The 57671-nt window shown below is 54.9% G+C and carries 51 protein-coding genes (1 of these 51 running past the window's edge); 35 read left to right on the top strand and 16 right to left on the bottom strand.

Annotated elements, in window-relative coordinates:
* The 6 genes from hrpB to fhuB form a co-directional block, all read left to right on the top strand.
* Positions 1-853, top strand: partial view of an ATP-dependent helicase HrpB gene (gene hrpB / locus C3451_RS05855; protein WP_045623152.1) — the final stretch only. It extends 1577 nt beyond the left edge of the window; the window shows 853 of its 2430 coding nt (coding positions 1578-2430); the start codon falls outside the window, past its left edge; the stop codon is at positions 851-853.
* Positions 854-1050: 197 nt separating this feature from the next.
* Positions 1051-3576 carry a bifunctional glycosyl transferase/transpeptidase gene (mrcB, locus tag C3451_RS05850; protein WP_022647091.1) on the top strand — a complete coding sequence of 842 codons (2526 nt, stop codon included), beginning with the start codon at positions 1051-1053 and terminating at the stop codon, positions 3574-3576.
* A gap of 237 nt (positions 3577-3813) precedes the next feature.
* On the top strand, positions 3814-6024 hold the full coding sequence (gene fhuA / locus C3451_RS05845) for a ferrichrome porin FhuA (RefSeq protein ID WP_045623153.1): 2211 nt from the start codon (positions 3814-3816) through the stop codon (positions 6022-6024).
* Positions 6025-6074: 50 nt separating this feature from the next.
* Positions 6075-6872, top strand: a complete 798-nt coding sequence (fhuC, locus tag C3451_RS05840; protein WP_022647093.1) for a Fe3+-hydroxamate ABC transporter ATP-binding protein FhuC — start codon at positions 6075-6077, stop codon at positions 6870-6872.
* A complete protein-coding gene (gene fhuD, locus C3451_RS05835; RefSeq protein ID WP_023299359.1) occupies positions 6872-7762 on the top strand; it encodes a Fe(3+)-hydroxamate ABC transporter substrate-binding protein FhuD in 891 nt (296 codons plus the stop codon). Before fhuC ends, fhuD begins: the two co-directional genes overlap by 1 nt.
* Positions 7759-9741, top strand: a complete 1983-nt coding sequence (gene fhuB / locus C3451_RS05830) for a Fe(3+)-hydroxamate ABC transporter permease FhuB (RefSeq protein WP_063139105.1) — start codon at positions 7759-7761, stop codon at positions 9739-9741. Before fhuD ends, fhuB begins: the two co-directional genes overlap by 4 nt.
* A gap of 94 nt (positions 9742-9835) precedes the next feature.
* Here the strand turns inward: fhuB and hemL are convergent, their stop codons facing one another.
* A complete protein-coding gene (gene hemL / locus C3451_RS05825) occupies positions 9836-11116 on the bottom strand; it encodes a glutamate-1-semialdehyde 2,1-aminomutase (protein WP_015572714.1) in 1281 nt (426 codons plus the stop codon).
* A gap of 177 nt (positions 11117-11293) precedes the next feature.
* On the opposite strand from hemL, the gene clcA reads away from it, so the two are divergent.
* Both clcA and erpA read left to right on the top strand, forming a co-directional pair.
* Entirely contained in the window at positions 11294-12694 is a 1401-nt protein-coding gene (gene clcA, locus C3451_RS05820) for a H(+)/Cl(-) exchange transporter ClcA (RefSeq protein ID WP_045623157.1), read from the top strand.
* A gap of 85 nt (positions 12695-12779) precedes the next feature.
* Positions 12780-13124, top strand: a complete 345-nt coding sequence (gene erpA / locus C3451_RS05815; protein WP_003856230.1) for an iron-sulfur cluster insertion protein ErpA — start codon at positions 12780-12782, stop codon at positions 13122-13124.
* Between the two features lie 57 nt (positions 13125-13181).
* Here erpA and C3451_RS05810 read toward each other — a convergent pair whose 3' ends face one another.
* From C3451_RS05810 to mtnN, 3 genes are read right to left on the bottom strand one after another with little or no spacing between them, the layout of a single operon-like run.
* Positions 13182-13805, bottom strand: coding sequence for a TRIC cation channel family protein (locus C3451_RS05810; RefSeq protein WP_003856227.1), 624 nt, complete (start codon positions 13803-13805; stop codon positions 13182-13184).
* 23 nt (positions 13806-13828) lie between these two features.
* Complete coding sequence (btuF, locus tag C3451_RS05805) at positions 13829-14638, bottom strand: vitamin B12 ABC transporter substrate-binding protein BtuF (protein WP_045623158.1); 810 nt, start codon at positions 14636-14638, stop codon at positions 13829-13831.
* The gene (gene mtnN, locus C3451_RS05800; protein WP_003856223.1) at positions 14631-15329 is read right to left on the bottom strand and encodes a 5'-methylthioadenosine/S-adenosylhomocysteine nucleosidase; all 699 of its coding nucleotides are present in this window, start codon (positions 15327-15329) and stop codon (positions 14631-14633) included. The genes btuF and mtnN overlap by 8 nt, the downstream gene beginning before the upstream one ends.
* 82 nt (positions 15330-15411) lie before the next feature.
* Here mtnN and dgt point away from each other — a divergent pair, with 82 nt between their 5' ends.
* The 3 genes from dgt to C3451_RS05785 all read left to right on the top strand — a co-directional run bounded on the left by dgt (position 15412) and on the right by C3451_RS05785 (position 19793).
* Positions 15412-16926, top strand: coding sequence for a dGTPase (gene dgt / locus C3451_RS05795; protein ID WP_023299363.1), 1515 nt, complete (start codon positions 15412-15414; stop codon positions 16924-16926).
* Between the two features lie 132 nt (positions 16927-17058).
* Positions 17059-18489, top strand: a complete 1431-nt coding sequence (degP, locus tag C3451_RS05790; protein WP_124304250.1) for a serine endoprotease DegP — start codon at positions 17059-17061, stop codon at positions 18487-18489.
* A gap of 146 nt (positions 18490-18635) precedes the next feature.
* Positions 18636-19793 (top strand): CdaR family transcriptional regulator, encoded by a 1158-nt coding sequence (locus C3451_RS05785; protein ID WP_003856217.1) that lies wholly within the window; start codon positions 18636-18638, stop codon positions 19791-19793.
* Between the two features lie 89 nt (positions 19794-19882).
* On the opposite strand, the gene C3451_RS05780 is transcribed toward C3451_RS05785, so the two are convergent.
* From C3451_RS05780 to map, 4 genes are all read right to left on the bottom strand, one after another.
* Positions 19883-20272: a DUF3461 family protein gene (locus tag C3451_RS05780; protein ID WP_022647102.1), complete on the bottom strand. Its 390-nt coding sequence runs from the start codon at positions 20270-20272 to the stop codon at positions 19883-19885.
* A 111-nt stretch (positions 20273-20383) separates the two neighbouring features.
* Positions 20384-21208, bottom strand: a complete 825-nt coding sequence (gene dapD, locus C3451_RS05775; RefSeq protein WP_003856214.1) for a 2,3,4,5-tetrahydropyridine-2,6-dicarboxylate N-succinyltransferase — start codon at positions 21206-21208, stop codon at positions 20384-20386.
* A 32-nt stretch (positions 21209-21240) separates the two neighbouring features.
* On the bottom strand, positions 21241-23916 hold the full coding sequence (glnD, locus tag C3451_RS05770; RefSeq protein ID WP_032676702.1) for a bifunctional uridylyltransferase/uridylyl-removing protein GlnD: 2676 nt from the start codon (positions 23914-23916) through the stop codon (positions 21241-21243).
* 62 nt (positions 23917-23978) lie between these two features.
* On the bottom strand, positions 23979-24773 hold the full coding sequence (map, locus tag C3451_RS05765) for a type I methionyl aminopeptidase (protein ID WP_022647104.1): 795 nt from the start codon (positions 24771-24773) through the stop codon (positions 23979-23981).
* Between the two features lie 321 nt (positions 24774-25094).
* Between map and rpsB the strand changes: the two genes are divergently transcribed.
* From rpsB to tilS, 20 genes are all read left to right on the top strand, one after another.
* The gene (rpsB, locus tag C3451_RS05760) at positions 25095-25820 is read left to right on the top strand and encodes a 30S ribosomal protein S2 (protein ID WP_022647105.1); all 726 of its coding nucleotides are present in this window, start codon (positions 25095-25097) and stop codon (positions 25818-25820) included.
* 117 nt (positions 25821-25937) lie between these two features.
* Positions 25938-26789 carry a translation elongation factor Ts gene (gene tsf / locus C3451_RS05755; RefSeq protein ID WP_015572722.1) on the top strand — a complete coding sequence of 284 codons (852 nt, stop codon included), beginning with the start codon at positions 25938-25940 and terminating at the stop codon, positions 26787-26789.
* Positions 26790-26938: 149 nt separating this feature from the next.
* On the top strand, positions 26939-27664 hold the full coding sequence (gene pyrH / locus C3451_RS05750; RefSeq protein ID WP_008501910.1) for a UMP kinase: 726 nt from the start codon (positions 26939-26941) through the stop codon (positions 27662-27664).
* A 167-nt stretch (positions 27665-27831) separates the two neighbouring features.
* Positions 27832-28389: a ribosome recycling factor gene (frr, locus tag C3451_RS05745; protein WP_124304249.1), complete on the top strand. Its 558-nt coding sequence runs from the start codon at positions 27832-27834 to the stop codon at positions 28387-28389.
* Between the two features lie 92 nt (positions 28390-28481).
* Positions 28482-29681, top strand: coding sequence for a 1-deoxy-D-xylulose-5-phosphate reductoisomerase (ispC, locus tag C3451_RS05740; protein WP_023299367.1), 1200 nt, complete (start codon positions 28482-28484; stop codon positions 29679-29681).
* A gap of 185 nt (positions 29682-29866) precedes the next feature.
* Positions 29867-30625: a (2E,6E)-farnesyl-diphosphate-specific ditrans,polycis-undecaprenyl-diphosphate synthase gene (gene ispU, locus C3451_RS05735; protein WP_003856176.1), complete on the top strand. Its 759-nt coding sequence runs from the start codon at positions 29867-29869 to the stop codon at positions 30623-30625.
* 12 nt (positions 30626-30637) lie between these two features.
* The gene (gene cdsA / locus C3451_RS05730) at positions 30638-31495 is read left to right on the top strand and encodes a phosphatidate cytidylyltransferase (protein ID WP_003856175.1); all 858 of its coding nucleotides are present in this window, start codon (positions 30638-30640) and stop codon (positions 31493-31495) included.
* Positions 31496-31506: 11 nt separating this feature from the next.
* Positions 31507-32859, top strand: coding sequence for a sigma E protease regulator RseP (rseP, locus tag C3451_RS05725; RefSeq protein ID WP_124304248.1), 1353 nt, complete (start codon positions 31507-31509; stop codon positions 32857-32859).
* Between the two features lie 31 nt (positions 32860-32890).
* Positions 32891-35308, top strand: coding sequence for an outer membrane protein assembly factor BamA (bamA, locus tag C3451_RS05720; protein ID WP_022647109.1), 2418 nt, complete (start codon positions 32891-32893; stop codon positions 35306-35308).
* A 123-nt stretch (positions 35309-35431) separates the two neighbouring features.
* A complete protein-coding gene (gene skp / locus C3451_RS05715; RefSeq protein WP_006810039.1) occupies positions 35432-35926 on the top strand; it encodes a molecular chaperone Skp in 495 nt (164 codons plus the stop codon).
* 3 nt (positions 35927-35929) lie between these two features.
* A complete protein-coding gene (lpxD, locus tag C3451_RS05710) occupies positions 35930-36955 on the top strand; it encodes a UDP-3-O-(3-hydroxymyristoyl)glucosamine N-acyltransferase (protein WP_022647110.1) in 1026 nt (341 codons plus the stop codon).
* A gap of 104 nt (positions 36956-37059) precedes the next feature.
* Positions 37060-37515, top strand: coding sequence for a 3-hydroxyacyl-ACP dehydratase FabZ (fabZ, locus tag C3451_RS05705; RefSeq protein ID WP_003856165.1), 456 nt, complete (start codon positions 37060-37062; stop codon positions 37513-37515).
* 3 nt (positions 37516-37518) lie between these two features.
* Positions 37519-38307, top strand: a complete 789-nt coding sequence (lpxA, locus tag C3451_RS05700) for an acyl-ACP--UDP-N-acetylglucosamine O-acyltransferase (protein ID WP_003856164.1) — start codon at positions 37519-37521, stop codon at positions 38305-38307.
* The gene (lpxB, locus tag C3451_RS05695) at positions 38307-39455 is read left to right on the top strand and encodes a lipid-A-disaccharide synthase (protein WP_023305467.1); all 1149 of its coding nucleotides are present in this window, start codon (positions 38307-38309) and stop codon (positions 39453-39455) included. Before lpxA ends, lpxB begins: the two co-directional genes overlap by 1 nt.
* Positions 39452-40048: a ribonuclease HII gene (gene rnhB, locus C3451_RS05690; RefSeq protein WP_022647112.1), complete on the top strand. Its 597-nt coding sequence runs from the start codon at positions 39452-39454 to the stop codon at positions 40046-40048. Before lpxB ends, rnhB begins: the two co-directional genes overlap by 4 nt.
* Before the next feature lie 38 nt (positions 40049-40086).
* Positions 40087-43569 carry a DNA polymerase III subunit alpha gene (dnaE, locus tag C3451_RS05685; RefSeq protein WP_045623160.1) on the top strand — a complete coding sequence of 1161 codons (3483 nt, stop codon included), beginning with the start codon at positions 40087-40089 and terminating at the stop codon, positions 43567-43569.
* Positions 43570-43581: 12 nt separating this feature from the next.
* On the top strand, positions 43582-44541 hold the full coding sequence (gene accA, locus C3451_RS05680) for an acetyl-CoA carboxylase carboxyl transferase subunit alpha (protein ID WP_003856154.1): 960 nt from the start codon (positions 43582-43584) through the stop codon (positions 44539-44541).
* Positions 44542-44641: 100 nt separating this feature from the next.
* Complete coding sequence (locus C3451_RS05675; protein ID WP_045623162.1) at positions 44642-46774, top strand: lysine decarboxylase LdcC; 2133 nt, start codon at positions 44642-44644, stop codon at positions 46772-46774.
* A 66-nt stretch (positions 46775-46840) separates the two neighbouring features.
* On the top strand, positions 46841-47230 hold the full coding sequence (locus C3451_RS05670; protein ID WP_022647115.1) for a VOC family protein: 390 nt from the start codon (positions 46841-46843) through the stop codon (positions 47228-47230).
* A 58-nt stretch (positions 47231-47288) separates the two neighbouring features.
* Positions 47289-48575: a tRNA lysidine(34) synthetase TilS gene (gene tilS / locus C3451_RS05665; RefSeq protein ID WP_045623164.1), complete on the top strand. Its 1287-nt coding sequence runs from the start codon at positions 47289-47291 to the stop codon at positions 48573-48575.
* Between the two features lie 26 nt (positions 48576-48601).
* Here tilS and rof read toward each other — a convergent pair whose 3' ends face one another.
* Together rof and C3451_RS05655 are read right to left on the bottom strand one after the other, a co-directional pair.
* A complete protein-coding gene (gene rof / locus C3451_RS05660) occupies positions 48602-48862 on the bottom strand; it encodes a Rho-binding antiterminator (RefSeq protein WP_003856148.1) in 261 nt (86 codons plus the stop codon).
* Positions 48849-49049, bottom strand: coding sequence for a YaeP family protein (locus C3451_RS05655; RefSeq protein ID WP_003856146.1), 201 nt, complete (start codon positions 49047-49049; stop codon positions 48849-48851). The genes rof and C3451_RS05655 overlap by 14 nt, the downstream gene beginning before the upstream one ends.
* 195 nt (positions 49050-49244) lie before the next feature.
* Here C3451_RS05655 and C3451_RS05650 point away from each other — a divergent pair, with 195 nt between their 5' ends.
* The 3 genes from C3451_RS05650 to nlpE are packed head-to-tail and all read left to right on the top strand — an operon-like array spanning position 49245 to position 50941.
* Positions 49245-49790, top strand: coding sequence for a YaeQ family protein (locus C3451_RS05650; protein WP_058677792.1), 546 nt, complete (start codon positions 49245-49247; stop codon positions 49788-49790).
* Positions 49787-50203: an alternative ribosome rescue aminoacyl-tRNA hydrolase ArfB gene (gene arfB / locus C3451_RS05645; protein WP_022647119.1), complete on the top strand. Its 417-nt coding sequence runs from the start codon at positions 49787-49789 to the stop codon at positions 50201-50203. The genes C3451_RS05650 and arfB overlap by 4 nt, the downstream gene beginning before the upstream one ends.
* Before the next feature lie 39 nt (positions 50204-50242).
* A complete protein-coding gene (gene nlpE, locus C3451_RS05640; RefSeq protein WP_006810026.1) occupies positions 50243-50941 on the top strand; it encodes an envelope stress response activation lipoprotein NlpE in 699 nt (232 codons plus the stop codon).
* Positions 50942-50987: 46 nt separating this feature from the next.
* Here the strand turns inward: nlpE and proS are convergent, their stop codons facing one another.
* The 6 genes from proS to metN all read right to left on the bottom strand — a co-directional run bounded on the left by proS (position 50988) and on the right by metN (position 56567).
* Positions 50988-52706, bottom strand: a complete 1719-nt coding sequence (gene proS, locus C3451_RS05635; protein ID WP_023305473.1) for a proline--tRNA ligase — start codon at positions 52704-52706, stop codon at positions 50988-50990.
* A gap of 112 nt (positions 52707-52818) precedes the next feature.
* Positions 52819-53526 carry a tRNA (N6-threonylcarbamoyladenosine(37)-N6)-methyltransferase TrmO gene (gene tsaA / locus C3451_RS05630; RefSeq protein ID WP_023299375.1) on the bottom strand — a complete coding sequence of 236 codons (708 nt, stop codon included), beginning with the start codon at positions 53524-53526 and terminating at the stop codon, positions 52819-52821.
* Entirely contained in the window at positions 53523-53927 is a 405-nt protein-coding gene (gene rcsF / locus C3451_RS05625) for an Rcs stress response system protein RcsF (protein ID WP_003856133.1), read from the bottom strand. Before rcsF ends, tsaA begins: the two co-directional genes overlap by 4 nt.
* Positions 53928-54033: 106 nt before the next feature.
* Positions 54034-54849: a methionine ABC transporter substrate-binding lipoprotein MetQ gene (gene metQ, locus C3451_RS05620; RefSeq protein ID WP_006810023.1), complete on the bottom strand. Its 816-nt coding sequence runs from the start codon at positions 54847-54849 to the stop codon at positions 54034-54036.
* Positions 54850-54889: 40 nt separating this feature from the next.
* Entirely contained in the window at positions 54890-55543 is a 654-nt protein-coding gene (locus C3451_RS05615) for a methionine ABC transporter permease MetI (RefSeq protein WP_003856130.1), read from the bottom strand.
* Positions 55536-56567: a methionine ABC transporter ATP-binding protein MetN gene (metN, locus tag C3451_RS05610; protein WP_023299376.1), complete on the bottom strand. Its 1032-nt coding sequence runs from the start codon at positions 56565-56567 to the stop codon at positions 55536-55538. Before metN ends, C3451_RS05615 begins: the two co-directional genes overlap by 8 nt.
* A 188-nt stretch (positions 56568-56755) precedes the next feature.
* On the opposite strand from metN, the gene gmhB reads away from it, so the two are divergent.
* On the top strand, positions 56756-57322 hold the full coding sequence (gmhB, locus tag C3451_RS05605) for a D-glycero-beta-D-manno-heptose 1,7-bisphosphate 7-phosphatase (RefSeq protein WP_022647122.1): 567 nt from the start codon (positions 56756-56758) through the stop codon (positions 57320-57322).
* Positions 57323-57671: the final 349 nt, after the last annotated feature.

Here is a 57671-nt window from a genome sequence, read left to right as displayed (position 1 = left end):
GACGCGTCATGAATGGCTGATCGCGCCGCTCTTACTCCAGGGCAGTCACTCCCCGGATGCGCGCATCTTGCAGGCGGTTGCCGTAGATATTGACGCCCTGACGCGTGCCTGCCCGCAGCTGCTTCAGCAATCTGACATTGTCGAATGGGATGATGCCCAGGGCACGCTGAAGGCGTTCCGTCGTAGCCAGATTGGCAAACTGACGCTCGGGACAAAACCGCTGGCGAAGCCGTCGGAGGAAGAGTTACACCAGGCGATGCTGAACGGCATTCGGGAAAAAGGGCTGAGCGTATTGAACTGGACGCCTGAGGCTGAACAATATCGTATACGTCTGCACTGCGCCGCGAAGTGGCTGCCGGAACAGGGGTGGCCAGCGGTGGATGATGAGACGCTGCTCGCGACGCTTGAACAGTGGTTGTTGCCGCAGATGAGCGGCGTACACTCCCTGCGCGCCCTGAAGGCGCTTGATGTTAAGGCAGCGTTACAGAATTTACTGGACTGGTCGTTACGTCAACGTCTGGATAGTGAACTGCCTGGGCATTACACTGTGCCAACCGGGAGTCGGATTGCCATTCGTTATCATGAGGATAATCCGCCAGCGCTGGCGGTTCGGATGCAGGAGATGTTTGGTGAGGCCACCACGCCGTCCATCGCTGAAGGGCGCGTGCCGTTAGTGCTTGAGCTGCTTTCGCCTGCGCATCGTCCCTTGCAGATTACCCGCGATCTGAGGGCGTTCTGGGCGGGGAGCTATCGTGAAGTGCAGAAAGAGATGAAGGGGCGATATCCCAAACACGTCTGGCCGGACGATCCGGCGAATACCGCGCCGACACGGCGCACGAAGAAATATTCGTAATGGGGGAGTGCGGCCTGAAAGGTAAAGTGCGGCCTGATGCCCTCACCCCGGCCCTCTCCCACAGGGAGAGGGAGGAAACACTGAAGACTTTCCTGTCAGGAAAGTCTTGCTGTTTATTTTGAGAGATTTCTTCTTTCACTGACCTGTGCAAGATAAGAAAATCTGGCCTTTGCGCCTGAATGTTGCGGAGAAAAAGCATGGCGGGGAATGACCGCGAGCCAATAGGACGTAAGGGAAAGCCGACGCGTCCGGCGAAAGAAAAGGTAAGCCGTCGTCGCCTCAGAGATGAGGAGTATGACGATGACTATGAAGACGATTATGAGGATGAAGAACCGATGCCGCGTAAAGGGAAAGGCAAAGGGCGTAAGCCTCGTGGTAAGCGCGGCTGGTTCTGGCTGCTGCTGAAGCTGTTTATTGTTTTTGTTGTCCTGATCGCGATTTACGGCGTTTATCTGGATCAGAAGATCCGCAGCCGTATCGACGGGAAAGTCTGGCAATTGCCTGCGGCAGTGTACGGCCGTATGGTGAACCTTGAGCCGGACATGTCCATCAGCAAGAATGAGATGGTGAAGCTGCTGCAAGCCACGCAGTATCGTCAGGTCACGAAAATGACCCGTCCGGGTGAATTTACCGTCCAGGCGAAAAGCATTGAGATGATCCGCCGTCCGTTCGACTTCCCGGACAGTAAAGAGGGGCAGGTGCGCGCGCGTCTGACCTTTGACGGCGATCGCCTGGAAACCATTGAGAACATGGATAACGATCGCCAGTTCGGTTTCTTCCGTCTCGATCCGCGTCTCATCACCATGCTGTCGTCCGCAAACGGCGAACAGCGCCTGTTCGTGGCGCGTAACGGCTTCCCGGATCTGCTGGTGGATACCCTGCTGGCAACCGAAGACCGCCACTTCTACGAGCACGACGGGATTAGCCTCTACTCCATTGGTCGTGCGGTACTGGCGAACCTGACCGCGGGGCGTACGGTGCAGGGGGCGAGTACCCTGACCCAGCAGCTGGTGAAAAACCTGTTCCTCTCCAGCGAGCGCTCTTACTGGCGTAAAGCCAACGAAGCGTACATGGCCGTGCTGATGGATGCGCGCTACAGCAAGGATCGTATTCTTGAGCTGTACATGAACGAGGTGTACCTCGGTCAGAGCGGCGATAACGAGATCCGCGGCTTCCCGCTGGCGAGCCTGTACTACTTTGGCCGTCCGGTAGAAGAGCTGAGCCTTGATCAGCAGGCGCTGCTGGTGGGCATGGTAAAAGGCGCGTCGATCTACAACCCGTGGCGTAACCCGAAACTGGCGCTGGAGCGTCGTAACCTGGTGCTGCGTCTGCTGCAACAACAGCAGGTGATTGACCAGGAGCTGTACGACATGCTGAGCGCGCGTCCGCTGGGCGTTCAGCCGCGCGGTGGGGTGATCTCTCCGCAGCCTGCCTTTATGCAGATGGTACGTCAGGAGTTGCAGTCTAAGCTCGGAGATAAAGTGAAAGATCTCTCCGGGGTGAAGATCTTCACCACCTTTGACTCCGTGGCGCAGGATGCGGCAGAAAAAGCGGCGGTTGAAGGTATTCCGGTTTTGAAGAAGCAGCGTAAGCTGAGCGATCTGGAAACCGCGATGGTGGTAGTTGATCGCAACACCGGCGAAGTTCGCGCCATGGTGGGCGGCGCCGAGCCGCAGTATGCGGGCTATAACCGCGCGATGCAGGCGCGTCGTTCGATTGGTTCTCTGGCAAAACCGGCAACCTACCTGACCGCGCTGAGCCAGCCGAATCTCTATCGACTGAACACCTGGATTGCCGATGCGCCAATCTCCCTGCGCCAGCCTAACGGCCAGGTGTGGTCTCCGCAGAACGATGATAAGCAGTTCAGCGGCCAGGTGATGCTGGTGGATGCGTTAACCCGCTCGATGAACGTGCCGACTGTTAACCTCGGCATGGCGCTGGGCCTCCCCGCCATCACCGACACCTGGCAGAAGCTGGGCGTACCGAAAGATCAGCTGCACCCTGTGCCAGCGATGATCCTGGGGGCGCTTAACCTGACGCCAATCGAAGTGGCCCAGGCGTTCCAGACCATCGCCAGCGGCGGTAACCGAGCGCCGCTTTCCGCCCTGCGTTCGGTGATTGCCGAAGATGGCTCCGTGCTGTATCAGAGCTTCCCGCAGGCGGAGCGCGCTGTTCCGGCGCAGGCGGCCTATATGACGCTGTGGACCATGCAGCAGGTGGTCCAGCGCGGTACCGGGCGTCAGCTGGGGGCGAAGTATCCTGGTCTGCATCTGGCGGGTAAAACCGGGACTACCAACAACAACGTCGATACCTGGTTCGCCGGTATTGATGGCCGTGAAGTGGTGATCACCTGGGTGGGCCGCGATAACAACCAGCCGACCAAACTGTATGGTGCGAGCGGCGCGATGTCGATTTACCAGCGCTATCTGGCCAATCAGTCTCCGGTGCCGCTGAACCTCGTTGCCCCGGAAGATATCGTCGATATGGGCGTGGACAGCTCGGGTAACTTCATCTGTGGCGGCGGCGTGCGTTCGCTGCCGGTCTGGACGACCAACCCGGATGCGCTGTGCCAGCAAAGCCAGCCAGAAGAACCGACAGGTAACCCGTTCGATCAGTCTTCTCAGCCTCAGCAGCCGCAGCAGCAACAGCCGCAGCAGCAGAACGAGAAGAAAGACAGCGACGGCGTCGCCGGCTGGATCAAGGATATGTTCGGCGGCAACTAGCCCTTATGACACCCCCTTCCCTGGAAGGGGGTATTTTTTCACCTCAGCAACTCATTTCCTTAACCCTGTTTTCAATCCTTATTAACGACCCGTTTTCCGTTGATTATTTCTTAAACCCTCAATTCTTGTAGGGCCGCATATCGCTTGCTATGCCGTCAGCGTTTCGCATATTATTCTGCGGTCATAATAATAATTCTCGTTTACGTTATCATTCACCTTTTTCATCAGAGATCCATCATGGCGCTTTCCAATACTGCTCAGCCAATTAACACGTCGCTGCGTAAAATCGCAGCCGTCGTAGCCACAGCGGTTGCCGGCATGTCTGCTTATGCACAGGCCGCTGAAACCCCCAAGAAAGAAGAAACCATCACCGTGACTGCCGCACCGGCTGCACAGGAAAGTGCCTGGGGTCCTGCACCGACGATTGCGGCAAAACGCACTGCAACGGCGACGAAAACCGATACACCCATTGAGAAAACCCCGCAGTCTATTTCTGTTGTGACTCGTGAAGAGATGGACATGAAACAGCCGGGGACGGTTAAACAGGCCCTGGCCTACACCCCAAGCGTTTTCGCAACGCGCGGCGCCTCAACAACTTACGATGTGGTTTCGATTCGTGGTTTCACGACCTCCAGCACCGTGAATACCAACCAGTATCTGGATGGTATGAAGTTGCAGGGAGACAACTACTCTGAAGCGTCCATGGACCCGTACTTCCTTGAGCGCGTAGAGCTGCTGCGTGGCCCGACGTCTGTACTGTATGGCAAAAGCCATCCGGGCGGCGTAGTGAGTATGGTCAGTAAGCGTCCAACCACGGAACCGTTGAAAGAAATTCAGTTCAAAATGGGGACGGATAACCTCTGGCAGACGGGGTTTGATTTCAGCGACGCGATTGACGATGACGGCGTGTGGTCCTACCGTCTGACCGGTCTGGGACGTAGTGAGAACGCGCAGCAGGAAATGGTGAAATCTACTCGTTACGCGATTGCGCCGTCTTTCAGCTGGCGTCCTGATGATAAAACCGATTTCACCTTCCTGAGCAACTTCCAGAGCGATCCGGATGCGGGTTACTACGGCTGGCTGCCACGTGAAGGTACCGTTGTGCCTTACTATGATGCTAACGGAAAAGCGCACAAACTGCCGACCGACTTCAACGAAGGTGATGAAGACAATAAGATCTCCCGTCGTCAGAAAATGGTGGGTTACAGCTTCGCGCATGAATTCAACGACACCTTCACCGTGCGTCAGAACCTGCGTTATACCAAAATCAACACGCTGTACCGTTCAGTTTACGGTAACGGCTATATCGCCCCGGCCCAGATCAGCCGTGCCTACGTGCGCTCAGATGAAGACCTCAACTCGTTCACGGTTGATACACAGCTCCAGTCGAAATTCGCGACCGGCGCCGTTGACCATACCCTGCTGACGGGTGTGGATTACCTTCGTATGCGAAATGACATTGATGCTGACTACGGCACCGCCGATCCGATCAGCATGAACAATCCTCAGCACGGCAATGCGAACGTCAATGTGAACTTCCCGTATGCCATGCTCAATCGTCAGGAGCAGACCGGGCTCTATGCGCAGGATCAGGCTGAATGGGATAAGTGGGTACTCACCTTGGGTGGCCGCTATGACTTTGCGAAAACGTCTGCCTTTAACCGTAATAACGGAACCACCGCGGAAATTAACGATCAGGCATTTACCTGGCGCGGGGGGATTAACTACCTGTTCGACAACGGGATTACACCATACTTCAGCTACAGTGAATCCTTTGAACCGCTCTCTGGCACTACTCAGGGTGGTAAACCGTTCGATCCGGCACGCGGCAAGCAGTATGAAGCGGGCGTGAAGTATGTTCCAAAAGATCTGCCTGTTGTGGTGACGGCAGCGGTATACCAGCTGACCAAGAACAATAACCTGACCGCGGATCCGGCGAACCCGACCAGCGGCTTTAGCGTGCAGGGCGGTGAAATTCGCTCCCGAGGCTTTGAGCTGGAAGCGAAAGCGGCGGTGTCGGCTAACGTGAACGTGACGGCGGCCTACAGCTACACTGATGCACAATACACCCACGACACCTGGTATGAAGGTCGTCGTCCGGCAGAAGTACCGCGCAACATGGCATCACTGTGGGCGGATTACACCTTCCACGAGACGGCGCTAAGTGGCCTGACCGTTGGTGCGGGTGCTCGCTACATCGGTAACACGGTGACGTACTACTCCTCAGCGTCGCCTAAAGCCTATGAGTCCTTTAACGTCGCGGGTTATGCCCTGGCGGATGCGACCGTGAAATACGATCTGGCGCGCTTCGGTCTGCCGGGCTCTTCCGTCGGCGTCAACGTGAACAACATCTTTGATCGTGAATACGTCTCCAGCTGCTACAGCGAGTATGCATGCTACTGGGGAGCAGGACGCCAGGTTGTTGCCACGGCGACCTTCCGCTTCTAACCTCTTTATGGGCACGGTTCGCCGTGCCCTTTTTATTTAAGTTGGCTGACATGCAGGATACTAAAACGCAATCCGACTCCACCTTCACGCTCAACAATCTCTCCTTTCGCGTACCCGGGCGCACCTTGCTGCATCCGCTCTCTTTGACGTTTCCCGCAGGTAAAGTGACCGGTTTAATCGGGCACAATGGTTCCGGTAAATCGACGCTGCTGAAGATGCTGGGCCGTCATCAGCCGCCGTCCGAGGGCGACATTCTGCTGGATGACCAGCCGCTGGCGAGCTGGAGCAGTAAGGCCTTTGCCCGCAAGGTGGCCTATCTGCCGCAGCAGTTGCCGCAGGCGGAGGGGATGACGGTGCGCGAGCTGGTGGCGATTGGACGTTATCCGTGGCACGGTGCGCTCGGGCGTTTTGGCGTCGCTGACAGAGAAAAAGTGGAAGAGGCGATCGCGCTGGTTGGGTTAAAACCGCTGGCGCACCGTCTGGTGGATAGCCTGTCCGGTGGCGAGCGTCAGCGCGCATGGATCGCGATGCTGGTAGCGCAGGACAGCCGCTGCCTGCTGCTCGACGAACCCACTTCAGCGCTGGATATTGCTCATCAGGTTGACGTCCTGGCGCTGGTGCATCGCTTAAGCCAGCAGCGCGGCCTGACTGTGATTGCCGTTCTGCATGATATCAACATGGCGGCACGCTACTGCGACTATCTGGTAGCGCTGCGCGGCGGTGAAATGATCGCTCAGGGTACGCCTGCCGAACTGATGCGCAGCGAAACGCTGGAACATATCTACGGTATTCCTATGGGCATTCTGCCTCACCCGGCCGGGGCTGCACCCGTGAGCTTTGTCTACTGATGCTGGATCCAACATTAATTAGCCGCCGTCGCCTGCTGACGGCCATGGCACTCTCACCGCTGCTGTTAAAGATGGGCCCGGCCCGCGCTGCCGCAGTCGATCCGCACCGCATCGTGGCGCTGGAGTGGTTGCCCGTCGAACTGATGATGGCGCTGGGCGTGACGCCTTACGGCGTGGCCGATATTCCCAACTACACCCTGTGGGTGAATGAGCCAAAACTGCCGGACTCCGTCATCGACATCGGTCTGCGTACGGAGCCGAACCTCGAGCTTCTCACCCAGATGAAACCGTCTTATTTATTCTGGTCTGCGGGGTATGGCCCGTCGGAAGAGACCATGGCGAAGATTGCGCCCGGACGGGGCTTTTCCTTTAGCGACGGTAAAAAGCCGCTGACCATGGCAAAAAATTCCATCCACGAGATGGCGCAGTTCCTCAACCGTGAGGCTGAGGCGAAAAAACATCTCAATGAATTTGATGCGCTGATTGATTCCCTTAAGCCGCGCTTTGCCCACCGTGGCGATCGGCCTTTGCTGATGGTGACCCTGCTGGATGCCCGCCATATGCTGGTCTTTGGAAATAACTGTCTGTTCCAGGAAGTGCTCGACAGCTTTGGCATTCGCAATGCCTGGGAAGGCGAGATGACGTTCTGGGGCAGTACCGCCGTGGGGATTGACCGTCTGGCGGCGTTTCGTGATGTGGACGTGCTGTGCTTTGACCACGGCAATGAGCGCGAAATGCAAACCCTGATGGCGACTCCGCTCTGGCAGGCAATGCCGTTCGTCCGCGAGCAGCGCTTCCTGCGCGCGCCAGCGGTATGGTTCTACGGCGCGACGCTGTCGGCCATGCATTTTGCCCGCGTGCTGGACAATGCACTGGGAGGCAAGGCATGAGCACGCGTATGGCCCGTTTCCCGATGTTACTGTTAGCGCTCATTTTTCTGGCTGCCCTGGCATTAACCGGCTTTAACCTGACCACGGCGTTACCGCGCGATCAGTGGGCAGCCGCGTTTGCCGCACCGGATATCGACAATATTCAGCAAATGCTGTTCCACTACAGCCTGCTGCCGCGTCTGGCTATCTCCCTGCTGGTCGGGGCGGGACTGGGACTGGTGGGCGGACTGTTTCAGCAGGTGCTACGTAACCCGCTGGCGGAGCCAACCACGCTGGGCGTGGCGACGGGGGCTCAGCTGGGGATCACCATCACCACGCTCTGGACCCTGCCGGGAGCGTTAACCTCGCAGTTTGCCGCGCTGGCAGGCGCATGCGTGGTCGGTGCGCTGGTCTTTGGCGTAGCCTGGGGAAAACGTCTCTCACCGGTCACGCTGATCCTCGCGGGGCTGGTCGTCAGCCTCTACTGTGGGGCGATCAACCAGCTGCTGGTGCTGTTTCACCACGACCAGCTGCAAAGCATGTTTATGTGGAGTACCGGCACGCTCACCCAGACCGACTGGAGTATCGTCCAGCGCCTGTGGCCGCAGCTGTTTGGCGGCGTGGTGCTGACGCTGCTGCTGCTGCGTCCGCTCACGCTGATGGGCCTCGATGACGGCGTGGCGCGCAATCTCGGGCTGGCGCTGTCGCTGGTCCGTCTGGCGGCCCTGACCCTGGCGATTGTGCTGAGCGCGTTACTGGTTAACGCCGTCGGCATCATCGGTTTTATCGGCCTGTTTGCGCCATTGCTGGCAAAAATGCTCGGCGCGCGCCGTCTGCTGGCGCGTCTGATGCTGGCGCCGCTGATTGGTGCGCTGATCCTCTGGCTTTCCGATCAGCTCATTCTCTGGCTGGCGCGCGTCTGGATGGAAGTTTCCACGGGCTCGGTGACGGCCCTGATCGGCGCGCCGCTGCTGCTGTGGCTGCTGCCGCGCCTGCGCAGCATTAGCGCTCCGGCGATGGATGCCGGCGATAAAGTGCATGCCGAGCGTCAGTCGGTGGTGTGGTTCAGCCTTGCCGGGCTGGCAGTGCTGGTTATCGCCTCGTTTGCCGCACTCTCGCTGGGACGCGACGCCACGGGCTGGCACTGGGCAACGGGGGATTTGCTGCATGAACTCATGCAGTGGCGCTGGCCGCGGATTTTCTCCGCGCTGATTGCGGGCGTCATGCTGGCGGTGGCGGGCTGTATTATCCAGCGTCTCACCGGCAACCCGATGGCAAGCCCGGAAGTATTAGGGATCAGCTCCGGGGCCGCGTTTGGCGTAGTGTTGATGTTGTTCCTCGTACCGGGAAATGCGTTCGGCTGGCTGATGCCTGCCGGGAGTATCGGTGCGGCAGTCACGCTGATGATTATCCTGATCGCCTCCGGGCGAGGTGGTTTCTCACCTCACCGCATGCTGCTGGCCGGGATGGCGCTCAGCACCGCGTTTACTATGCTGCTGATGATGTTGCAGGCGAGCGGCGATCCGCGCATGGCGCAGATCCTGACATGGATTTCCGGTTCAACATACAACGCCACCGGCAGTCAGGTGGTGCATACCGGGATTGTGATGATCGTGCTGCTGGCGATTGTGCCGCTGTGCCGCCGCTGGATGACCATTCTGCCGCTGGGTGGGGATACCGCCCGCGCGGTCGGGGTGGCGCTGACGCCAACGCGCATTGCGCTGTTGCTGCTGGCCGCGTGCCTGACGGCGACGGCCACCATGACTATCGGCCCGCTCAGTTTTGTCGGATTAATGGCGCCGCATATCGCCCGTATGATGGGTTTCCGCAGGACTTTGCCGCATATCGTGATCTCTGCGCTGACGGGCGGGGCGATCCTGGTCTTTGCTGACTGGTGCGGAAGGATGGTGCTGTTCCCGTATCAGATCCCGGCGGGCCTCCTGTCGACCTTTATCGGCGCGCCTTACTTTATTTATCTGTTGAGAAAGCAGAGTCGGTAATAAAAGTAAACGGCAATCCTTAGATTGCCGTTTTAGTGTTTGCTCCCTCTCCCTGTGGGCTGAGGGTTGGGGTGAGGGCATCAAGCCGCACATTTTACAGCTTCGCAAATACCTTACGCGCTGCGTCGATGGTGTTATTGATATCTTCTTCGCTGTGCGCCACGGACATAAAGCCCGCTTCAAACGCTGACGGGGCAAGATACACGCCTTCTTCCAGCATCAGGTGGAAGAAGCGTTTGAAGCGTTCCACGTCGCATTTCACCACGTCCTGATAGCAGGTCACGGTTTTCGCATCGGTGAAGAAAATCCCGAACATCCCGCCCACGTGGTTCACCACCAGTGGAATACCCGCATCTTCTGCGGCTTCCAGCAAACCGTTTGCCAGTTGCGTCGTCCGGTCCGTCAAGGTTTCGTGGATACCCGGCTGCGCCACTTCGGTCAGACAGGCAAAGCCCGCCGCCATCGCAATCGGGTTACCGGAGAGCGTACCCGCCTGGTAAACCGGACCGGTTGGCGCCAGCGCGTCCATGACGTCCTTACGGCCGCCAAACGCGCCGACAGGCATGCCGCCGCCAATGATTTTGCCGAGGCAGGTCAGATCCGGCTCCACGCCATAATAAGACTGGGCACCCGCCAGCGCCACGCGGAAGCCGGTCATCACTTCGTCGATGATCAGCAGCGCGCCGAACTCATCACACAGGGCGCGCAGGCCCGGCAGGAAGTCAGGCTGCGGTGGGATACAGTTCATGTTGCCCGCAACTGGCTCAACGATGATGCAGGCGATCTCCTGCGGATACTGCTCGAACGCGGCGCGAACGGTGTTCAGATCGTTATAGGTGCAGGTCAACGTGTGTTTCGCGAAATCAGCCGGCACCCCCGGGGAGTTCGGCTGGCCGAGGGTCAGCGCGCCGGAACCGGCTTTCACCAGCAGACAGTCGGCATGGCCGTGATAACAACCTTCGAACTTGATGATCTTGTCACGGCCGGTAAAACCGCGCGCCAGACGGATAGCGCTCATGGTCGCTTCGGTACCGGAGTTCACCATACGCACCATGTCCATCGTTGGCACCAGTTCGGTGACCAGCTCCGCCATTTTGACTTCCATCTCGGTTGGCGCGCCGAAGCTCAGGCCGCGCTGAGCGGCTTCAATCACCGCATTGCGGATCGCCGGGTGGTTGTGGCCCAGTACCATCGGGCCCCAGGAGCCGACGTAATCGACATAGGCTTTACCATCCACATCATACAGATATGCGCCATCCGCACGTTCGATAAACAGCGGGGTGCCACCCACGCCGGTAAAGGCGCGCACGGGTGAGTTTACGCCGCCTGGGATTAGCTCGCGGGCTGCGCTGTAGAGGTTTTCAGACTTGCTCATGGCGTCGTTCCTGGTTCGTAGAAATGAGTTAAGGCAACTATTCTAAGTGATTCGGAAGAGGTTATAAAATTTTTGCCCCATAGAAGGCTTAACAATTGTTAAGTATTTTTCAGGGGACGAGGGGATTGTCTCTGGTAGAATCCCTGCGGCCTTTTGTATGACGAAACAGAACAGGTAATGAACGAGAACACGCCTTCTTTTGAACAACAACAGTTTACGCGCGCGAAGCACCGGGTCAGTATCCGGCGGCTACTCAATCGTGACAAAACCCCGTTAGCCATTCTGGTGGCAGCCGCCGTTGTGGGCACGCTGGCCGGGCTGGTAGGCGTCGCGTTTGAGAAAGCCGTCAATGCGGTGCTCAACTGGCGCATAGGTACCGTCGCCAGCTTTGCGGATCGTGAATGGCTGGTCTGGGTGTGGGCTTTTGGCCTTTCGGCCCTGTTTGCCATGGTGGGCTATTTTCTGGTGCGTAAATTCGCACCTGAAGCAGGTGGCTCGGGGATCCCTGAAATTGAGGGGGCGCTGGAAGAGCTACGCCCGGTTCGCTGGTGGCGCGTGCTTCCTGTGAAATTTATCGGCGGGATGGGAACGCTCGGAGCGGGCATGGTGCTCGGTCGGGAAGGACCAACGGTACAGCTGGGCGGTAACGTCGGGCGCATGGTCGGCGATCTGTTCCGTATGCGCAGCGCCGAAGCGCGCCATACGCTGCTGGCGACGGGGGCGGCGGCCGGGCTGTCTGCCGCGTTTAACGCGCCGCTGGCAGGTATCCTGTTTATCATTGAAGAGATGCGCGCCCAGTTCCGCTACAACCTGACCTCCATTAAAGCGGTGTTTACCGGCGTGATTATGTCGAGCATTGTCTTTCGCGTCTTTAACGGCGAAGGGGCGGTGATTGAAGTTGGCAAGCTAACCAATGCGCCGGTCAATACTTTGTGGCTGTATCTGATTCTTGGGATGATTTTTGGCGTCGTTGGCCCGCTTTTTAACACCCTGATTTTACGGGCTCAGGATATGTTTCAGCGCATCCATGGCGGAAATACCACGAAATGGGTGCTGGTGGGGGGCCTGCTTGGTGGCGTGTGCGGGATCCTCGGTTTTATCGAACCGAATGCGGCGGGCGGCGGTTTCGGTCTGATTCCCATTGCCGCGGCGGGGAATTTCAGCGTAGGCCTGCTGCTGTTTATGTTTATTTCACGCGTCATCACCACGGTATTGTGCTTCTCCTCTGGTGCCCCGGGCGGCATTTTCGCCCCGATGCTGGCGCTGGGAACGCTGCTGGGTACGGCGTTCGGGATGGCGGCGGCGGCAGGCTTCCCGGCCTACCATCTGGATGCGGGAACGTTTGCGGTTGCGGGAATGGGGGCGCTGCTGGCGGCCTCCCTGCGTGCGCCGCTGACCGGGATCGTGCTGGTGCTGGAAATGACCGACAATTACCAGCTCATTTTGCCAATGATCATTACCTGCCTCGGCGCGACACTATTAGCCCAATTCCTGGGTGGAAAACCGCTATACTCGACCATTCTTGCCCGTACCCTGGCGAAACAGGAAGCTGAACAGGCCCTGAAGCAGAATACTTGAATGAATTACCAGGGTATTAGATAATGACAAAAAGAATTGGGTGATTTTTACCCAATAGCAGTCGCAGTATTCATGGGAGCATAAGATGAGTGATGACGTAGCGTTGCCGCTGGAATTTACCGAAGCAGCAGCGAAAAAAGTGAAAACCCTGATTGCCGACGAGGACAATCCGGATCTGAAACTGCGTGTTTATATTACCGGCGGCGGCTGTAGTGGCTTCCAGTATGGTTTTACCTTTGACGACCAGGTTAACGATGGTGATATGACTATCGAGAAACAGGGCGTCGCGCTGGTGGTTGATCCGATGAGCCTGCAATATCTGGTGGGCGGTTCAGTGGACTACACTGAAGGTCTGGAAGGTTCGCGCTTTGTGGTGACTAACCCGAATGCGACCAGCACCTGCGGGTGTGGTTCTTCATTCAGTATTTAACCTGAATGCAAATTGTAGGCCCGGTAAGCGAAGCGCCACCGGGCTTATAAACGATACCTATCTTGAATTTTCATCCAGTGCAAACGTCGGCAGCTTCAGGTGCCAGCGTATCGCCGCTAAACGGATCACCAGCGTTACCACCATCCCCAGCATCGCCGCGTTTTCCAGCGGGACAGCAAAGGTGTAATACGCCGTGGCGTGAACAATCCCCCCGATGATACAGGCCGTCGCGTAGATTTCCGTTCGCAGGATCATCGGGACTTCTCGCGCCAGAATGTCGCGAATAATCCCTCCGCCCACGCCGGTCAACACGCCCATACAGATCGCCACCAGCGGGCCAGTCCCGGCAATAAAGGCTTTATTCACGCCTATTCCCACAAAGACCGCCAGACCGACGGCATCCAGCACCGGCAATATCCATTTTGGTAGTCTGCGAGGCTGACGAACCAGCACGATGGTTAACAGGCAGGTGACCATCGCCACCACCAGATCCGTTGGATCTTTTACCCAGAATACCGGGCCGTTTGCCAGCGCCATATCGCGAATCGTTCCGCCGCCTACCGCCGTAACGACGCCGAGCACCAGTACGCCAAAAGGATCCATGCGTAGTTTTCCGGCAAGCAAAACGCCGGAGATAGCAAAAACGGCTGTGCCAAGAATATCCAGCCAATACACGAGCATCGTTAAATCCTCGAATAGGGTATTTATCTGTTTGAGTGACTCTTTGCCAGTTCGGCGCAGAGTTGTTTTGCGGCGAGGATAATACGCGGGCTGGCGCGTTCAAACCAGTCGCTGTTGAGTGCGATGACCGGAATTTTAAGCTGCCGATGCCAGAATTGTTCTATTTTAGGAATCTCGCTCGCATTTCCGACCACCACAATGGCCTGCGGTTGTCGCGCCAGAACCTGCTCACGACTGACCTGCGGCCAGGGGACCCGGCTTTCGGCAAAGATATTTTCACCTCCACAGATCTCAAGCACCTGGTTCTGGATCGAACCTTTCCCGGTAGTGAACAGCGGCTGGCTGCCAAATTGCAGAAAAACGCGTTGTTTCGGTTGCGTGCCGTATCGGGTTTTTAGCGCAGCATAGTCGTTGAGCATCTGCTGTGCAGCGTGCTCGGCGCGTTGGGGGGTAGGGCTGAAGGGCGCGAGGTCACGGAGGGTTTGCGCCACCTGTTCGATGCTCACCGCATCTACCCATTTTACCGTTATTCCCAGCGAAGAGAGCTGGTTCACCTGTCGTTCGGCATTACCACCGCGCCAGGCAAGAACCAGATCGGGCTTCAGCGCCACGATGCGTTCCAGGTTCATTCCCTGCCAGGTGGCAACCTGTTCGATTTGGGCGGCCTGCGGTGGATAATCGGAAAAGCTGCTCACCGCAACGGGCGTAATCCCGGCGGTAAACGCCAGTTCCGTATTGGCAGGGGAGAGTGTGATCACCCGCGGCGCGGCGATGAGCCAGGCCGGGGCGAGCAGAAGCAGGGCGACCAGCGCCCTGAATGACACCTTACCCACGCGCCAGTTTCTGCACCAGGGTTTCCACCATCACGGTGGACTGTTTGGCCGCAACGGCCAGGAACTCGTCGAAGCTGATGTGGGACTGCTGGTCCGCCACGTCAGAGATCGCGCGAACGACCACGAACGGCACGCTGAAGTTATGGCAAACGTGCGCAATGGCCGTGGCTTCCATCTCAACGGCCACAGCCTGCGGGAAGTTATGACGGATTTTCGCCAGACCAACAGAGCCGTTGATAAAGGCATCGCCGCTGACGATCAGGCCACGCACCGCATTGAGGTTCAGCTCGTTAATGCAGCTTTCAGCGGCGGCAATCAGCTTATCATCCGCTTTAAACCCGGCCGGGCAGCCCGGAAGCTGACCATATTCGTAGCCGAATGCGGTGACGTCTGCATCGTGGTAACGCGCTTCGTCGGAAACCACGATATCGCCCACTTTCAGCGTCGGCGCCAGACCGCCCGCAGAACCTGTATTAATGATAACGTCAGGCTTGCAGCGCTCAAGCAGCAGGGTCGCGCCCAGTGCCGCTGCAACTTTACCGATGCCTGATTTCAGCAGAGCCACGTCAACGCCGTTCAGCTGGCCGGTGTAGATCTCACAGCCACCGAGGGAGAGGGTCTGACGGTTCTCAATTTTGTCACGCAGCAGCGTAACTTCTTCTTCCATTGCACCAATAATGCCGATTTTCATAGATTTACTCGCGATGTGCCTTGTTAAGATGCATAGTCTATCATGCGGTTAAGGGGAAACGCATTCTCACGCGGGGGAGCACATGGCACCAATCGATTTTCGCACCAAAATTAACTGGCACCGACGTTTCCGTTCGCCACAGGGCGATAAGAGCGAACATGAGATCCTGCGCATTTTTGAAAGCGATCGCGGACGCATCATCAATTCGCCCGCCATCCGCCGGTTACAGCAAAAAACCCAGGTGTTCCCGCTGGAGCGTAACGCCGCGGTGCGTACGCGGTTAACGCACTCCATGGAAGTGCAGCAGGTGGGGCGCTACATTGCAAAAGAGATCCTCAGCCGTCTTAAAGAGCAACGTCTGCTGGAAACCTACGGGCTGGATGAACTGACCGGGCCGTTCGAAAGCATCGTTGAGATGGCCTGCCTGATGCACGATATCGGCAATCCTCCCTTTGGTCATTTCGGCGAGGCCGCCATCAATGACTGGTTTAAACAGCGGCTTTTTCCCTCTGACGCCATAAGCCAGCCGCTCAGCGATGACCGCTGTGTGGTACGCGATTTACGCCTGCGTGAGGGCGAAGATAGCCTGAACGATCTGCGCCGCAAGGTGCGTCAGGATCTGTGTCATTTCGAAGGTAACGCGCAGGGGATCCGTCTGGTGCACTCCCTGATGCGCATGAATCTGACCTGGGCGCAGGTGGGCTGTATTCTCAAATACACGCGTCCCGCGTGGTGGATGGGGGAAACGCCTGCCACCCATAGCTACCTGATGAAAAAACCGGGCTATTACCTGTCGGAAGAAGCGTACATTGAACGGTTGCGTAAAGAACTTTCGCTAACGCCGAATGGCCGTTTTCCATTGACGTGGATTATGGAAGCGGCTGATGACATTTCTTATTGCGTGGCCGATCTGGAAGACGCAGTGGAAAAAAGAATATTCAGCGTCGAGGAGCTGTATCAGCATCTTCACGATGCCTGGGGAGAGCATGAAAAAGGTTCTCTGTTTGCACAGGTCGTCGAGAATGCCTGGGATAAATCGCGTTCAAATTCGCTGAGCCGCAGTACCGAAGATCAGTTCTTTATGTATTTGCGGGTCAATACGCTGAATAAACTGGTGCCGTATGCGGCCGCCCGTTTCATTGATAATTTGCCGATGATATTTAGCGGGGAATTTAATCACGCCCTGCTGGAAGATGAGAGCAGTTTTAGTCAGCTGCTTGAATTATATAAAAACGTGGCTGTTCGCCATGTTTTCAGCCACCCGGATGTCGAACAGCTGGAACTGCAAGGATACCGGGTTATCAGCGGGTTGCTGGAAATTTATGGCCCGCTGCTCCAGCTGACGGTCGATGAGTTTTGCGAGCTGGTCGAAAATGAACGTGTTCGCCGCCTGCCGATTGAATCTCGTCTCTATCAGAAGCTTTCAACCCGTCACCGGCTGGCATACATTGAGGCCGTCAGTAAAATAGATCGTCATTCTTCCCAATGGCCAGTCATGGAATATTATTATCGCTGTCGTCTTATCCAGGACTATATCAGCGGGATGACAGATTTGTATGCCTGGGATGAATACCGCAAGCTTATGGCCGTTGAATAAGCCATGAGTTTTGTAAAGACGACCAATAAATTTTTACTTTTTCCATAAACTTAATCCCGGAACTAAGCGGTATAAAACGAATCTGAGTTACACAGCAATTTTGCGTTATCTGGTAAATCGAGATTGAGAAACATGAAAAAAACCACATTAGCAATGAGTGCACTGGCTCTGAGTTTAGGTTTAGCGTTGTCCCCTCTGGCGACGGCGGCCGAGACAGCTTCCTCGGCAGCGACTGCGCAGCAGATGCCAAGCCTGGCCCCGATGCTCGAAAAAGTGATGCCATCGGTGGTGAGTATTAACGTTGAGGGCAGCACAACCGTCAATACGCCGCGTATGCCGCGTAATTTCCAGCAGTTCTTCGGTGACAATTCGCCATTCTGCCAGGACGGTTCGCCATTCCAGAGCTCCCCGTTCTGTCAGGGCGGCGCAGGGGATGACGGTCAGGGCGGCGGCCAGCAGCAGAAATTCATGGCACTCGGCTCGGGCGTTATTATTGATGCAGCGAAAGGCTACGTGGTGACCAATAACCACGTGGTAGATAATGCTAACACCATTAAGGTTCAGATGAGCGATGGCCGTAAATTCGATGCCAAAGTGGTCGGTAAAGACCCGCGCTCCGATATCGCACTGATTCAAATTCAGGATCCGAAGAACCTGACGGCGATTAAGCTTGCCGACTCTGACGCGCTGCGCGTGGGTGACTACACTGTCGCCATCGGTAACCCGTTTGGTCTGGGCGAAACCGTGACCTCGGGTATCGTCTCCGCGCTGGGACGTAGCGGCCTGAATGCGGAAAACTATGAAAACTTCATCCAGACGGATGCGGCCATTAACCGCGGTAACTCCGGCGGTGCACTGGTTAACCTGAACGGTGAACTGATCGGTATCAACACCGCTATCCTGGCACCGGACGGTGGCAACATAGGTATCGGCTTTGCTATCCCGAGCAACATGGTGAAAAACCTGACTGCGCAGATGGTGCAATATGGACAGGTGAAACGCGGTGAGCTGGGTATCATGGGGACCGAGCTGAACTCCGAGCTGGCGAAAGCGATGAAAGTGGACGCTCAGCGCGGCGCATTCGTGAGCCAGGTCATGCCGAACTCTTCAGCGGCGAAAGCCGGCATTAAAGCGGGTAACGTGATCACCTCTCTGAACGGTAAACCGATCAGCAGCTTTGCCGCCCTGCGTGCGGAAGTGGGTTCTATGCCAATCGGCAGTAAAGTGACCCTCGGCCTGCTGCGTGAAGGTAAGCCAGTTAACGTGAGCCTGGAACTGCAACAGAGCAGTCAGAATCAGGTGGATTCCAGCACCATCTTCAGCGGTATTGAAGGTGCTGAGATGAGCAACAAAGGGGCAGATAAAGGCGTGGTGGTGAACAACGTGAAAGCGAACTCACCTGCTGCCCGTATCGGCCTGAAAAAAGGTGATGTGATCATGGGCGCTAACCAGCAGCCGGTGAAAAACATCGCTGAACTGCGCAAAATTCTCGACAGCAAGCCGTCCGTGCTGGCACTGAATATTCAGCGTGGTGATACCTCTATTTATCTCCTGATGCAGTAATCTTCTTAAGCCCCTGTTCGCAGGGGCTTTCTCTTTTCTGTGACCTTTCCCACAACTCCATACATCTCTCTCTGCCTTTGGGCATCTGCACAATGCAGCCTTAGCTGAACTTCCCTATGCTTGAGCTCTGCTCACGGGAGGGTTATATGGCTGGCTGGCATCTTGATACCAAAATGGCGCAGGATATCGTGGCGCGCACCATGCGAATCATCGATACCAATATCAACGTAATGGACGCCCGAGGGCGCATTATCGGCAGCGGCGATCGTGAGCGTATTGGTGAATTGCACGAAGGGGCGTTGCTGGTGCTCTCTCAGGGGCGCGTGGTCGACATTGATGACGCCGTGGCGAAACATCTGCACGGGGTCCGTCAGGGGATCAACCTGCCGCTGCGTCTGGAAGGAGAGATTGTTGGCGTTATCGGTCTGACCGGCGATCCTGAATCGCTGCGTAAATACGGCGAGTTGGTCTGCATGACGGCGGAGATGATGCTGGAGCAGTCGCGTCTGATGCACCTGCTCGCCCAGGACAGCCGCCTGCGTGAAGAGCTGGTGATGAATTTGATCCAGGCGGAGGAGCACACGCCTGCCCTGAGTGAGTGGGCGCAGCGTCTGGGTATCGACCTGAATCAGCCGCGCGTGGTCGCCGTGATTGAGGTGGATAGCGGCCAGCTTGGCGTGGACAGCGCCATGGTGGAGCTACAGCAGCTGCAAAATATGCTGGCGACGCCGGAGCGTAACAACCTGGTGGCAATCGTCTCTTTAACGGAAATGGTGGTGCTCAAGCCTGCGCTTAATCAGTTTGGTCGCTGGGACGCGGAAGATCATCGTCGCCGCGTTGAGCTGCTCATCGAGCGCATGAAGGAGAACGGACAGCTCCGTTTTCGCGTCGCGCTGGGAAATTACTTTACCGGGCCGGGAAGTATCGCCCGTTCATGGCGAACGGCGCGCACTACCATGATGGTGGGTAAACAGCGCATGCCGGAGAGCCGCAGTTATTTCTATCAGGATCTGATGCTGCCGGTCCTGCTCGACAGCCTGCGCGGTGGCTGGCAGGCCAACGAGCTGGCGCGCCCGCTGGTGCGTCTGAAAGCGATGGACAACAACGGGCTGCTGCGCCGTACGTTGCAGGCGTGGTTCCGGCATAACGTGCAGCCGCTGGCAACGTCAAAAGCGCTGTTTATTCACCGTAATACGCTGGAGTATAGGCTAAACCGGATCTCGGAACTGACGGGGCTGGATTTAGGGAATTTTGACGACCGGCTACTGCTGTATGTGGCGTTGCAGCTGGATGAACAAAGATGATGCTTTTTGCCGGCTGGCGGCTTCGCCTTACCCGGCCTGCATGCGTTCGTAGGCCCGGTAAGCGAAGCGCCACCGGGCAATAAAACGGCTCATTTGTTACGCGTCAATTTCTCAAGATCAGCTTCAATTTCGCTGATCTTATGGGTAACAACACTTTCCAGGTGACGCAGGTCGTCAAGGATCTTACGTTTCAGATCGACTTCGCTGCGATCGCGCTGGCAGATTTGATCGAGTTCGTCGATAACGTAGCGCAGGTTAGGGCTGATTTCCTGTACTTCTTTATATCCCTGACCGATACCGTCAGCGACAACGGTCTTACGCTGGCGTGGGTATTTAAATTTCACGCTTTTGGCGAAGAACTCTCCTTTGTCCTTGTGAAAATAGATTTTCAAAATATCGTTATTGGCTTCCTGGCGGAGACTATAACGATCAATTTCATCAGGATTGGTAATGCCCAGACTTTTCAGATTATCGTACATAGCGGTACCCTTGATCTCAACATAACCTATGAATAATTAACGAAAAAATCTATTTTCGCCACCTTCGGATATAAAAAAAGCGGGGTTGCCCCCGCTTTTTGTTATACCCGATTAATCGATGGTGCGCAGCAGTTCATTGATGCCCACTTTACCGCGCGTTTTCGCATCCACTTTTTTCACGATGACCGCGCAGTACAGGCTGTATTTGCCATCTTTAGACGGCAGATTGCCGGAAACCACAACGGAACCGGCTGGAACGCGGCCGTAGTGAATTTCACCGGTTTCGCGATCGTAAATACGGGTGCTCTGGCCAATGTACACGCCCATGGAGATCACAGAACCTTCTTCGACGATCACGCCTTCAACCACTTCGGAACGTGCGCCGATGAAGCAGTTGTCTTCGATGATGGTTGGGTTAGCCTGAAGTGGCTCCAGAACGCCACCAATGCCGACGCCGCCGGACAGGTGAACATTTTTACCGATCTGCGCGCAGGAGCCGACGGTAGCCCAGGTGTCCACCATGGTGCCTTCGTCAACGTAGGCGCCGATGTTCACGTAGGATGGCATCAGCACGGTGTTGCGTGCGATGAATGCCCCCTGACGAACGGCTGCCGGTGGTACTACGCGGAAGCCCTCTTTCTGGAAGCGCGCTTCGTCGTAATCCGCAAATTTCATTGGCACTTTATCGAAGTAGCGGCTTTCTGCTCCGTCGATAACCTGGTTATCGTTGATACGGAAAGAGAGCAGCACAGCTTTCTTCAGCCATTGATGAGTAACCCACTGACCGTCGATTTTTTCTGCCACGCGCAGCGCGCCGGAATCCAGCAGGGAAATAACCTGGTTTACCGCTTCACGGGTCACGGTATCCACATTTGCCGGAGTGATGTCGGCGCGACGCTCAAAAGCGGACTCAATAACGTTCTGTAACTGCTGCATTGTTTACTCTTTCCATTTCACTAAAAAACACGTCACCCTTTATCGTTTGGATTGAGGGCTGCTGTCAACCGTTGTTGCACTTCAAGTTGCAGGTCATTATTAAGGGCACGCCGGTCGGCCGTCGCGATTATAAATAAATCTTCTACTCGTTCGCCAATGGTTGTAATTCGGGCGCCGTGAAGCGAAATTCCCAGATCGGCAAAAACCTGGCCGACGCGGGCGAGCAGCCCTGGCTGGTCGAGCGCAATCAGCTCAAGGAACGATTTACGGTCGGTATGGGTCGGCAGGAAATTGACCTCGGTATCGACGGTAAAGTGGCGCAGTTTTGCTGGCTGACGTCGCGGCTGCGGAGGTTGCCAGCTGCGCTGCGTAATCGCCTGCTCGAGGCCAAAGCGTATCCCCTCATGCCTGTCCGACGACAGCGGGCTGCCGTCCGGCTCCAGTACAATAAAGGTGTCCATCGCCATGCCGTCGCGGGTGGTAAAAATCTGCGCGTCGTGAACGCTCAGGTTACGCCTGTCCAGTTCGGCGCAGACCGCCGCAAACAAATAAGGCCGGTCCGGGCTCCAGATAAAGATCTCCGTTCCGCCACGCGTGGCCTGCGGGCTGAGCAGAATCATTGGTTTCGTCAGGTCGTGCTTCAGCAGATGCCGGGCGTGCCAGGCAAGCTGGTTTGGGCTGTGGCGCACAAAGTAGTTGGCGCGACAGCGCGCCCAAATCTGATGTAGTGCCTCTTCGTTAATGTTATCCATGCGCAACAGGGCAAGCGCCTGCAACTGGTGGTGGCGCACGCGCTCGCGCATATCCGGGGTGTTCTGCATCCCGCGACGCAGCTGTTTTTCGGTGGCGAAGTACAGTTCGCGCAGCAGGCTCTGCTTCCAGCTGTTCCACAGGGTTTCGTTGGTAGCGCAGATATCGGCTACCGTCAGGCAGACCAGGTAGCGCAGGCGGTTCTCCGTTTGCACTTCCTCGGCGAACTGCTTGATCACTTCCGGATCCTGAATATCACGACGCTGAGCGGTAACCGACATCAGCAGATGATGGCGAACCAGCCAGGCAATAAGCTGCGTCTCACGTGAGTTCAGGCCGTGCAGCTCGGCAAATTTCAGCACGTCCTGGGCACCGAGTACGGAGTGGTCGCCGCCGCGACCTTTGGCGATATCATGGAACAGGGCGGCGATCAGGATCAGTTCGGGGTGAGAGAGGCGCGGCCACAAATCAACGCACAGCGGATGGCGGGATCGCGTCTCTTCTCTGGCAAAACTTTCCAGCTTGAGCATGACGCGGATCGTGTGCTCATCCACCGTATAGGCGTGAAACAGGTCGAACTGCATCTGCCCGACAATATGCGACCACTGTGGCATATAGGCCCACAATACACTGTGTCGGTGCATCGGCAGCAGACCGCGGCTGACGGCGCCCGGATGACGAAGCATGCTCAGGAATAGCGAGCGCGCCTCCGGGATGTAACACAGCGGCTGCTTCAGATGACGCCGCGCATGGCGTAAATGGCGAAGGGTAGTGGAGTAGATCCCGGTGATCGTGCTGTTGCGCACCATGGTATAGAACATTCGCAGGATCGCTTCCGGCTCGCGGATGAACAGCGTTTCGTCGCGAAGATCGATCAGCGTGCCGCGCAGCTGAAATTCGTCATCAATCGGACGCGGTTTTTCGTCTGCCGTCAGCGCGAGGATCGCCTCATCGAACAGCTGTAACAGCATCTGGTTCAGCTCAGAGACGCGGCGAGTGACGCGGAAGAAATCCTTCATCATTTGCTCGACCGGCTCGTTGCCCTCGCCCTGGTAATTCAGGCGCTGCGCCACGCTAAGCTGCCGGTCAAACAGCAGGCGGTTATCGTAGCGGGTGACCTCCAGGTGCAGCGCAAAACGGATGCGCCACAGCAGATGCAGGCACTCGTTGAGTTCGTTACGTTCGGCTTCGGTCAGAAAACCAAAACCGACCATTTCGTCCAGCGAGGTGGCCCCAAAATGGCGACGGGCGACCCATTGCAGCGTGTGGATATCGCGCAGGCCACCGGGGCTGCTTTTAATATCCGGTTCGAGATTATAGCTGGTGCCGTGATAGCGCTGGTGGCGCTGGTTTTGTTCTTCGACTTTCGCGGCGAAGAATTTTTCTGAAGGCCAGAAGCCGTCGCTAAAGATGTGCTTTTGCAGTTCGAGGAACAGCGCCACGTCGCCAATCAGCAGGCGGGTTTCAATTAAATTGGTGGCGACGGTCAGGTCAGATAACCCTTCCAGCAGACACTCTTCCAGCGTGCGCACGCTGTGACCCACTTCCAGCTTCACGTCCCAGAGCAGGGTCAACAGCTCACCGATTTTCTGCGCCCGATCGTCCGGCAGTTTTTTACGGCTTAAGATTAGCAGGTCGATATCAGAGAGCGGATGCAGTTCACCCCGGCCATATCCGCCGACAGCAACCAGCGCGACGTCGCTCACCTGCCCGAAACCGTAGTCGATCCACAGACGTTGCAGGAGCTGGTCGATAAATTCGGTGCGCGCTTCAATGAGCTGTTCGGCTGAGACGCCTGCATCAAATGCGCTACCCAGCCAGCGATGGAAAACCGCCATATGGGATTTGATATGTGCGCAGGTCAGCTCATGCGGTGGCCAGACGCCCGGGTTATCAGGCTGGTCGGGGAGGGTGGGAAGTGCTGTGTTAGCATACTGTTCGGGTAAGAGATTACTCATCGTGCGCCACCCATAAGAAAAAGCTATCGCCATTAAAAAAGCCGGCATTCGCCGGCTTCTTATCACTCAATGTTCGTCAGTATCGCCGGGATGGTGTCATCCTTGCGCAACGTCATAATTTCGCAGCCGTTGTCTGTAACCACAATAGTATGCTCGTACTGGGCAGACAAGCTTCTGTCTTTGGTTTTTACCGTCCAGCCATCTTTCATGGTACGGATGCGGTAATCGCCCGCGTTGACCATTGGCTCAATAGTGAAGGTCATGCCCTTTTGCAGCACTACGCCACCGTCGTCTGCATCATAGTGCAGAACTTGCGGTTCTTCATGGAACACACGACCAATACCGTGACCGCAATATTCACGCACCACGGAGAAACCTTCCGCTTCCACAAACTTCTGGATTGCGGCGCCGATGGTGCGCAGGCGGATGCCTGGCTTCACCATTTTCAGCGCCAGGTAGAGGCTGTCCTGAGTGACTTTACACAGGCGCTCGCCCAGAATCGTTGGCTTGCCAACGATGAACATCTTAGAGGTGTCACCGTGGTAGTCATCTTTAATGACGGTCACGTCGATATTGACGATATCGCCATCTTTCAGCAGCTTCTCGTCATCCGGAATGCCGTGGCAAACCACTTCATTAATAGAGATGCAGACGGATTTTGGAAAACCGTGATAGCCAAGGCAGGCGGAGACCGCGTGCTGCTCGTTGACGATATAGTCGTTACAGATGCGATCCAGTTCGCCGGTGCTGACGCCCGGTTTCACAAACGGTTCGATCATTTCAAGCACGTCAGCGGCCAGACGACCGGCGACGCGCATCTTTTCAATTTCTTCAGGTGTCTTAATAGAGATAGCCATGTAATCTGTCCATCGGTGTCGATTTTTTCGACAATACTAGTGTAAGTGTTGTCAATGGTATCAGTCAGGCGCACCCCGTGCCAAATTGAGAATCATTAACAGCACACTCCGCCAACAATTATTGGTTTCTGGCCGTGTTTTGTGATATAAAGCGCGCCGGACTTCCGATCCATCTCAGATACACAGGCTGGACGGGAGCGACAAATCTCACTTTGTGTAACAACACACACGTATCGGCACATATTCCGGGGTGCCCTTCGGGGTCGGTAATATGGGATACGTGGAGGCATAACCCCAACTTTCAATATAGAGGTTTTAAACATGGCAACTGTTTCCATGCGCGACATGCTCAAGGCTGGTGTTCACTTCGGTCACCAGACCCGTTACTGGAACCCGAAAATGAAGCCTTTCATCTTCGGCGCACGTAACAAAGTTCACATCATCAACCTTGAGAAGACTGTACCAATGTTCAACGAAGCCCTGGCTGAGCTGAGCAAGATCTCTTCCCGTAAAGGTAAGATTCTGTTCGTTGGTACTAAGCGCGCTGCAAGCGAAGCTGTGAAAGATGCTGCTAACAGCTGCGACCAGTTCTTCGTGAACCATCGCTGGTTGGGCGGCATGCTGACCAACTGGAAAACTGTTCGTCAGTCCATCAAGCGCCTGAAAGATCTGGAAACCCAGTCTCAGGACGGTACTTTCGATAAGCTGACTAAAAAAGAAGCGCTGATGCGCACTCGTGAACTGGACAAGCTGGAAAACAGCCTGGGCGGTATCAAAGATATGGGCGGCCTGCCAGACGCGCTGTTCGTAATCGATGCAGACCATGAGCACATCGCAATCAAAGAAGCTAACAACCTGGGTATCCCGGTATTCGCTATCGTTGATACCAACTCCGATCCGGACGGTGTTGACTTCGTTATCCCGGGTAACGACGACGCAATCCGTGCTGTTAGCCTGTACCTGAGCGCTGTAGCTGCTACCGTTCGTGAAGGCCGTTCCCAGGATCTGGCTTCTCAGGCGGAAGAAAGCTTCGTAGAAGCTGAATAATAAGGTTTTACCCCTTATTAGTACCGTGTATGAATAGGGGCCCATTATCGGCCCCTTTTTTCAATTTATACTGTTTGGCTCCCGGCCGGGCAGTTCACATCTCCCGAGGATTTAAGAATGGCTGAAATTACCGCATCCCTGGTAAAAGAGCTGCGTGAGCGTACTGGCGCAGGCATGATGGATTGCAAAAAAGCGCTGACCGAAGCGAACGGCGACATCGAGCTGGCAATCGAAAACATGCGTAAATCCGGTGCGATCAAAGCAGCTAAGAAAGCAGGCAACGTTGCTGCTGACGGCGTGATCATCACCAAAATCGACGGCAACTACGGCATCATTCTGGAAGTTAACTGCCAGACTGACTTCGTTGCTAAAGATGCTGGTTTCCAGGCATTTGCTAACAAAGTTCTGGACGCAGCGGTTGCAGGCAAAATCACTGACGTTGAAGTGCTGAAAGCACAGTTCGAAGAAGAGCGTGTTGCGCTGGTTGCTAAAATCGGTGAGAACATCAACATCCGTCGCGTTTCTTCCCTGGAAGGCGATGTTCTGGGCTCTTACCAGCACGGCGCGCGTATCGGTGTTCTGGTTGCGGCTAAAGGCGCTGACGAAGAGCTGGTTAAACAGCTGGCAATGCACATCGCTGCAAGCAAACCAGAATTCGTTAAGCCAGAAGACGTGTCTGCTGAAGTGGTAGAGAAAGAGTACCAGGTTCAGCTGGACATCGCGATGCAGTCTGGTAAGCCAAAAGAAATCGCAGAGAAAATGGTTGAAGGCCGCATGAAGAAATTCACCGGCGAAGTTTCTCTGACTGGCCAGCCTTTCGTAATGGATCCAAGCAAGTCTGTTGCTCAGCTGCTGAAAGAGCACAACGCTGACGTGACTGGCTTCATCCGCTTCGAAGTGGGCGAAGGCATCGAGAAAGTTGAGACTGACTTCGCAGCAGAAGTTGCTGCCATGTCCAAGCAGTCTTAATGATTGAAAAGGAGCCGCCTGAGGGCGGCTTCTTTTTGTCACCCGTCTCACGAAATCAGACAGGCTCCAGTATCGCTGTGCTGATATGCGACATATCATGTCGCCAGAATTAACCCCATCTTAATCGTTGACAGTCTCAGGAAAGAAACATGGCTACCAATGCAAAACCCGTGTACAAACGCATTCTGCTTAAGCTGAGTGGCGAAGCGCTGCAAGGATCGGAAGGCTTCGGTATTGACGCAAGCATCCTTGATCGCATGGCACAGGAAATCAAAGAACTGGTCGAACTGGGTATTCAGGTTGGCGTGGTCATTGGCGGTGGCAACCTTTTCCGTGGTGCTGGTCTGGCGAAAGCGGGGATGAACCGCGTAGTGGGCGACCACATGGGGATGCTGGCAACCGTGATGAATGGCCTGGCGATGCGTGATGCGCTTCATCGCGCCTATGTGAACGCTCGCCTGATGTCCGCTATTCCTTTGAATGGCGTATGCGATAACTACAGCTGGGCAGAGGCTATCAGCCTGCTGCGCAACAACCGCGTGGTGATCCTCTCCGCCGGTACGGGTAACCCGTTCTTTACCACCGATTCCGCAGCCTGCCTGCGCGGTATCGAAATCGAAGCCGATGTGGTGCTGAAAGCGACCAAAGTAGATGGCGTGTTTACTGCCGACCCGGCAAAAGATCCTTCCGCGACCATGTACGATCAGCTGAGCTACAGCGAAGTGCTGGATAAAGAGCTGAAAGTGATGGATCTTGCCGCCTTCACGCTGGCTCGCGACCATAAACTGCCGATCCGTGTTTTCAACATGAACAAACCTGGCGCGCTGCGTCGCGTCGTGATGGGCGAAAAAGAAGGCACTTTGATCACGGAATAATTTCCGTCGGCGATAAATACAGGTAAGATTCCGCTTTACTTTGTAGTGGTATCTTACCTGGACGCGCCTTTGGCGCTGTCATGAATTAAACGCGACTATACTTAGCACACCTGTAGCGCTGTGCTGGCGGATAGTCTGCCTGAGACAAGTTTTCAAGGATTCGTATCGTGATTAACGACATCAGAAAAGATGCTGAAGTACGCATGGACAAATGCGTAGAAGCGTTCAAAAACCAAATCAGCAAAATCCGTACTGGCCGTGCTTCCCCAAGCCTGCTGAATGGCATCATCGTAGAATACTACGGTACGCCTACGCCACTGCGTCAGCTGGCGAGCGTGACGGTAGAAGATACCCGTACCCTGAAAATCAACGTGTTCGATCGCTCAATGAGCCCGGCCGTTGAAAAAGCGATCATGGCATCTGACCTGGGTCTGAACCCAAGCTCAGCGGGCGCGGATATTCGCGTTCCACTGCCTCCGCTGACGGAAGAGCGTCGTAAAGACCTGATCAAAGTCGTACGTGGTGAAGCAGAGCAGGGTCGCGTTTCCGTGCGTAACGTGCGTCGCGATGCGAACGATAAAGTGAAAGCCCTGCTGAAAGAAAAAGAGATCAGCGAAGATGACGATCGTCGTTCTCAGGACGACATTCAGAAAATGACCGACGCGGCGATCAAGAAAATTGATGCGGCGCTGGCAGAAAAAGAAGCGGAACTGATGCAGTTCTGATTTTCGCTATACACTGATAAACGCCGTTCAGAAGGACATTGAGTCTTGCTGGCGGCGTTTTGCTTTTATCTGGTCTAACTTTTGGGCATCTCATGAAGCATCTCACTCTCCTCGGCTCGACCGGCTCTATCGGTTGCAGCACTCTCGACGTCGTACGTCATAATCCCGACAGCTACACCGTGACCGCACTTGTGGCCGGAAAAAACGTGCAGCGAATGGTCGAACAGTGCATGGAGTTTACCCCTCGTTTTGCGGTGATGGATGATGAAGAGAGCGCCCGCCAGGTGAAAGCGCTGTTGCAGGAGAAGGGCTGTCGTACCGAAGTGCTCAGCGGGCAACAGGCGGCTTGCGATATGGCCTCGCTTGATGAAGTTGATCAGGTAATGGCGGCAATCGTCGGGGCGGCGGGTCTTCTGCCGACGCTTGCCGCTATTGATGCGGGAAAAGATGTTCTGCTTGCAAATAAAGAGTCGCTGGTCACCTGCGGACGCCTTTTTATGGAGGCGGTAAAACAGCGTGGGGCGCGTCTTTTGCCGGTCGATAGCGAGCACAACGCGATTTTTCAGAGTTTACCCCAACCTTTTCAACAAAACCTGGGGTACGCTGACCTGGAGCAGAATGGCGTTGTGTCGATTCTGCTTACCGGGTCTGGTGGCCCGTTCCGTGAAACGCCACTGTCTGAATTGAGCGCAATGACGCCGGATCAGGCGTGTCGTCATCCGAATTGGTCAATGGGGCGTAAGATCTCCGTCGATTCGGCCACCATGATGAACAAAGGTCTGGAATACATTGAAGCTCGCTGGCTGTTCAATGCGTCGGCGAAACAGATGGAAGTGCTGATCCACCCGCAGTCGGTGATTCACTCGATGGTGCGCTATCAGGACGGCAGCGTGCTGGCCCAGTTGGGCGAGCCGGATATGCGTACGCCTATTGCTCATACGATGGCGTGGCCAAACCGCGTAAAATCGGGCGTTAAGCCTCTCGATTTTTGCAAGCTGAGTTCACTGACGTTTAGCGAGCCTGATTACGACCGTTATCCCTGCCTGAAACTGGCGATGACGGCCTTCGATCAGGGGCAGGCGGCGACAACGGCGCTTAATGCAGCCAATGAAGTGACCGTCGAAGCATTCCTGAATCAGCAGATCCGCTTTACTGATATCGCCGCGTTGAATTTATCCGTACTGGAGATGATGGATTTGCGTGAGCCGCAGAGTGTGGAAGAGGTGCTGGCCGTGGATGAACAGGCACGTATTGTTGCGCGTAAACAGGTGACACGTCTCGCAAGCTGGTGATAAAGCAAGCACTAGTCGTCGTGCTATTTGTTAGCGTTGGGCTTCAGTGATATAGTCTGCGCCACCTGATCGCAGGTATTTGGCTTTAAGTGGTCAGGTAAGCCGTGGTATGACACGGCTTTTTTATGTATAGGCTTCAGTATTCCTGTGTACCGTTAAATCCTTTCAGGGACTAAAAACGCGTTATGTTGTCTGCGAATCAACCAATAAGCGAAAACTTGCCAGCACATGGCTGTCGCCATGTTGCAATCATCATGGATGGCAATGGCCGCTGGGCGAAAAGACAAGGGAAGATACGAGCCTTTGGGCATAAAGCCGGGGCGAAATCTGTTCGCCGCGCCGTTTCTTTTGCCGCCAATAACGGCATTGATGCGTTAACGCTCTATGCTTTTAGCAGTGAAAACTGGAATCGACCTGCGCAAGAAGTGACTGCGTTGATGGAACTGTTCGTGTGGGCGCTCGATAGTGAAGTAAAAAGCCTGCACCGCCACAACGTCCGCTTGCGTATTATTGGCGAAACCAGTCGTTTTAACTCACGTTTGCAGGAACGGATTCGCAAAGCTGAAGCGCTGACGGAAAATAATACCGGCCTGACGCTCAATATCGCGGCGAATTACGGCGGACGCTGGGATATTATCCAGGGGGTTCGGCATTTGGCTGAGCAGGTTCAGGAAGGGCTGTTAAGACCCGACCAGATTGATGAAGAGGCGCTGAGTCAGCAAATCTGCATGAATGAACTGGCTCCCGTGGATTTGGTTATAAGGACAGGGGGGGAGCATCGCATAAGTAACTTTTTGCTGTGGCAAATTGCCTACGCTGAACTTTACTTTACGGATGTTCTTTGGCCAGATTTTGATGAACAAGACTTTGAAGGTGCGCTGCATGCCTTTGCCAATCGAGAGCGTCGTTTCGGCGGCACCGAGCCTGGTGGCGATAACGCCTGATGGGGGTAGCTTTTGCTGAAGTATCGCCTGATTTCCGCTTTTGTATTAATACCCGTCGTTATCGCAGCGCTGTTTTTACTGCCTCCGGTGGGATTCGCTATTGTTACGTTGGTGGTGTGTATGCTCGCCGCGTGGGAATGGGGGCAGCTTAGCGGCTTTACCTCGCGCACTCAGCGGGTATGGCTGGCGGTACTCTGTGGTTTTTTACTGGCCCTGATGCTGTATACCTTGCCTGAATATCATCACGATGTTCACCAGCCGCTGGTTGCCGGATCCTTATGGATATCGCTGGCCTGGTGGATTGCTGCGCTTGTTTTAGTGCTTTTCTACCCGGGCTCTGCGGCGATCTGGCGTAACTCTAAAGTGTTGCGCCTTATTTTTGGTCTGCTCACGATTGTTCCGTTCTTCTGGGGTATGGTTGCGCTGCGCGCCTGGCACTATGACGAAAACCACTACAGCGGCGCAATATGGCTGCTTTATGTGATGATTCTCGTCTGGGGGGCTGACTCCGGAGCCTATATGTTTGGTAAACTGTTTGGCAAACATAAACTGGCGCCAAAGGTTTCTCCGGGCAAAACCTGGCAAGGTTTCATCGGCGGCCTGTTTACGGCAGCGATTATCTCCTGGGGCTATGGCGTCTGGGCGAATCTTGAGGTTGCCCCCTCCACGCTGCTGGTATGTTCGATTTTCGCGGCGCTGGCATCGGTACTGGGTGATTTAACCGAGAGCATGTTTAAGCGTGAAGCAGGGATTAAGGACAGTGGTCACCTGATTCCAGGACATGGCGGAATACTGGATCGCATTGACAGCCTTACCGCGGCTGTTCCCGTATTTGCTTGCCTGCTTTTACTGGTGTTTGGGACGATATAACGGAAGGTTTTATGCTGAGCATTCTCTGGAATCTGGCGGCGTTCATTGTTGCATTGGGTGTACTGATTACCGTGCATGAATTTGGCCATTTCTGGGTTGCCCGGCGCTGTGGTGTGCGGGTAGAGCGATTCTCGATTGGCTTTGGCAAATCGCTCTGGAAGCGCACCGATAAGCATGGCACCGAGTTTGTCATTGCTCTGATCCCCCTGGGCGGCTATGTCAAAATGCTCGACGAACGCGTTGAGCCTGTCGCCCCGGAACTTCGACATAGCGCGTTCAACAATAAAACTGTTGGCCAACGTGCTGCCATCATCGCTGCCGGACCGGTAGCCAATTTCATCTTCGCTATCTTCGCCTACTGGCTGGTGTTTATTATCGGCGTGCCTGGCGTACGCCCGGTTGTGGGTGAAATCACCACGGGTTCCATTGCGGCACCGGCGCAAATTACACCGGGAATGGAACTTAAAGCGATTGATGGTATCGAAACCCCTGATTGGGATGCCGTGAGGTTACAACTGGTTGCGAAAATCGGTGATGAGCAGACAACCGTCAGCGTATCGCCTTTTGGTTCCGACCAGCGGCAGGAAAAAGTGCTGGATTTACGCCACTGGCGCTTTGAGCCAGACAAAGAGGATCCAGTCGCTACATTGGGGATTCGCCCGCGCAGCGCGCAGATCGAGCCGGTGTTAGCCGAAGTACAGTCTAATTCGGCAGCGAGTAAAGCAGGTTTACAAGCGGGTGACAGGATCGTTAAAGTCGATGGTCAGCCATTAACACAATGGATGACCTTTGTTACTCTGGTGCGCGATAATCCAGGCAAGCCGCTCGCGCTGGAAGTGGAAAGGCAGGGGAGTTCGCTCTCACTGACCCTCACCCCGGATACTAAATCGGGCGGCGGTAAGGCGGAAGGGTTTGCCGGCGTTGTGCCGAAAGTGATCCCACTGCCAGATGAGTACAAGACAATACGCCAGTATGGGCCGTTTAGCGCCATCGTTGAGGCCACGGATAAAACATGGCAGCTGATGAAGCTTACGGTCAACATGTTGGGGAAATTGATAACCGGTGATGTGAAACTGAACAACCTCAGTGGGCCAATTTCGATTGCTCAGGGGGCTGGGATGTCAGCGGAGTTCGGGGTGATTTACTATCTCATGTTCCTTGCGCTGATTAGCGTGAACCTGGGGATAATCAACCTGTTCCCGCTTCCCGTATTAGATGGGGGCCATCTGCTGTTTTTAGCGATTGAAAAGCTAAAAGGCGGACCGGTATCCGAGCGAGTTCAAGACTTTAGTTATCGCATTGGCTCGATTTTGCTGGTGCTGTTAATGGGGCTTGCACTTTTCAATGATTTCTCTCGGTTGTAAGAGAGTTAGTTAGGAAGAACGCATAATAACGATGGCGATGAAAAAGTTGCTCATAGCGTCGCTGCTGTTTAGCAGCGCGACCGTATACGGTGCTGACGGGTTCGTAGTGAAAGATATTCATTTCGAAGGCCTTCAGCGTGTCGCCGTTGGTGCGGCCCTCCTCAGTATGCCTGTGCGCCCCGGCGATACGGTTAATGATGAAGATATCAGTAACACCATCCGTGCTCTGTTTGCCACTGGCAACTTTGAGGACGTCCGCGTCCTGCGCGATGGTGATACGCTGGTGGTTCAGGTAAAAGAACGTCCAACGATTGCCAGCATCACTTTCTCCGGCAACAAGTCGGTGAAAGATGACATGCTTAAGCAGAACCTTGAGGCATCGGGTGTTCGTGTGGGGGAATCTCTGGACCGCACAACCCTTGCAGACATTGAAAAAGGTCTGGAAGATTTCTATTACAGCGTCGGTAAATACAGCGCGAGCGTTAAAGCGGTTGTTACACCGCTGCCACGTAACCGTGTTGACCTGAAACTGGTCTTCCAGGAAGGTGTTTCTGCGAAGATCCAGCAGATCAACATCGTGGGTAACCACGCGTTCAGCACCGACGAATTGATCTCCAACTTCCAACTGCGTGACGAAGTGCCGTGGTGGAACGTGGTAGGCGATCGTAAATACCAGAAACAGAAACTGGCGGGTGACCTTGAAACCCTGCGCAGCTACTATCTGGATCGCGGTTACGCCCGTTTCAACATCGATTCAACTCAGGTGAGTCTGACTCCGGACAAGAAAGGTATCTACATTACCGTTAACATCACAGAAGGCGATAAATACACGCTTTCAGGTGTTGAAGTCAGCGGCAACCTGGCAGGACATTCTGCTGAAATTGAATCGCTGACCAAAATTCAGCCGGGCGATCTGTATAGCGGATCTAAAGTCACCAAAATGGAAGACAGCATTAAGAAGCTGCTCGGCCGCTATGGTTATGCGTATCCGCGTGTGCAAACGCAGCCGGAAATTAACGACGCGGATAAGACTGTTAAGCTTCACGTTAACGTTGATGCGGGCAACCGTTTCTACGTGCGTAAAATCCGCTTCGAAGGTAACGATACCTCTAAAGACTCCGTTCTGCGCCGTGAAATGCGCCAGATGGAAGGGGCATGGCTGGGAAGCGATCTGGTCGACCAGGGTAAAGAGCGTCTGAACCGTCTGGGCTACTTCGAAACGGTCGATACCGATACTCAGCGTGTACCAGGTCGTCCGGATCAGGTGGATGTTGTTTATAAAGTTAAAGAACGTAATACCGGTAGTTTCAACTTCGGTATTGGTTACGGTACTGAAAGTGGCGTGAGCTTCCAGGTCGGCGTTCAGCAGGATAACTGGCTGGGTACGGGTTACTCTGTCGGTATCAACGGGACGAAAAACGACTACCAGACCTACTCTGAGTTCTCCGTTACCAACCCATACTTCACCGTGGACGGTGTAAGCCTGGGTGGTCGTATCTTCTATAACGACTTTAAAGCGGACGACGCGGACCTCTCCTCGTATACCAACAAGAGTTACGGTCTGGATGGTACGCTCGGCTTCCCGGTTAACGAATACAACACCCTGCGTGCAGGTTTAGGGTACGTGCATAACGACCTGTCTAACATGCAACCGCAGGTGGCGATGTGGCGTTACCTGGACTCCATCGGTCAGTCTGCAAGTACGTCCAGCGATGACAACGGTTTCGCCGCGGATGACTTCACCTTCAACTACGGTTGGACCTACAACCGTCTTGACCGTGGCTACTTCCCGACGGAAGGTTCACGCGTTAACCTGAACGGTAAGGTGACGATCCCGGGCTCGGATAACGAGTTCTACAAGGTCACTCTGGATACGGCGTCCTACTTCCCAATTGATGACGACCACAAGTGGGTCGTACTGGGTCGTACCCGCTGGGGCTATGGTGACGGTATCGGAAGCAAAGAGCTGCCGTTCTATGAGAACTTCTACGCCGGTGGTTCAAGCACCGTTCGTGGCTTCCAGTCCAATAACATTGGTCCGAAAGCGGTTTACTACGGCGGTAATGACGAAGATAACTGCGCAAGCCGCGATTCAAAACAAGTCTGTAGCTCTGATGATGCGGTAGGCGGTAACGCCATGGCCGTGGCGAGCCTCGAGTTCATCACGCCGACGCCGTTTATCAGTGATAAGTACGCGAACTCTGTCCGTACCTCCTTCTTTATGGATGCAGGTACGGTGTGGGATACCAACTGGGAGAATACCGCCCAGATGCGTGCAGCGGGCGTTCCGGACTACAGCGATCCGGGCAACATTCGCATGTCCGCAGGTATCGCATTACAATGGATGTCACCGCTGGGGCCGTTGGTCTTCTCCTACGCCCAGCCGTTCAAGAAATACGATGGAGACAAAGCGGAGCAGTTCCAGTTTAACATTGGTAAAACCTGGTAATAATCCGCTGCAATGGAATGCGTTGGCAGTGTAGCGCTGACAACCGGCGATCGGTAAAACGGTCGCCTTGCCACGCAAAGAACGGCACCCCTCGGGTGCCAATGGGATGGTAAGGAGTTAATTGTGAAAAAGTGGTTATTAGCTGCAGGTCTCGGTTTAGCGATGGCAACTTCTGCTCAGGCAGCGGACAAAATTGCAATCGTCAACATGGGTAATTTGTTCCAGCAGGTTGCACAGAAAACGGGCGTTTCTGCAACGCTGGAAAACGAATTCAAAGGCCGTGCGAGCGAACTGCAACGTATGGAAGGTGATCTTCAGTCCAAGATGCAGCGTTTACAGCGTGATGGTTCTACCATGAAAGCGAGCGAGCGCAGCAAACTGGAAAAAGATGTCATGTCTCAGCGCCAGACCTTCTCTCAGAAAGCGCAGGCTTTCGAGCAGGATCGTCAGCGTCGTTCTAACGAAGAGCGTGGCAAGCTGGTGACGCGTATTCAGTCTGCCGTTAAAGCAGTAGCAGCCGATCAGAGCATCGATCTGGTTGTTGATGCGAACGCCGTTGCATTCAACAGCAGCGATGTTAAAGACATCACCGCTGATGTTCTGAAACAGGTTAAATAAGTAATGCCTTCAATTCGACTGGCTGATTTAGCTCAGCAGTTGGATGCAGAATTACACGGTGATGGCGATATCGTCATCACCGCTGTTGCGTCCATGCAATCTGCTAAAGCAGGCACTATTACCTTCATGGTAAGCCCTAAGTACCGTGAACACCTGGCTCAGTGCCAGGCGTCTGCCGTTGTTCTGACGCAGGACGATCTTCCGTTTGCCACTAACGCTGCACTGGTAGTGAAAAATCCCTACCTGACCTATGCACGCATGGCCCAAATTCTTGATACCACGCCGCAGCCAGCGCAGAACATTGCAGCCAGCGCTGCGATTGATCCAACGGCTCAGCTGGGTAACAACGTGGCAGTCGGCGCAAACGCCGTTATCGAATCCGGCGTTGTGCTGGGTGATAACGTGGTGATTGGGCCAGGCTGCTTTGTTGGAAAAAATACGAAAATTGGCGCAGGGACTCGTCTGTGGGCCAATGTTTCTGTCTACCATGAGGTTGAGATTGGCGAGAATTGCCTCGTACAGTCCAGCACGGTGATTGGTTCTGACGGATTCGGTTACGCCAACGATCGGGGTAACTGGGTTAAGATCCCGCAGCTGGGTCGCGTGATTATCGGCGATCGCGTTGAGATCGGCGCTTGCACAACCATTGACCGTGGTGCACTTGACGACACCATTATTGGTAACGGTGTTATCATAGACAACCAGTGCCAGATTGCACATAACGTTGTGATTGGCGACAATACCGCAGTTGCGGGTGGTGTTATCATGGCAGGCAGCCTGAAAATAGGCCGTTACTGCATGATAGGCGGTGCCAGCGTGATCAATGGCCATATGGAAATATGCGACAAAGTCACGGTGACGGGGATGGGTATGGTGATGCGTCCCATCACTGAGCCCGGCGTTTATTCCTCCGGTATCCCGCTGCAACCGAACAAGGTATGGCGTAAAACAGCTGCACTGGTGATGAATATTGATGATATGAGCAAGCGACTCAAAGCGATTGAGCGCAAAATCGATCAACAAGACTAAGCGTTCATCCGTTTAACGCTAAATTTCCCGGCCTGTCGGCTTTGTTTATAAACCGGCAGGCCGTGTTATTATTGCTACTTAGTACATTTGACAGGAAGAGTATTTTGACTACTGACACTCATACTCTGCATATTGAAGAGATTTTAGAACTTCTGCCGCACCGCTACCCGTTTTTACTGGTAGACCGTGTGCTGGATTTTGAAGAAGGTCGTTTTCTGCGCGCAGTGAAAAATGTCTCCGTTAACGAGCCATTCTTCCAGGGGCACTTCCCTGGTAAACCTATCTTCCCGGGTGTGTTGATCCTGGAAGCGATGGCACAGGCTACCGGTATTCTGGCGTTTAAAAGCGTAGGTAAACTGGAGCCGGGTGAACTCTATTACTTCGCGGGTATCGATGAAGCGCGCTTCAAGCGTCCGGTCGTGCCTGGTGATCAAATGATCATGGAAGTCACTTTTGAAAAAACGCGTCGCGGCCTGACTCGCTTCAAAGGCGTAGCTATGGTTGACGGCAAAGTTGTTTGCGAAGCGACAATGATGTGTGCGCGTAGCCGGGAGGCCTGATACGTGATTGATAAATCCGCCTTTATTCATCCTACCGCCATTGTGGAAACGGGTGCCATCATTGGCGCAAACGTCCACATTGGCCCGTTTTGTATTGTTGGACCCCATGTCGAAATTGGTGAGGGTACAGTACTGAAATCTCACGTTGTCGTGAATGGTCATACCACCATTGGCTGCAACAATGAGATCTATCAGTTCGCCTCCATCGGCGAAGTTAACCAGGATCTTAAGTATGCTGGCGAACCGACCCGCGTGGAAATCGGCGATCGTAACCGCATTCGCGAAAGCGTCACCATTCATCGTGGTACAACGCAAGGCGGTGGATTGACGAAGGTGGGCAGCGACAACCTGTTTATGGTTAATGCGCATATTGCGCACGACTGTACCGTGGGTAGCCGCTGTATTCTCGCCAACAACGCAACGCTGGCGGGGCACGTATCGGTCGATGATTTCGCAATTATTGGCGGCATGACCGCAGTCCATCAGTTCTGCATCATCGGTGCACACGTGATGGTCGGCGGGTGCTCCGGTGTGGCGCAGGACGTCCCACCGTTTGTGATTGCGCAGGGCAACCATGCCACGCCGTTTGGCGTGAACATTGAAGGCCTTAAGCGTCGTGGCTTTAGCCGCGAAGCGATTACCGCGATCCGCAACGCGTACAAATTGCTGTACCGTAGCGGTAAAACGCTGGAAGAGGCGAAGCCGGAAATTGCCGAGCTGGCGAATAAGCACCCTGAAGTGAAAACGTTCATGGAATTCTTTGAACGTTCAACCCGTGGTCTGATTCGTTAATGGTCGACAGTCGTCCGCTTACTATCGCCCTGGTCGCCGGAGAAACCTCCGGCGATATTCTTGGTGCAGGTCTTATCCGCGCGCTTAAAGCCCGTGTACCCAATGCCCGCTTTGTGGGCGTGGCTGGGCCGCTGATGCAGGCCGAAGGCTGTGAAGCCTGGTATGAAATGGAAGAGCTGGCTGTGATGGGCATCGTCGAGGTGCTGGGCCGCCTGCGTCGCCTGCTGCATATTCGCGCCGATCTTACCCGCCGCTTTACCGACCTCAAGCCCGATGTCTTTGTCGGCATTGATGCACCTGATTTCAATATTACCCTTGAAGGGAACCTGAAAAAGCAGGGGATCAAAACTATCCATTACGTCAGCCCGTCCGTGTGGGCGTGGCGACAGAAACGCGTTTTCAAAATCGGACGGTCCACCAATCTGGTGCTGGCTTTTCTGCCTTTCGAAAAAGCGTTTTACGACAGGTTTAATGTCCCGTGCCGTTTTATCGGTCATACCATGGCGGATGCCATGCCGCTGGACCCTGATAAAAATGCGGCGCGTGACGAACTGGGCATCCCGCATGATGTGCACTGTCTGGCGCTGCTGCCAGGGAGCCGGGGTGCGGAAGTTGAAATGCTCAGTGCCGATTTCCTGAAAACGGCGCAAATTCTCCGCAAGACGTACCCAGACCTTGAAGTGGTCGTGCCGCTGGTGAATGCCAAACGCCGCGAGCAGTTTGAGCGTATCAAAGCCGAGGTTGCCCCGGATCTTCACGTCCGCCTGCTGGACGGGAAAGGGCGGCAAGCCATGTTTGCGAGCGATGCCGCACTGCTGGCTTCCGGCACGGCTGCGCTGGAGTGTATGCTGGCAAAATGCCCAATGGTGGTCGGTTATCGCATGAAACCGTTTACCTTCTGGCTGGCAAAACGTCTGGTAAAAACAGACTACGTATCCCTGCCAAACCTGCTTGCAGGTCGCGAGCTGGTGAAAGAACTCTTGCAGGATGAATGCCAGCCGCAGGCACTGGCTGATGCATTACTGCCGCTGCTGGCCAACGGTAAAACCAGCCACCAGATGCATGATACTTTCCGTGAACTGCATCAACTGATCCGCTGTAATGCTGATGAGCAGGCGGCCGATGCGGTGCTGGAGTTAGCACAATGATGGAATTTATTTATCCCCATACCCACCTCGTTGCCGGTGTGGATGAAGTCGGTCGTGGTCCGTTAGTGGGTGCCGTTGTGACCGCAGCGGTGATCCTCGATCCAGCCCGCCCGATCCCTGGCCTGAACGACTCGAAAAAACTGAGCGAAAAGCGCCGCCTGGCGCTGTTCGATGAAATTAAAGAGAAGGCGCTGGCCTGGAGTCTCGGGCGCGCAGAGCCGGATGAGATCGACGATCTGAACATTCTGCACGCCACCATGCTGGCGATGCAGCGTGCCGTTGCTGGCCTGAAGATTGTGCCTGAGTATGTGCTGATCGACGGTAACCGTTGCCCGGCGCTGCCAATGCCTTCCATGGCTGTTGTTAAAGGCGATAGCCGCGTCGCGGAAATCAGTGCGGCGTCAATCATTGCCAAAGTGACGCGCGATGCCGAAATGGCCGCGCTGGACCTCACTTATCCCGCGTATGGTTTCGCCCAGCACAAGGGATATCCAACGGCTTTCCATCTGGAAAAGCTGGCTGAACATGGCGCAACTGAACATCATCGGCGCAGCTTTGGCCCGGTGAAACGCGCGCTGGGACTGGTGTCCTGAATCAAGACGCAAGCAATTAAGTAACGCGGGATCTGAAGATGGCTGAACCACGTTTCGTACACCTGCGGGTGCATAGCGACTACTCCATGATCGATGGGCTGGCAAAGACCGGGCCGCTGGTAAAGAAGGCGGCCTCGCTTGGCATGCCTGCGCTGGCGATCACCGATTTTACCAACCTGTGTGGCCTGGTGAAGTTCTACGGAACGGCGCATGGCGCAGGATTAAAGCCCATCGTCGGCGCGGATTTCCACGTGCAGAGCGACCTGCTCGGCGATGAGATGACGCAAATTTCCGTGTTAGCCATGAATAACACGGGCTATCAGAACCTCACTCTGCTGATCTCAAAAGCCTACCAGCGCGGCTACGGCGCGCTGGGTCCATGGATTGACCGCGACTGGCTGGCGGAGCTGAACGAAGGTCTGCTGCTGATCTCCGGTGGCCGTATGGGTGATGTCGGCAAATGTCTGCTGCGCGGGAACAACGTGCTGGTGGATCAGTGCGTCTCGTTCTACGAAGAGCATTTCCCGGATCGCTATTACCTGGAGCTAATCCGTACCGGGCGTGCGGATGAAGAGAGCTATCTGCATGCGGCCGTCGCCCTGGCGGAAGCGCGTGGCCTGCCTGTGGTAGCCACCAACGATGTGCGCTTTCTTGAGCCGGGCGATTTTGACGCGCATGAAATTCGCGTCGCTATCCACGACGGCTTCACCCTCGACGATCCGAAACGTCCTCGCAACTACTCATCGCAGCAGTACATGCGCAGCGAAGAGGAAATGTGTGAGCTCTTCTCCGACATCCCGGAAGCGCTGGAAAACAGCGTAGAGATTGCCAAGCGCTGCAACGTCACCGTGCGTCTCGGCGAATATTTCCTGCCGCAGTTCCCGACGGGCGACATGACCACGGAAGATTTCCTGGTCATGAAATCGAAAGAGGGCCTTGAAGAGCGTCTGGAATTCCTCTTCCCGGATGAAGCGGTCCGTAAAGAGAAGCGTCCTGAATATGACGAGCGTCTGGATATTGAACTCCAGGTGATCAACCAGATGGGGTTCCCTGGCTACTTCCTGATCGTAATGGAGTTCATCCAGTGGTCGAAGGATAACGGCGTACCGGTTGGCCCGGGCCGTGGTTCAGGTGCCGGCTCGCTGGTGGCGTATGCGCTGAAAATCACCGACCTCGATCCGCTGGAATTCGACCTGCTGTTCGAACGTTTCCTTAACCCGGAACGTGTCTCCATGCCCGACTTCGACGTCGACTTCTGCATGGAAAAACGCGACCAGGTGATTGAGCACGTGGCCGATATGTACGGTCGTGATGCGGTTTCACAGATCATTACCTTCGGTACGATGGCGGCGAAAGCGGTTATCCGCGACGTGGGCCGCGTTCTGGGCCACCCCTACGGTTTTGTCGATCGAATCTCTAAGCTGGTGCCGCCCGATCCGGGCATGACCCTGGCGAAAGCCTTTGAAGCTGAACCTCAGCTGCCGGAAATCTACGAAGCCGACGAAGAGGTGAAAGCGCTGATCGACATGGCGCGCAAGCTGGAGGGCGTCACGCGTAACGCCGGTAAGCATGCGGGGGGCGTGGTTATCGCCCCGACCAAAATCACCGACTTCGCGCCGCTGTACTGCGATGAAGCGGGCCAGCATCCGGTCACCCAGTTCGACAAGAACGACGTTGAATACGCCGGGCTGGTGAAGTTCGACTTCCTTGGTTTGCGTACGCTGACCATCATCAACTGGGCGCTGGAGATGATCAACGCCCGCCGTGAGAAGAACGGCGAGCCGCCGCTGGATATCGCGGCTATCCCGCTTGATGACAAGAAAAGTTTCGACATGCTGCAACGCTCCGAGACGACAGCCGTCTTCCAGCTTGAATCCCGCGGCATGAAAGATTTGATTAAGCGTCTGCAACCAGACTGCTTCGAAGATATGATCGCGCTGGTGGCTCTGTTCCGTCCGGGCCCGTTGCAGTCGGGGATGGTAGATAACTTTATCGACCGTAAGCACGGGCGCGAAGAGATTTCCTATCCGGATGTGCAGTGGCAGCATGAAAGCCTGAAACCGGTACTGGAGCCAACCTACGGCATCATCCTGTATCAGGAACAGGTCATGCAGATCGCCCAGGTGCTTTCTGGTTACACCCTTGGCGGCGCAGATATGTTGCGTCGTGCGATGGGTAAGAAAAAGCCGGAAGAGATGGCCAAGCAGCGTTCTATCTTTGAAGATGGGGCGAAGAAAAACGGCGTCGATGGCGAACTGGCGATGAAAATCTTCGACCTTGTGGAAAAATTCGCCGGGTACGGATTTAACAAATCCCACTCCGCCGCTTATGCTTTGGTGTCGTATCAAACGCTGTGGCTCAAGGCCCACTATCCCGCTGAGTTTATGGCGGCGGTAATGACCGCCGATATGGACAACACCGAAAAGGTGGTTGGCCTGGTGGACGAGTGCTGGCGCATGGGGCTGAAGATCCTGCCGCCGGATATTAACTCTGGCCTGTACCATTTCCACGTCAACGATGACGGGGAAATCGTCTATGGGATCGGCGCGATCAAGGGCGTGGGTGAGGGGCCGATCGAGGCGATCATCGAAGCGCGTAACAACGGTGGCTATTTCCGCGAGCTGTTCGACCTGTGCGCCCGCACCGATACCAAAAAACTGAACCGCCGCGTGCTGGAAAAACTGATCATGTCCGGTGCGTTTGACCGGCTGGGGCCACACCGCGCCGCGCTGATGAACTCGCTCGGCGATGCGCTGAAAGCGGCCGATCAGCATGCTAAAGCGGAAGCCATTGGCCAGGCGGATATGTTCGGCGTGCTGGCGGAAGAGCCAGATCAGATCGAGCAGTCCTATTCCAACTGCCAGCCCTGGCCAGAACAGGTGGTGCTGGATGGGGAGCGTGAGACGTTAGGCCTGTACCTGACGGGACACCCGATCAACCAGTATCTGAAAGAAATTGAGCGCTATGTCGGCGGCCACAGGCTTAAAGACATGCATCCGACAGAACGTGGTAAAATCACCACGGCTGCGGGGCTCGTGATTGCTGCAAGGGTAATGGTCACCAAGCGCGGCAATCGTATCGGCATCTGTACCCTGGATGACCGTTCCGGGCGTCTGGAGGTGATGTTGTTCACCGACGCGCTGGATAAATACCAGCAATTGCTGGAAAAAGACCGCATACTTATCGTCAGCGGACAGGTCAGCTTTGATGACTTCAGCGGGGGGCTTAAAATGACCGCCCGCGAAGTGATGGACATTGACGAAGCCCGGGAAAAATATGCTCGCGGGCTTGCTATCTCGCTGACGGACAGGCAAATTGATGACCAGCTTTTAAACCGACTCCGTCAGTCTCTGGAACCCCACCGCTCGGGGACCATTCCAGTACATCTCTACTATCAGAGGGCGGATGCACGTGCGCGGTTGCGCTTTGGTGCAACGTGGCGTGTCTCTCCGAGCGATCGTTTACTGAACGATCTCCGTGGCCTCATTGGTTCGGAGCAGGTGGAACTGGAGTTTGACTAATACAGGAATACTATGAGTCTGAATTTCCTTGATTTCGAACAGCCGATTGCAGAGCTGGAAGCGAAAATCGATTCTCTGACAGCCGTAAGCCGTCAGGATGAAAAACTGGATATTAACATCGACGAAGAAGTGCATCGTCTGCGTGAAAAAAGCGTAGAACTGACGCGCAAAATCTTTGCCGATCTCGGCGCATGGCAGATCGCCCAGCTGGCGCGTCATCCACAGCGTCCGTACACCCTGGATTATGTCCGCCTGGCGTTTGACGAATTTGACGAACTGGCAGGCGACCGCGCATACGCTGACGATAAAGCTATCGTCGGCGGTATCGCGCGTCTTGATGGACGTCCGGTGATGATCATTGGTCACCAGAAAGGCCGTGAAACCAAAGAGAAGATCCGTCGTAACTTCGGTATGCCAGCACCAGAAGGCTACCGTAAGGCCCTGCGTCTGATGGAGATGGCTGAGCGTTTCAATATGCCAATCATCACCTTCATCGACACACCGGGTGCTTACCCGGGTGTTGGCGCAGAAGAGCGCGGTCAGTCTGAAGCCATCGCACGCAACCTGCGTGAGATGTCTCGCCTGAAAGTGCCGGTCATCTGTACCGTTATCGGTGAAGGTGGTTCCGGCGGTGCGCTGGCAATTGGCGTGGGCGATAAAGTGAATATGCTGCAGTACAGCACCTATTCCGTTATCTCTCCGGAAGGCTGTGCCTCCATTCTGTGGAAAAGTGCCGATAAAGCGCCGCTGGCTGCGGAAGCGATGGGCATCATTGCCCCACGTCTGAAAGAGCTGAAGCTGATCGACACCGTTATCCCTGAACCGCTGGGTGGCGCGCACCGTAAGCCGGAAGTGATGGCTGCTTCCCTGAAAGCGCAGCTGCTGGCAGACCTGGCTGATCTGGACGTGCTGAGCACAGAAGATCTGCTCAACCGTCGTTATCAGCGTCTGATGACCTACGGTTACGCGTAAGCCTCACAATTATCCTAAAAGCCGCACATTGTTGCGGCTTTTTTTATACCTGCCGTTTACCTTAACTATGCTTATCTGATGTTTTTCAAGGAGGTAAACCATGAACATCATTGCCATCATGGGGCCACACGGCGTCTTTTATAAAGACGAACCCATCAAGGAGCTGGAGCAAGCCCTTAAAGCACGCGGATATCAGCTAATCTGGCCGCAAAACAGCGCCGACCTGCTGAAATTCATCGAACACAATCCGCGCATATGTGGCGTGATATTCGACTGGGACGAATACGACATGGAGTTGTGCAGCGAGATCAATAAGCTCAACGAATATCTTCCGCTGTACGCCTTTATCAACACTCACTCGACCATGGACGTCAGCGCCCACGATATGCGTATGGCGCTGTGGTTCTTCGAATACTCACTCGGCGTTGCCGAGGACATTGCGACCCGCATTCAGCAGTACACCGGCGAATACCTTGATAACATCACCCCGCCGTTTACGCGTGCGCTGTTCACCTATGTGAATGAAGGGAAGTACACCTTCTGTACGCCAGGCCACATGGCGGGAACGGCCTATCAAAAAAGCCCGGTAGGGTGCCTGTTCTACGATTTCTTTGGCGGCAATACGCTGAAGGCGGACGTGTCGATTTCAGTGACCGAGCTGGGCTCGCTGCTGGATCATACCGGCCCGCATCTGGAAGCCGAAGAGTACATCGCCCGGACCTTTGGTGCCGAGCAGAGCTACATGGTGACCAACGGAACCTCGACATCGAACAAGATCGTCGGCATGTATGCCGCGCCTGCCGGTAGCACCCTGCTGATTGACCGGAACTGCCATAAATCACTGGCGCATTTGCTGATGATGAGTGACGTCGTGCCGCTCTGGCTGTCTCCCACGCGTAATGCGCTGGGGATCCTCGGCGGCATTCCTCGCCGTGAGTTCGCGCATGAAGCCATTGAAAATAAGATCGCGGAGATCCCCGAGGCAAGCTGGCCTGTGCATGCGGTGATCACCAACTCCACCTATGACGGGCTGCTTTACAACACGAACTGGATCAAGCAGACGCTGGACGTGCCGTCGATTCACTTTGACTCCGCGTGGGTGCCTTACACCAATTTCCACCCGATTTACTCGGGTAAAAGTGGGATGAGCGGCGAGCGGGTGCCGGGCAAGGTGTTCTTCGAGACGCAGTCGACGCACAAAATGCTGGCCGCGTTTTCCCAGGCGTCTCTCATTCACATCAAGGGCGAATACGACGAGGACACCTTCAACGAAGCCTTTATGATGCACACGACCACGTCGCCGAGCTACCCGCTGGTGGCGTCCATCGAAACGGCGGCGGCGATGTTGCGCGGCAATCCCGGGAAACGCCTTATTAATCGTTCGGTGGAGCGGGCGCTGCATTTCCGAAAAGAGGTTCAGCGACTTAAAGATGAAGCGGACGGCTGGTTCTTTGATATCTGGCAGCCGGAAGAGATTGATGAAGCAGAATGCTGGCCCGTCGCGCCGGGGGAGAGCTGGCACGGTTTTCGGGATGCTGATGCAGACCACATGTTCCTCGATCCGGTTAAGGTGACGATCCTGACGCCGGGTATGGATGAGCAGGGTGTGATGGGTGAGGAAGGGATCCCGGCTGCGCTGGTGGCGAAGTTCCTTGATGAACGCGGCGTGGTGGTGGAGAAAACCGGCCCCTATAATTTGCTGTTCCTGTTCAGTATCGGGATCGATAAAACCCGCGCGATGGGGCTGCTGCGCGGACTGATGGAGTTTAAGCGCGCATACGATCTTAACCTGCGGGTGAAGAATATGCTGCCGGATCTCTACGCGGAAGATCCTGACTTCTACCGCAATATGCGTATTCAGGATCTGGCCCAGGGGATCCACAGGCTGATCCGCCAGCACGATCTGCCGCGCCTGATGCTGCAGGCATTTGATGTTCTGCCTGAAATGAAGCTGACGCCGCACAGGGCGTGGCAGCGCCAGGTGAAAGGGGAGGTTGAAACCATTGAGCTGGAGAACCTGGTCGGGCGGGTATCAGCCAACATGATCCTGCCTTATCCGCCGGGCGTACCGCTGCTGATGCCGGGCGAGATGATCACCGAGGAGAGCCGGGCGGTGCTCGATTTCCTGCTGATGCTCTGTTCGATAGGGCGCCACTATCCGGGCTTTGAGACGGATATTCACGGTGCGAAACGCGATGATAACGGCGTGTACTGGGTGAGAGTCCTAAAATAAAAGGGGCCGCTTGCCAGGGGCGGGTTGTCGGTTGTAACGTTCAGGGCACCATAAAAAGGAGAAACTATGCTGGGTTTAAAAGCTGTTCATCATATTGCGATCATTGCCACCGATTACGCGAAAAGTAAGGCTTTTTACTGCGACATTCTCGGCTTTACGCTGTTGAGCGAGGCCTACCGCGAGGAGCGCGATTCCTGGAAAGGCGATCTGGCGTTAAACGGACAATATGTGATTGAACTGTTCTCTTTTCCTTTCCCGCCAGCGCGTCCTTCGCGCCCGGAAGCCTGCGGCCTGCGCCACCTGGCCTTCAGCGTCGATAACCTGGACAGCGCGGTAAAGCATCTGGAAGCCCACGGCGTGGCCTGTGAAGCAATTCGCATCGATCCCTTCACCGATAAACGTTTCACTTTTTTCAACGATCCGGACGGTCTGCCGCTGGAGCTTTATCAGCAGTAATCGCCGTCATGTGTGATAATGCCCGTTCAGTTCGGGCATTTTTTATGTGTAATTTCCTATGACCTTACCCGCTATCGCGCACGCCGTTTCATCCTACCGCCAGCTGCTGGTGGGGTTCAGCGGTGGCCTGGATTCCACCGTTTTGCTGCACCGTCTTAAGCTCTGGCGCGACCGTGAGCCTGACGTCCAGCTGCGGGCGATGCATATCCATCACGGCTTAAGCCCCCATGCCGACGACTGGGTGGCGCACTGCGAAGCGGTGTGCTCAGGGTGGGCGATCCCGCTAATCGTTGAACGCGTCACGCTTGAGGATGAAGGGCTGGGTATTGAGGCGCAGGCGCGCAAAGCCCGCTACGCCGCTTTTTCCGGCGCGTTACAGCCTGGAGAAGCGTTGGTCACCGCGCAGCATCTGGACGACCAGTGCGAGACGTTTTTACTGGCGCTCAAGCGGGGCAGCGGGCCTGCGGGTTTATCCGCCATGCCTGAGCGTGCTGGTTTTGCTGAAACAGAGCTCATCCGCCCGCTACTGGGTGAGACGCGCGCATCAATGGAAGCCTGGGCGCAGCAACATCATCTGCGCTGGATTGAAGACGAAAGCAATCAGGACGACAGTTACGACCGTAACTTCCTGCGCCTGCGCGTCTTACCGCTGCTGAGTGAGCGCTGGGCCCATTTTTCCGAAGCGGTGGCCAGAAGTGCCATGCTTTGTGCTGAACAGGAAAGCTTGCTGGATGAGTTGCTGAGCGGGGAGCTGAATACGCTGACTACCGCTGACGGTGCCCTTAACATTGCGCCGTTGAAAGTGATGAGCCCCGTGCGTCGGGCTGCTCTGATTCGTCGCTGGCTGGCTTCCCACCGTGCGGTTATGCCGTCCCGGGCGATGCTCAACCGTATCTGGGAAGAAGTTGCACAGGCGCGGGAAGATGCCGCACCGTGTATACACCTGAATGGTTATGACGTCAGGCGCTATAAAGAGCAACTCTGGTGGGTGAAATCTGTGCCGTCGCTGGCTGACGTTGTGCTTGACTGGCCGTCGCCGGAAAAAGCATTAACGCTACCGTTGAATGCCGGTGTCGTTGCGTTAAGCCATTCGGGCAATGTGCGTCTACCTGAGCCGGACGAGAACGTCACCATACGCTTCAGGGCCAGCGGCATGCTGCATATCGTTGGGCGTAACGGCGGGCGTAAACTGAAGAAAATCTGGCAGGAACAGAACGTTCCGCCCTGGCGACGTGATACCACGCCGCTTCTGTTTTACGGCGACACGCTCATCGCGGCGGCAGGTGTGTTTATTACCCAGGAAGGGTGGGCTGAAGCGGGTGTCAATTTTGAATGGAAAGCGTAACGGGCAGCCTTGCTGCCCGTTGGTTATCAGGATTCGCTCACCACGACGGTGCCGATTTCCGGATGGCTGAAACTGGCAATTTTGTCGAGGCGTAACTCACGCGTTGCACCTGCATCTTCCACAACCAGGTATTCCACATTTTTACGGGAAACCAGATCGCTGGCCTTTGCCTTTAGCACTTCGCCATCTTTTAGCTCCAGCGTCAGTATTAAATGATGCTGGCAGGCGAGTTCGAGGTTGTCATAGTCATCACAATTGATGGGTTGATAGGTATCATTCATCGACATAATCGCTCACCAGTAAATTCGCCGCAGCATACGCTGCTTTTTCCCTGACCGATTCAGAAAGGCTCTCATCAGAGGCCACTTCATTCAGCACGTTCAATACACAGCCCAACGCATCCGGGATGTACCCCAGATCTCCGCTGGCAATTTCCGCATACCGTCTGCGAATCAACTCACAATAATTATTCACATCACCTCCTGCCAGCGTACTGACTTACTGTGAGATATCATTAAGCCTACGAAGTTAAACTCGGTTTAGCAAGGTGACTATACCATACTCATTTAAGCAATATCAGCGCCTTGATAACGGGGTGCCACCACCTCGTAACAGCCTTTTGCTGCGGTTTTCGCTACAATGTACGCCTGATTCGAAAGGAGTTCTCTCATGGCGCTGAAAGCGACAATTTATAAAGCTGTGGTCAATGTGGCGGATCTTGACCGTAACCAGTTTCTGGATGCGTCATTGACCCTGGCGCGTCACCCTTCTGAAACCCAGGAGCGCATGATGCTGCGCCTGCTGGCGTGGATTAAGTATGCCGACGAGCGTCTGCAATTTACCCGTGGTTTAAGCGCGGAAGATGAACCGGAAGCCTGGCTGCGCAACGATCATCTGGGTATCGATTTATGGATTGAGCTTGGCCTGCCGGATGAACGCCGGATCAAAAAGGCGTGCACCCAGTCAGCTGAAGTGGCGTTGTTTGCCTATAACCAGCGCGCGGCGGAGATCTGGTGGCAGCAAAACAAAAATAAATGTGCGCAGTTCAAAAATCTTACCGTCTGGTATCTGGATGATGAACAACTGGCACAGCTGAGCGCATTCGCCAGCCGGACAATGGCGCTTCAGGCAACGATTCAGGACGGCGCCATCTGGCTTTCCGATTCTCAGAATAATCTGGAAATTTATCTCACGGCCTGGCAGCCCGTATCATGATTGAGTTGTCCCGAAACGTCAGCATCCCTGATCACGAGCTGGAGATCACCGCCATCCGTGCTCAGGGCGCAGGGGGGCAGCACGTTAACAAGGCCTCAACGGCTATCCATTTGCGCTTTGACATCCGGGCCTCCAGCCTGCCAGAGTATTATAAAGAAAGCCTGCTCGCCGCCAGCCATCATCTGATCACCAGTGAAGGTGTGATTGTGATTAAAGCGCAGGAATATCGCAGCCAGGAAATGAACCGGGAAGCGGCACTTTCCAGACTGGCGGCGGTCATAAAAGAGCTGACGGCTGTACAAAAAAGTCGCCGGGCAACACGTCCAACGCGGGCATCGAAAGAACGTCGGTTGTCATCGAAGGCGCAGAAATCCACCGTAAAGTCACTGCGTGGCAAAGTCCGTCATCCGTAATGTGACGAAAGGGACACACTTTTTCATAAGGAATGTATTGTGAAAAAAGCATTATTATCAGCGCTGGCCGTGACAAGCCTGTTCGCGCTTTTTGGCTGTAACAACCGTTCAGAAACACAGGTACTACAGCCAACGCAAAACGAAGAATTGAAGCCGATGCAGCAGAGCTGGCGCGGCGTATTGCCATGTGCAGATTGTGAAGGCATCGAAACCTCTCTGTTCCTGCAAAAAGATGGCACCTGGGTGATGAACCAGCGCTATCAGGGGGCGAAAGAGCCGTCTTCTTTTGCAACATACGGAACATGGGCGCGTACGGCTGAAAAGCTGGTATTGACTGATACCACGGGCGATAAAACGTATTTCCGCGCCAAAGGCGAGGGGATGGAGATGCTCGATCGCGAAGGCAATCCGATTGAATCTCAGTTCAACTACACGCTGGCCCCGGTAAAAGCGACCCTGCCTGCAACCCCAATGGCGATGCGAGGGATGTATTTCTACATGGCGGATGCGGCAATCTTCACTGACTGTGCAACCGGGAAGAAAGTCAGCGTGGCGAACAATGCCCAGCTGGAGCGTGACTATGCCGTCGCGCGCGGTAACGACAGCAAACCAGTGTTGCTGACGGTTGAAGGGCATTTTACGCTGGAGCCAAACCCCGATAGCGGTGAGCTGGTGAAAACGCTGGTGGCAGATAAAGACGCGAAGTTTGCTGCGGGTAAAGACTGCGAAAGCAAATAAGTTATAGCCATTAAAAAACCCCGCACTGGCGGGGTTTTTTTGTTTCTTAGCCTTTGATGGCTTTCACCAGGTAATCAAGAATGTCGCCCGTCTTGAGCATCTGTTTTTCGCCGTTGCGACGGTACTTGTATTCAATCTCGTCGCTGTCGAGGTTACGGTCGCCGATGACGATGGTGTGTGGAATACCGATCAGTTCCATATCAGCAAACATCACGCCAGGACGCTCTTTACGGTCATCCATCAGCACGTCGATACCTTTCGCGCTCAGCTCAGCGTAGAGTTTCTCTGCCAGCTCCTGCACGCGGTAAGACTTGTGCATGTTCATTGGCAGGATCGCCACCTGGAACGGCGCGATGTTATCCGGCCAGACGATTCCGCGTTCGTCATAGTTCTGCTCGATAGCGGCCGCAACAACGCGCGTTACCCCAATGCCGTAGCAGCCCATGGTCAGAACCTGGTTACGACCATCTTCGCCCTGAACGGCAGCGTTCATTGCGCGCGAGTACTTATCGCCCAGCTGGAAGATGTGGCCTACTTCGATACCGCGTTTAATCATCAGGGTACCCTTGCCGTCCGGGCTTGGATCGCCTGCGACCACGTTACGGATGTCAGCCACTTCCGGCGTCGCCACGTCACGATCCCAGTTGATGCCGAAGTAGTGTTTACCGTCGATGTTTGCCCCTGCAGCGAAGTCGCTCATTGCCGCAACGGTGCGGTCAATCACCACAGGAACAGGCATGTTCACCGGACCCAGAGAACCTGGGCCTGCGTTCACCACGGCGCGGATTTCGGCTTCCGTCGCGAAGGTCAGCGGGCTGGCAACCTGCGGCAGCTTCTCGGCTTTCACTTCGTTCAGCTCGTGATCGCCACGGACCAGCAGGGCTACCAGCGGGTAAGCGCTGCCTTCAGCCGATTTCACCAGCAGGGTTTTCACGGTTTTTTCGATCGGCAGATTAAACTGTTCAACCAGCTCAGCGATGGTTTTCGCGTTTGGCGTATCAACCAGCGTCATCTCTTGCGTTGCCGCGCCGCGTGGTTCTTTTGGTGCCAGCGCTTCTGCGAACTCAATGTTGGCGGCGTAATCAGAGGAGTCAGAGAAAATTACATCGTCTTCGCCGCTCTGCGCCAGAACCTGGAATTCATGAGAGGCGCTACCGCCGATTGAACCGGTATCAGCCTGTACAGCACGGAAATCCAGCCCCATGCGGGAGAAGATTTTGCTGTAGGCCACGTACATTTTGTCGTAGGTCTCTTGCAGTGATTCCTGAGAAGTATGGAAAGAGTAGGCATCTTTCATCAGGAATTCGCGAGAGCGCATAACGCCAAAGCGTGGGCGCACTTCGTCACGGAACTTGGTTTGGATCTGGAAGAAGTTCAGCGGCAGCTGTTTGTAAGAGCTCAGCTCGTTACGGATCAGATCGGTGATCACTTCTTCATGCGTTGGGCCGAGGACGAATGGACGATCGCCACGATCGGCAATACGCAGCAGTTCAGGACCGTACTGCTCCCAGCGACCGCTCTCCTGCCACAGTTCAGAAGGCTGAACGACCGGCATTAACACCTCGATAGCACCGGCGTTGTTCATCTCTTCACGCACGATGTTTTCGACTTTTTTCAGGACGCGCACGCCGGTCGGCAGCCAGGTGTATAACCCGGAGGCCAGCTTGCGGATCATCCCGGCGCGCAGCATCAGCTGGTGGCTGATCACCTCGGCGTCGGCAGGTGTCTCCTTCAGAGTGGAGAGCAGATATTGGCTAGTACGCATGTTGTTACGGTTCCATTTCGACGATTGGAACAGGCTGAAACACCAGCCTGACACAAAAAAAGTGGTTTAGTTTACCAGTGTGGCAAAGATGCCAAAAGAGAGGAGAACAAAATTACCTGGGTTCCAGGGCAAACACTTCAAAACCTGCATCAGTTACGCGCCAGCGCACGTTAAAGTCCAGCAGCCAGACGGCGTACGTTTTTCCTGCGTCTTCCTCTTTGCGGTAGGCGGGACGAGGGTCCTGCGCCAGGACTTCGACGATAAAGTCACGCAGACGAGGATAGCGCTTTTCCAGCTGGCTGATTTGCGTCGTTATTTCAGATGTGAAGTAAACCGGCATCTCTGCCTGTGGGGCGTCCTGAGCATAGCTTGCACGGGCATCCGGCAGCGCTTCGGCGAAGGGCAGGTAAGGTTTAATATCGATGACCGGCGTGCCATCAACCAGGTCAAGGCTACCTAACTCCAGGATCACCCGATCTTTCTGACAGCGTATCCCTTTCAGTTCGACCAGCGACATCCCGACTGGATTCGGTCGGAACGTTGAGCGGGTGGCAAAAACTCCCATTCTGGCATTTCCGCCCAGACGAGGAGGACGCACGGTAGGACGCCAGCCGCCTTCCATGGTCTGGTGAAACACAAACACCACCCATAAATGGCTGAATGCCTCAAGCCCGCGCACTGCATCGGCCTGATTATACGGCGCGACAAGATGCAGCTCGCCGCCGCCGTTAAGGACCAGTCCCGGCTGACGCGGCACGGCGAACTTTTCTTTATAAGGGGAGCGGATAACGCCTATCGGCTCGAACTGAAATGAACTCATTTCGCCGTGATGTTAAGCGCAGAACCGATACATACCGCCTGACGGTAGCAGCCCGGCGTACCACTGGTGACCTCGCAACTGTGCAGCAGCACCGCGTTGGCTTTCATTTTCGACGCGTTGATTTGCATACGCTTGCGGGCTGTTGGGATATTTGGAGGGGAGTCCTGATTCGTTGCCTGGCAGGATTCGCCGCTCACTTCGCCCAGTTCACGGAATGGCTTACCGACCAGCTCGTCGGCTTTAGTAATAATACGTACCGGCGCAGCGCGAGGCGCTTTCGGTTTTGCTGGCTCCGCTTTTGGCGGGGTTGCAGTGCTTTGAACGGGTTCAACAGGAGATCTGCTTAGCATAGAACAGCCGCTCAGCATCAGTGCTAAAAGACAGATCGGTAAAGCACGCATAATAGTTCCTCAGTGGATAATCAAAACGTCAGATATTGAAGCAGTTGACCGCACAAATGACAAGACGGGCAAATGCCCGTCTTGATGATATTACACTGAGGTGAGATTACCAGCCTTTAACCGCGCCGCCGTTAAACACCTTATTGGCTTCCTGGTAAACTTCTTCAGACTGATATGCCTGCAGGAATTTCTTCACGTTTTCCGCGTCCTTGTTGTCTTCGCGAGTCACGATCAGGTTGACGTACGGGGAATCTTTGTCTTCAACAAAGATGCCATCTTTCGCAGGGGTCAAACCGATCTGGCTGGCGTAAGTGGTGTTGATAACGGCCAGCGCGATCTGTGCATCGTCCAGAGAACGTGGCAGCTGAGGGGCTTCCAGCTCAACAATTTTCAGATTTTTCGGGTTTTCGGTCACGTCCAGAACGGTCGGCAACAGGCCAACACCTTCTTTCAGTTTAATCAGGCCCACTTTCTGGAGCAGAAGCAGCGAACGGCCAAGGTTGGTTGGGTCGTTAGGGACGGCAACCTGTGAACCCGGCTGGAGTTCATCCAGAGATTTAATTTTCTTGGAATAACCGGCAATCGGGTAAACGAAGGTGTTACCGACAGCAACCAGCTTGTAGCCGCGATCTTTGATCTGTTGATCCAGGTACGGTTTATGCTGGAAGGCGTTAGCGTCAATGTCGCCTTTGCTCAGCGCTTCGTTCGGCAGAACGTAATCGTTGAAGGTCACCAGCTCAACGTCCAGGCCATATTTTTCTTTCGCGATTTTCTGCGCGGCCTCAGCAACCTGCTGCTCTGCACCGACGATAACGCCTACTTTGATGTGGTTCGGATCTTTTTCGTCCTGACCGCAACCCACCAGTGCCAGCGAACCAATCAGTGCGCCTACTGCTGCAAAGGTCTTAAATTTAAACGCCATGTTATATCCTTAACTCGTCGAGTTTGTGTTGTTTGTAACGTTATTTATGCGTAACAGCCCGGACGATACGATCGCCAGAGAATTGGATTAAGTAAACCAGCACAACCAGCAATACCAGAACGGTATTCATTACGGTAGCGTTATAGCCAATATAGCCGTACTGATATCCAATCTGGCCTAAACCGCCAGCACCCACGGCGCCGCCCATCGCGGAATAACCGACCAGGGTGATAAGTGTGATGGTTGCTGCATTCACCAGCCCAGGCAGCGCCTCAGGCAGCAGAACTTTGCGAACGATCTGCATTGGCGTCGCACCCATAGCGCGGGAAGCTTCAATCAGGCCTGTTGGGATTTCCAGCAGGGCGTTTTCCACCATACGGGCGATAAACGGTGCGGCGCCTACGGTTAGCGGGACAATAGCTGCCTGCAAACCAATCGACGTCCCGACAATAACGCGCGTAAACGGAATCATCCACACCAGCAGAATAATGAACGGAATAGACCGGAAAATGTTCACCAGCGCAGAGAGCGTGCGATACAGCTTCGCGTTTTCAATAATTTGACCCGGGCGCGTGACGTACAGCAGTACGCCGACCGGCAGCCCAATCACAAAACCAAAAAAGCCCGATACGAAGGTCATTGCCAGCGTTTCCCAAACGCCGCGAACCAGTAGCCACATCATCGGCTCAGACATAACCCAGCACCTCTACTTTTACGTGATGTTCTTGCAGCCAGGCAATTGCCGCCTGGGTTTCTTCCTGTGTGCCGTGCATTTCCGTCAGCATAATGCCGAACTTCACGCCACCGGCGTAGTCCATCTGCGCGCTAATAATGTTGTTATTCACGTTAAAGCGACGCGCGGTTTCGGACAGCAGCGGTGCGTCAACGGACTGGCCCGTGAACTCCATGCGCAGCATCGGGACGCTGTCAGGCGTTGCGTCTGCTTTTAAACGTTCCAGATAATCTTCCGGAATATCCAGATGCAGTGTGGACTGAATGAACTGCTGAGCCAGAGGCGTTTTCGGGTGCGAGAAGACTTCGCTGACCGTGTCCTGCTCAATCAGCTCACCGTTGCTGATGACGGCGACGCAGTCACAGATACGCTTCACCACGTCCATTTCGTGCGTAATAAGGAGGATAGTCAGGCCCAGACGACGGTTAATGTCTTTCAGCAGTTCCAGGATAGAACGCGTGGTGGCCGGATCTAACGCGCTGGTGGCTTCATCACACAGCAGCACTTTTGGGTTGCTTGCCAGCGCGCGAGCGATTGCTACACGCTGCTTTTGCCCGCCTGAGAGGTTGGCCGGGTAGCTGTCATGCTTATCACCCAGCCCAACCAGATCCAGCAGTTCGGTGACGCGTCGGGTAACCTCTTCTTTTGGTGTGTTATCCAGCTCCAGCGGCAACGCCACGTTTCCAAAAACCGTGCGTGAGGCCAGCAGGTTAAAGTGCTGGAAAATCATGCCAATCTGGCGACGCGCTTTGGTGAGTTCTTTCTCTGAGAGAGCGGTAAGCTCCTGGCCGCCAACTTCTACGCTGCCCTGGGTCGGGCGCTCAAGCAGGTTAACACACCGGATCAGCGTACTTTTACCCGCACCCGATGCGCCAATGACGCCATAAATCTGACCAGCAGGCACATGCAGGCTGACGTTGTTCAGCGCCTGAATGGTTCGGTTCCCCTGCTGGAACACTTTGGTGATATTGGAAAGTTTAATCATTAGATTATTTTTATCGTATGTAAGTTAGCCGTGGCATTTTCTTCTGCCAGATACGGGGAATGACCGTAAACAAAATGGATGTTAAGGCATCCAGACGTCTAAATCAATCCACCTCTGTGCGATGAGCACTTTATTGCGCTGCGATTCATGAGATACTAGCTGAACAAGCCTTTTTCAGGAGCAAACCGGTGGCAAAATCTGTACCCGCAATTTTTCTCGATCGTGACGGCACAATTAATGTGGATCACGGTTACGTCCATGAGATTGATGAGTTCGAATTTATTGAGGGCGTAATAGATGCCATGCGCCAGCTGAAAGAGATGGGCTATGCGCTGGTGGTGGTAACTAATCAGTCCGGTATCGCCCGGGGTAAATTCACCGAAGCGCAGTTCGAGACGCTGACGGAATGGATGGACTGGTCTCTGGCCGATCGTGGCGTCGATCTTGATGGCATCTATTATTGTCCGCATCATCCACAGGGAACAGTAGAAGCGTATCGTCAGACATGTGATTGCCGTAAGCCACACCCGGGCATGTTTATCTCTGCACAGGAATTCCTGCACATTGATATGGCCGCGTCTTTTATGGTGGGCGATAAACTGGAGGATATGCAGGCAGCGGCGGCGGCAGGTGTGGGAACCAAAGTATTAGTGCGGACCGGTAAACCAGTCACCCCAGAAGCAGAAAATGCAGCTGACTGGGTGATAACTAGTCTGGCAGATCTGCCAAAAGAGATTAAAAAGCACCAAAAATAGACGTTTTGGTGAAAAGGTGAGCGGTTGAAATAAAAATGCATTTTTCCGCTTGTCATTCCTCGGCGGCTCCCTATAATGCGCCTCCATCGACACGGCGGATGTGAATCACTTCACAGACTACCCGGTCGGTTGAAGAGAAAAAATCCTGAAATAACGGGTTGACTCTGAAAGAGGAAAGCGTAATATACGCCACCTCGCGACAGAGCGCTGAAGCGCGTCGCAACTGCTCTTTAACAATTTATCAGACAATCTGTGTGGGCACTCAAAGTGACATGGATTCTTAACGTCCTCGGACGAAAAATGAATACCAAGTCTCTGAGTGAACATACGTAATTCATTACGAAGTTTA

The sequence above is a fragment of the Enterobacter sp. 301B genome (genome assembly GCF_003850715.1).
GTDB lineage: Bacteria > Pseudomonadota > Gammaproteobacteria > Enterobacterales > Enterobacteriaceae > Enterobacter > Enterobacter intestinihominis.
Note: the sequence above shows the minus strand (reverse complement) of the source record. Positions and strands in the feature narration are given on the sequence as shown.

What these genes read in the sequence shown, in the direction of transcription:
- mrcB (WP_022647091.1), top strand. Translation starts at nt 1,051, where the DNA reads ATGGCGGGGAATGACCGCGAGCCAATAGGACGTAAGGGAAAGCCGACG.
- fhuA (WP_045623153.1), top strand. Translation starts at nt 3,814, where the DNA reads ATGGCGCTTTCCAATACTGCTCAGCCAATTAACACGTCGCTGCGTAAA.
- fhuC (WP_022647093.1), top strand. Translation starts at nt 6,075, where the DNA reads ATGCAGGATACTAAAACGCAATCCGACTCCACCTTCACGCTCAACAAT.
- fhuD (WP_023299359.1), top strand. Translation starts at nt 6,872, where the DNA reads ATGCTGGATCCAACATTAATTAGCCGCCGTCGCCTGCTGACGGCCATG.
- fhuB (WP_063139105.1), top strand. Translation starts at nt 7,759, where the DNA reads ATGAGCACGCGTATGGCCCGTTTCCCGATGTTACTGTTAGCGCTCATT.
- hemL (WP_015572714.1), bottom strand. Translation starts at nt 11,116, where the DNA reads ATGAGCAAGTCTGAAAACCTCTACAGCGCAGCCCGCGAGCTAATCCCA.
- clcA (WP_045623157.1), top strand. Translation starts at nt 11,294, where the DNA reads ATGAACGAGAACACGCCTTCTTTTGAACAACAACAGTTTACGCGCGCG.
- erpA (WP_003856230.1), top strand. Translation starts at nt 12,780, where the DNA reads ATGAGTGATGACGTAGCGTTGCCGCTGGAATTTACCGAAGCAGCAGCG.
- C3451_RS05810 (WP_003856227.1), bottom strand. Translation starts at nt 13,805, where the DNA reads ATGCTCGTGTATTGGCTGGATATTCTTGGCACAGCCGTTTTTGCTATC.
- mtnN (WP_003856223.1), bottom strand. Translation starts at nt 15,329, where the DNA reads ATGAAAATCGGCATTATTGGTGCAATGGAAGAAGAAGTTACGCTGCTG.
- dgt (WP_023299363.1), top strand. Translation starts at nt 15,412, where the DNA reads ATGGCACCAATCGATTTTCGCACCAAAATTAACTGGCACCGACGTTTC.
- degP (WP_124304250.1), top strand. Translation starts at nt 17,059, where the DNA reads ATGAAAAAAACCACATTAGCAATGAGTGCACTGGCTCTGAGTTTAGGT.
- C3451_RS05785 (WP_003856217.1), top strand. Translation starts at nt 18,636, where the DNA reads ATGGCTGGCTGGCATCTTGATACCAAAATGGCGCAGGATATCGTGGCG.
- C3451_RS05780 (WP_022647102.1), bottom strand. Translation starts at nt 20,272, where the DNA reads ATGTACGATAATCTGAAAAGTCTGGGCATTACCAATCCTGATGAAATT.
- dapD (WP_003856214.1), bottom strand. Translation starts at nt 21,208, where the DNA reads ATGCAGCAGTTACAGAACGTTATTGAGTCCGCTTTTGAGCGTCGCGCC.
- glnD (WP_032676702.1), bottom strand. Translation starts at nt 23,916, where the DNA reads ATGAGTAATCTCTTACCCGAACAGTATGCTAACACAGCACTTCCCACC.
- map (WP_022647104.1), bottom strand. Translation starts at nt 24,773, where the DNA reads ATGGCTATCTCTATTAAGACACCTGAAGAAATTGAAAAGATGCGCGTC.
- rpsB (WP_022647105.1), top strand. Translation starts at nt 25,095, where the DNA reads ATGGCAACTGTTTCCATGCGCGACATGCTCAAGGCTGGTGTTCACTTC.
- tsf (WP_015572722.1), top strand. Translation starts at nt 25,938, where the DNA reads ATGGCTGAAATTACCGCATCCCTGGTAAAAGAGCTGCGTGAGCGTACT.
- pyrH (WP_008501910.1), top strand. Translation starts at nt 26,939, where the DNA reads ATGGCTACCAATGCAAAACCCGTGTACAAACGCATTCTGCTTAAGCTG.
- ispC (WP_023299367.1), top strand. Translation starts at nt 28,482, where the DNA reads ATGAAGCATCTCACTCTCCTCGGCTCGACCGGCTCTATCGGTTGCAGC.
- ispU (WP_003856176.1), top strand. Translation starts at nt 29,867, where the DNA reads ATGTTGTCTGCGAATCAACCAATAAGCGAAAACTTGCCAGCACATGGC.
- rseP (WP_124304248.1), top strand. Translation starts at nt 31,507, where the DNA reads ATGCTGAGCATTCTCTGGAATCTGGCGGCGTTCATTGTTGCATTGGGT.
- bamA (WP_022647109.1), top strand. Translation starts at nt 32,891, where the DNA reads ATGGCGATGAAAAAGTTGCTCATAGCGTCGCTGCTGTTTAGCAGCGCG.
- lpxD (WP_022647110.1), top strand. Translation starts at nt 35,930, where the DNA reads ATGCCTTCAATTCGACTGGCTGATTTAGCTCAGCAGTTGGATGCAGAA.
- lpxB (WP_023305467.1), top strand. Translation starts at nt 38,307, where the DNA reads ATGGTCGACAGTCGTCCGCTTACTATCGCCCTGGTCGCCGGAGAAACC.
- rnhB (WP_022647112.1), top strand. Translation starts at nt 39,452, where the DNA reads ATGATGGAATTTATTTATCCCCATACCCACCTCGTTGCCGGTGTGGAT.
- dnaE (WP_045623160.1), top strand. Translation starts at nt 40,087, where the DNA reads ATGGCTGAACCACGTTTCGTACACCTGCGGGTGCATAGCGACTACTCC.
- accA (WP_003856154.1), top strand. Translation starts at nt 43,582, where the DNA reads ATGAGTCTGAATTTCCTTGATTTCGAACAGCCGATTGCAGAGCTGGAA.
- C3451_RS05675 (WP_045623162.1), top strand. Translation starts at nt 44,642, where the DNA reads ATGAACATCATTGCCATCATGGGGCCACACGGCGTCTTTTATAAAGAC.
- C3451_RS05670 (WP_022647115.1), top strand. Translation starts at nt 46,841, where the DNA reads ATGCTGGGTTTAAAAGCTGTTCATCATATTGCGATCATTGCCACCGAT.
- tilS (WP_045623164.1), top strand. Translation starts at nt 47,289, where the DNA reads ATGACCTTACCCGCTATCGCGCACGCCGTTTCATCCTACCGCCAGCTG.
- rof (WP_003856148.1), bottom strand. Translation starts at nt 48,862, where the DNA reads ATGTCGATGAATGATACCTATCAACCCATCAATTGTGATGACTATGAC.
- C3451_RS05650 (WP_058677792.1), top strand. Translation starts at nt 49,245, where the DNA reads ATGGCGCTGAAAGCGACAATTTATAAAGCTGTGGTCAATGTGGCGGAT.
- arfB (WP_022647119.1), top strand. Translation starts at nt 49,787, where the DNA reads ATGATTGAGTTGTCCCGAAACGTCAGCATCCCTGATCACGAGCTGGAG.
- proS (WP_023305473.1), bottom strand. Translation starts at nt 52,706, where the DNA reads ATGCGTACTAGCCAATATCTGCTCTCCACTCTGAAGGAGACACCTGCC.
- tsaA (WP_023299375.1), bottom strand. Translation starts at nt 53,526, where the DNA reads ATGAGTTCATTTCAGTTCGAGCCGATAGGCGTTATCCGCTCCCCTTAT.
- rcsF (WP_003856133.1), bottom strand. Translation starts at nt 53,927, where the DNA reads ATGCGTGCTTTACCGATCTGTCTTTTAGCACTGATGCTGAGCGGCTGT.
- metQ (WP_006810023.1), bottom strand. Translation starts at nt 54,849, where the DNA reads ATGGCGTTTAAATTTAAGACCTTTGCAGCAGTAGGCGCACTGATTGGT.
- C3451_RS05615 (WP_003856130.1), bottom strand. Translation starts at nt 55,543, where the DNA reads ATGTCTGAGCCGATGATGTGGCTACTGGTTCGCGGCGTTTGGGAAACG.
- metN (WP_023299376.1), bottom strand. Translation starts at nt 56,567, where the DNA reads ATGATTAAACTTTCCAATATCACCAAAGTGTTCCAGCAGGGGAACCGA.